Raw genomic sequence first — 55195 nt, 5'->3', positions numbered from 1 at the left:
GCCGCCGCCGCCGGCCCGAGCACAACCATCCCCAACACGGCGGCGAAAATGATTGCGGCGGACGACTTTTGACGCTTGGATCCAGCGGCGCGGCCGAGGTGATCAGTGGTGGTCATGATGTTTCCTTTGTGTGGTCGCAGCCCCCGGTGGGCCGCCTCGCAGCTAGGACCATCCCGGGGACCGTTTGGCGCCTAGATCGAGGCTATGCGGGGGGCCGTGGGGTGTCTTGCGATTTGTGGAATTCGAAGCGCCCGCGGACGCCCACGCAATTTCGACCATTCCGCGCGTGAGTAACCGCCCAAACGCCTATGCTCCCATCGACGAATCGGGGGGACGTCCCGATGTGCGGAGGGTCCCCATGATGACACGGCGATGGAATCAGTCCGACGAAGCCAAGAGCGGCTACGTCAAGGAGTTGTTCTCCGCGTTGGCCCCGCGCTACGACGTGATGACCGACGTATGGACGGTCGGGCTGCACCGCGTGTGGAAGCGACAGGCCATCGAGCTTTGCGCGCTTCGCCCCGGGGAACGAGTGCTGGACGTCGCCACCGGGACGGGAGATCTGGCGTTCGCGGAAAAGGCCGCGGTCGGGCCGCAAGGCGAGGTCGTCGCCGTCGACTCCTGCGCGGCGATGCTTGACGTCGCCCGGGGGCGACGGGGCGGGGTCATCGACTTTCGGGAGGGAGACGCCATGGATCTACAATTCCCGGATGCTTCGTTCGACGTGGCCACCATCGGCTTCGGGCTGCGCAACGTCGCGGACCGCGGGAAGGCGCTCCGCGAGGTCCGGCGCGTCCTGCGGCCGGGCGGCCGGCTGATGGTGCTCGATTTCAGCACGCCGAACTCCAAGCCGCTGAAGGCCTTTCACGATGTGCTCTATTTCGGCGTGATGCCGACGGTGGGCTGGGCGTTCTCCTGGCATCGCGACGCCCACCACTACACGTCCGATTCCATCCGCACCTGGCTCTCACGCGACGAACTACGTGAGGCGATGCTGGACGCGGGCTTCGTCGACGCCCGCTACGTGTCGCTGCGCACCGGCTTCGGCACGGTCCACTTCGGGGCGCGTCCTGCAGCATGAGACCACAGCGGACGCGTCATACGCTCCCTTCGACACTGGCAACGTAAGGGGCAACCGATGCGACTCTCCTCGCGCAGTACGCAACCGGAGACGATGGACGACGAGAGCACAGACCTGGCCACCTATCAGCGGTGCCTGGGTGAGCTTGCCGTCGTCAATCGCATGACGTTCACCCACTACCCGACGATTCGCTGGCTGGCGTGTGCCACCGCCGCCATCCCGCCCGGCGGCACAGTCACCGTGCTGGACGTGGCCTGCGGGCATGGTGACCTGTCGCGTGCCATCGCTACCTGGGCGCGGCGGCGCGGGCTGAAGGTTCGGCTATCGGGCATCGACGCCAACCCGCGCAGCACAGCCATCGCACGCGAGGTGACGCCGCAATGCATGGATATCGAATACCGGACGGCCGACGTATTTGAGTATGCGTTCACCGAGCAGCCCGACTTCATCGTCAGCTCCCACTTCACCCACCATCTCAGCGACGACGACGTCGTCAAGTTCTTGTCCTGGCTCGACGAAAACGCCGGGCGCGGTTGGCATATCGTCGACCTGCAGCGCCACGCGCTGCCGTACTACAGCTTCCCGGCCCTGGCACGCGTGATGCGCTGGCACCGCATCTTGCGCGAGGACGGGGTCATCTCGATTGCGCGTAGCTTCCGCCGCGACGACTGGCGGACGTACCTGGACCGGGCCGGCATGCAGGCCGACATCTCCTGGAATCTGTTCAGGCTGTGCGTGAGTCAGACCAAAGGCCGGAACTGACCCGCTATCTCGGCCGGCGCCGAGGCATCGGGCGGCGGCGGCGCGGCCGGAACGCGTCTTTGACCTTCTCGCCGGCGTCTCTCAGGTGAGCCACCCGCTGGTCGGCTCTGCCCTGCGCTTCCAGCGCAGGGTCGTTGATCGCACGCCCGAACGCCGCCTTGACCTTTCCCGTGATCTGGTCCACCTTGTTGCGGGCCTTATTCGCACCACTCACCAGCGTTTCCTTTTCTTCCGGTTCGCCAAAAACGCGCTGAGTGCGGGTACCCCTTTTCGGCATGTCCCACCCCGGGCGTGCCCGGCAGGCGTCACCCGGGTGAACCGCCGGCGTCGCATGGGCGGAGCGGAGCTGGTGAGAATTTCAGCCACATGCGCTTCTTGATCGCACCCAGGTGCGCCAACGCGACGACGATGAAACTACTGAATGCGCCACCCGAAACCCCCACCAGCAGCGCGATCAATATCTTATGGTGGGGCGCCAGTTCCCAGCGGTCCAGAATCGGCGCCGCCAGTCCTTCATAAACTCCGACCAATAGGGAAAACGACGCGACCGGGATTTCGGACAACTGCAGTCGTTGCCGCGTGGTGGCCAGCCGAATTCCCAGCTTCGGCACGGCTTTTACCACGCGTGAATACGCGGTACCCGTCACCGCGACACTGCCTGCGGCGGAGACGAATCCGAACAGCATCAGATTCACGGCCGGCGGGAACACCAGAAAGCCGGCGATACATGTCTGTATCCAAAAAATGACCGCGAGCAGCACGCCTCCCCACGTGCCCATGGCAAGGGGGCGCAGCACACGCACGATAACCGCATCGTTCACCCGGATTCGCACCCTCGGCAGAACGATCCAGTTCAACAACACATAGACCACCAGCGCGCCGACGAATCCGATGACCAACCCGTACGCACCGACGATCAGCATCCTGTTTGCGAACGCCGAGAACTGCGCGGCGGCCGTTGCGGTGCGGGACACCCGGCTGACTTTGGGCCCTCCCTCGGAAAAGAGGGCCAGCAAAGGAACCGTGATTCCTTCCAATATCGCGAACAACCAGACCAGGTGCCAAGAAAAATTGACGTCAACCGTGACGAATTGTTCCCGCATCGATCTTCCGGAACGAGTCATCTCCCCTGTTCCCACGCGTGAAGGGCGTTCAATACGGCGCTCTGTCAGGAGTTCATTTCGCAGCCAGTCTAGGGCCGGCGGCGCCTCGTCAGAGTCGATTCGCGGCGATCCCGGACGTCCCGGTGCGGCGAAAATAGACCGCACCCGATCCGCCCGTGCGTTCAAAATGCGTTATCGTCGCGCAGTGACCAGACCTGCTCACCTGAGCGCTCTCGCTGCGGCGCTGGCACTGACCGCCAGTCTGACCGCGGCTCGCAGCACCGCGGACCCGACGACTCAACAGTCGCCCTTCCCGACCGGAAAGTCCGGCACCACCATCCACGTCACGGAGTACAGCACCGCGACCGCCGACGTCACTCTCAACAACGCGACGTGGGTCTCGTCCGGCTGCTACGGCGGCGCGGGTTGCAACGTCGTCGAGTTCACCATCGCCGGCAAGTCCAGCCTGCCGTTCCACTACGGCCAGACCTCCGTCACCGCCGCCTCCTCCCCGTGGAGGCAAGACCCCAACCGGGATACCGAGGGCGGCTCACCCATGGTCGACTACCAGAAGATCAACAAGATGCCGCCCCTGCGCACGGGCAGCGTCACCGACGGCCAAACCGCGCACGGGTTCATCGCCTATCCCGGCACCATCGCCCAGGGCGACGTGTACATCGAGTTCAACGATCCCGACGCCCCGGCGGCACCAACCCCATTGGCGGGCTGGAAAGTCCACACCTGAGCGCAATCCCGGTCAGACAAGATGTGCCGCAACGGAATACAGCTCTGAACGGTGGCCGCGGGATGTCCGGCTGATTCAGACGCGCTCGGCCTTCATATCCATGTCGATGGTCCCCTGGCACGCGCCGCTCGCGATGTCGGTGTGCATGATGCCGTCGAGCGACCCGTCGGGTTGGGGCGTGTAGTGCACCTCGGCTCGGGCCGGATTCCATTGGATCGTGGTGTCCGGCATCATGCAGTCCCACTGGAAATCGTTGACCTGCGACCAAGACGTTCCATCCCAGGTGAACTGAACCGGCTGCGGAACCGTCGGGTTACGGGGCGCAGGGCCACTGATGATGGTGGCGACGCATTTCCCGTTGGTGCAGGTCGAGGAAAAGCCATAGGTCTCGGTGTGCTGGACCTCCGGGTTGCCGACCGCCATGCTGGTTCCGGCCTTGGGGCCGACCATGAACGTTATTGCGTACTGGCCGTTCCAGGACGGATTACCGGCGCAGGCCGTCGGCGGCAGTGACAGGGCGATCGCCAGCGACGCCGCGGACACACCGGCCAAGCCCTTCAGACGCCTTGGAGCCATGGTTCCTCCTCCGCTTCCGCAGCGATTCAATAGTCGTCTGCCGAGCAGTCGTGGACAAGGTCCCTGCTCACTTCTTGACGCGCCCGATGTTCGTCGTGGCCGGGGTGGCCTTACCAGCCCCACTCGTCGTCGTCCAGAACGTCCACGGTCAGCGCGTTGTCGGCCGGGCCTTTCGTCCCGTACGTGAAGGTGAGCAGGGTGCGGTCGTCGTCGAGGGGCTCGGTCGCTATGACGGTGGCGTGCCCAACTTTCATGCGAATCCTGTCTCCGGGCTTCAATTCGTCAACGCGCTTGAGGGGCACGCTCAACCCATCTCCGCGCGCGCGATCGCGCATCGCAAGGGCCGGCCCATCATTGGCCGATAGTAGATCCCGGCACCCGAGACACGCGGAAGGCGGTTGGCGCGCGCCCGATCCTGGAGCGTGCCCTCTAGTTCTGCACCAGGTCGGGGATGGGTTCCGCGTCGGTCAGCCAGTGCCGTCCGGCCTGACGGGCCGCTTCCCACTTGGGGATGCTCACCGCGTCGTCCTGGCCCAGGTCGCCCGGCGTCGGGCCGATGCGCTCGGCCAGCCCGGTGAGGGCATCCAGATCGAAGTTGTAGATCTCGGCCGCCGCCAGGCCCAGCATCTGCCGCGTCTCGTCTATCGGAATGTCCCAGAACGAGCGGCGCAGCCAATCGCGGGTGTGCGGCCACGTTCCTTCGGGGTGGGGATAATCGTTGCCCCACAACATGTTTGGAACGCCGATCTCGTAACGCCGGGCCAGTTCGCGACGTTCGGTGGTGGTGGCGCCGATAAAGCAGTTCCGGTCGAAGTAGGCCGACGGCGGCATGGTCAGATCGCCCTCCAGCAGTCGGCTCATCTTCTTGGCCGAGTGCTCACGCATGAACCGGGTGTCCATCAGCCACAACAGATCGTTGGCCCAGAAGGCGCCGCACTCGGTGGCACCCCAGCGCAGGTTCGGGAAACGCTCGAACACACCGCCCCACAAGGCAAACCACAGCGGCCGGACCCCCCACCAGCGCACCTCGGTCGTGTAGATGCCCAGGTGCGGACCGTACTGTTCGCTGGGGGCGGGACCAACGTGGGTGTGAACCGGCATCTGCAGGTCCTGGCAGGCGGCCCAGACCTTGTCGTATCGGCGGTCATGGTAGGGCGCATAGTCGCCCCAGAGCACCGGGATCATGATGCCGCCGCGCAGGCCGGCGTCGGCCGCTCGGACAATCTCGGCCACCGCCGCGTCAACGTCGGCAAGTATCGGGATCACCGCCACCCCCGCCCGTCGCTCCGGGCTGCTGCTGCACAGTTCGGCCAGCCAGCGGTTGTGGGCCCGCGCCCCGGCCATCGCACGTCCCGGGTCCAGGTCGGCAGACTGCCCCAAGCCCGCGCCGAACGGCGCCCCGGCGACACCGGTGACGGCGTCGGCGTCGGGAAAGATCACCTCGCCGGCGACGCCGTCGCCGTCGAGCTCGCGGTCGCGCTGTGCGACGTCCCAGCCGCCCGCGATCCCTTCCCCGTGCTCGTCGAACCACTGCTCGGCAAACTCTTCATCGATGAAGCCGCTGGCCTGCGCCGCGGCGGCGGTCTTCTCGGCCAGGAAAGTCTCGAAGTCCTCCCGGTATTCCGGGTCGACGTACTCGCGGTACTGCTCGGTGGGCAGCTCGGCGTGGGTGTCTGCCGAGATGATGAGATAGGGCTTCACGGCGGTCCTTTCGCTACCAGGCACGGATGGGATCGGGCTCGAAGACGGTGCTGCTCGCGTCGGCGGGCACGGCCGCCAGCGGTTCGGCAACCTCGGCCACGGTCGGTCCGATTCGGTCGACCAGGGGTGCGAGAACATCCAGGTCGAAGCCATAGACGGCGGCCGCATTCCCGCCGACCATGGCCGCCACCTCGTGGGCCGGGACGTCACTGAACGTGTGGCGCAACGCCTCTCGGGTGTAGGGCGCGGTGCCCTCCAAGTGCGGGTAGTCGCTCCCCCACATGATCCGGTCGACGCCGATGCCGTGGCGCTCGGCGCATTCGACGGGGCGCATGAAGCTGGCGCCGACGTAACACTGACGGGCCCAGTACTGGCTGGGTTTGAGGCTCAACGAGCCGGCGGTGGGCCCGGCGAAGCGCGCGATCGCGGAGTTCGCTCGCCCGTAGCGGGCGGCCGCCACATCGAGCGAGTCGAGAGTCGCCGGTATCCATCCGGCGCCCTGCTCGGTGAAGACCACGGTGAGGTCCGGATGCCGATCCATTGCGCCACTGAAGATCAGGTGCCACAGCGCCCGGTGCGCAAACCAGTGTGTCTCGTACACCCACACCGCGAACGAACTGCCCCATCCGTCCGTCGGGTTCGGTCCGGCGTTGCCGCCGTGGTGGTTGATCACCACCCCCGCCTCGTCGCACGCCGCCCAGAGCGGCGCCCAGTGCTCGGCGTAGAGCTGCGGGATGGCGCTACCCGGAGGAATTCCGGGCAGCAGCACACCGCCGCGAAGGCCCAGCTTGGCGATCTGGGCTATCTCGGCGACGGCCTCGTCGACATCCCCGACCAGAATTTGGCCCACCCCGGCGCGCCGCTCGGGCGACAACGAGCAGAAGTCGGCCAGCCAGCGATTGTGCGCCCGCAGGCCGGCCCAGCGCAGTTCCAGCTCCCGGCCCGACTCCGGTTGGGGCGCCGCCAGACTCGCCTGCGGAAAAAACGGGGGCACGGTGTTGGGGAAGAGCACCTCCCCCGCAATGCCCTCGGCATCCAGATCGGAGTTGCGCCGATCGGTGTTCCAATTGCGTTCGGCGTCGGCCTCGGTGAGGTCGCCGAACGGGTTGACGTATGTCTTCGCCCAGCCGTCGAATTCCTCGCGGTACTGCGGATCGAGGTACTCGCGGTAGTCGAGCAGGTCAGCGCCGGCGTGGCAGTCGGCCGAAATGACCGTGTACCGGTCCATTTCGCTATGCCCGCGCCGGTTCGGGCCTGGGGGCGGCAAGCAGGGCCACGTCGTCATAGCGCTGGTGCACGTAGGGCAGCAGCCATTCCTGCGGCACCCGCTCCGCGATCCGCCCCACCTGGATGGTGCGCCGGCGACACCAGGTGACCGACCTGAGTTGGCGGATCACGATGTCGGCCACCGGATCCAACGGTGACTCGCCCAATTCGAGGGTGGCGTCGATCTCCTCCAGCAGCTCGTAGTGCCGGTGGTATTCGCCATAGACCAGGTGGGGGTCAGTGATGCCGCCGCCGTCGGGGGCACGCAGGAACTTGAAGTAGAACTCGGTGTTCACCTGGTCGGGCGGCAACTCCGCCGGACCCCGGATCCGGCCGTTCACCGTGATGAGCCGATAGCCCAGGCGATCGATGGCGGCGGCGACGCGATCGCCGTCCCGATCCACCGTGATCTGGGCCAATTTCTTTGGCTCGCCGAAGGTTTCGCGCCCGCCCGTCACCGACTGCTCGGTGGACTGCGGCATGAAGAGCGGGTAGTCACCCTCCAGCTCGCCGTGCCGGGCGGTCACCGAGAACACCGCCGACCCGAACGGTGGCCTGCCCTCGATCCGGACCCGCTGCAACTGAATCCGCACCAGTGGTTCGGCCGCCGGCGTGAGAGGCCGGGGTAAGACCGCCGCGACGATCTCCGGATCGGTGAGGTAGGTGATGGTCACGGCCTCGGTGGCGATGGGCGCCTTGGTGGCGTCGATCTCGTGGTCGACCTGCGCCTCGGGCGGACGTGGACCGTAGCGAACTGCATTGGCATTCAACGTTTTTCTCCTTGTTTCTCGGCATGCTGGCCCAGGACGTCGACAAGATAATTGGGCTCACCACGATCAAGGATCGATGCCGCTTTAGCGCTCACGACCTGGTCGGCGGATGTGGGCGGACCAATCATCCAGAAGCGGTCGGCCCGGATACCGTCGACGACCAGGTCGGCGACCGTCTCGAGAGGGGTGAACGCGACGTGCGCACCGGCGGCCTCGAACCGATCCACCACCCGTGCCAGCGTCTGGTCGGGGGTGCGACGTTCCTGCGTCGCGGCGTAGCGCTGCGGCCGGTGGCGCCACGACTCCCAGATGCCGGTGTTCAGAAATCCGCCGGGGAATAGGACATGTGCCCGAACCCGCGCCCCGGCCATTTCCAGGTGCGTGTAGAGGCTCTCGGTCAGGCAGAGCACCGCGGCCTTGGTCATCGGGTAAACCGCCGTGGCCGGTCCGCCCATGGCTCCGCGGGCGATCGGCGCGAACCCGCCGTTGCCCGAGCAGGTGTTCACCACGTGCCCGTCGTCCTGCTCGAGCAGGATCGGCACGAAGGCTTTGATGCCGTGGATGACGCCCAGCACGTTGACGTCGATCCCCCAGCGCCAGTCGGCCAGGTCGTGCTCCCACATGTACCCCTCGGAGACTCCGCCGGTGCCAGCGTTGTTGCACACCACGTGCACCGCGCCGAAGCGCTCGACCGCCTCCTTGGCCAGCGACTCGACCGAGGAGTAGTCGGTGACGTCGGTAACCACCCCGGCCACGTCGATGCCCTCGTCCGCAAGAGCCCGGGCAGCATCGTCCAACGGTTCGGCGAGAACATCGGCGAGCACCACCTTCATGCCCTCTTGGCCGAAACGCCTGCCCATGGCCCGGCCGATGCCGCCCGCCCCGCCGGTCACGACCGCCACCCTGCCCCGAAGCTCTGTCATTGTGGCAATGGTCACATGGTCGCAGATAGCACCGCAAGTATTCGCATTATGCGACCATTGGGCCCATGGCCCCGCGTCCCTCCCCGCAGACCGAGCGGGTGGTGAACCTGTTCGAGCAGCTGGCGGGTGACGGGCGCCAGGGCATGTCGTTGGCCGAGGTCTCCCGGCACTTGAACGTCCATAAGGCGAGCTGCCACTCGATGCTGTCCGAGCTGCTCCGCGCCGGCTGGCTGTTGCGCGACCCGGTGCGCAAGACGTATCACCTCGGCCCCGCCCTGGTCCGCCTCGGCCGCGAAGCGGCCTCCCGCTATCCGGCTCTGGTGCTGGCCCGCTCGGCGATGGCCGAGCTGTCGGCCGCGACGGGCGCCCACTGCGTCGCGTTCTCGGTGAGCGACGACCACTCCACCGTCGTCGATCAGGTCCGGAGCCCGCACGGCGGCGGTCACCCGATGCCCATCGGCACTCAGTTCCCGCACCGCCCCCCGTACGGCGCGTCGACCGTCGCCTGGGCCGGGCCGGAGGCCCGGGAGCGCTGGCTGACCACGCTGCCTGAAGACGTGCGCGATCGCTACCGTGAGGCCATCACCGCCGCCCTGCGGCGTGGCTACGCGGTCGGCCTGCACCTCCTGCCCGACATGCGCCTGCAGGAACTGGCGCTCCTCGTGCGCAGCGCCGAGGTGCGTTCCACCCGGCTGAGCCGGCTGGCGCAGGAGCTGACCGACGAACTGATCCACCAGGAGGAGTGGTTCCCGAGCAGCCTGGACCCGGACCGCACCTACGTGGTGAGCCACATCGACTCCCCGATCCTGGTCCGCGAGTCACGCATCGCGCTGATACTCAGCCTGGTTCCCAGCACCGAGCCGATGAGCGGCGCGCAGGTCACCCAGCTGGGGACTCAACTCGCTTCTGCGACAAGACGGCTCAGTGCCGCGCTGACCGAAGAGTCCGGTTAACGTCGCTGCGGGGCCAGCCGCTTGAGGGCCAGCCCCCCTTCAAACGGCCGGTACCCGAAAGCCGCCGGCGCGCGATAGCCCGTGTCCTCGAGAGGGGTGTGCACCTCGGCGACAGTGGGCCCGACCTTGCCCGCCACGGGCACCAAAGCGTCAAGATCGAACCGGTAGAGGCGAGCGGCATTGCCGCCCAATATCTTTCGGCAAGCATCCTCCGGTCTGTCGTGCAGCGCCCACCGAATGGCCAGCTTGGAATGGGGTGCGAAACCTTCCTCGTGCGGATAGTCACTGCCCCACATGATGTGCTCGGGTCCCATGAAGTCGATCATCGCGCTGTCGAAAGGCATCAGCTCGCTGGCCAAATAGCAGTTCCGCTTGACGTATTCGCTCGGCATGAGGGTCAGCGCGTCGACCGACGATCCGCCGAACATCCCGTAGGTGCGGTTGCCGGCGTCGGACTTCATGGTGGGCACCATCGCGTCGAGAATGCCGATCTGCCCGGGCACCCAGAGCGTGCCCTGCTCGGTCGGCACGAATCGCAGCGTCGGATACCGCTCGAACACCCCGGCCAGGATCAGGTGCCCGAGTGTCCGCTGGGCCCAGATCGCCATCTCGGTGATGAGCACCGCGTTGGAGGCCGGCTGGTCCATCGGCATCTCAGGGCTGCCGGCGCCCGCATGCTGCACCACCGTCAGGTCCAAGTCCGCGCACAGCGCCCAGAGCGGTTCGTAGCGGGTGTGAAAAAGCGGGGCCACGTGCGGGTCGCCGGGCGAGACCGCCGGGATGAGCACGCCACCGAAGCAGCCCTGCTCGACGCCCCAGCGGATCTCGTCCAGCGCGAGTTCGACGTCGTTGGGAAAGACCTGGATCAACCCGCGGCGGCGCGCCGGCGCCAGCGAACAGAAGTCGATCTGCCAGCGGTTGTGGGCCTGCACACCGGCCCAGCGCTGCTCGAAGTCCGTACGGGTGCGGGGCAGACTGATGGTGATGTTCGGGGTGCTCGGGAAGAACGGGGGGACGGTGTTGGGCAGCAGCACCTCTGCGGCCACGCCGTCGGCGTCCATCTCCGAGATCCGCAGCTCGTGGTCCCAGTTCCGGTTGGCCGTGGCGACGATCAGGTCGTCGAACGGGCTGGCGTAGGCCTCGGCCCAGGCATCGAACTCCTCGTGCAGCCGCGACGGCAGATACTGCCTGTAACCGTGGATATCCGCCCCGGCATGAGTATCCGTCGAGATAACGACGTAGCGGTCCAGCGTGTCCCAGGTTGTAGCCATCGCACCTCCAAAGGTATGTGGAGTATAGAACTTTTGACCCGGCCGGCATGACCTCATGATTTCGCGGGGCGCGCCGCCCGGAGCAAGATGTGGGGCGTGAGTTGGACGAGGTACTCGGACAGGGCGCTCGCAAATCTGACCCTGGACGGCGACGCGCTGCACGCCGAGCTCGAAGACTATATCCGCGTGGATAATCCGCATCTGACCGACGTACGGCTCGAGCGGGCGACCGCGACCGAGGAGTACGACACCGGCGCCCCAGCCCGCAGGCGGTGGTATGAGGTCACGTATCTGGCTGAAGACCCGGAGGACAACGCGTAGCGTCCGGCGACTTCGTGCAGTGAACGGCCCAGCAGCACCTTCAGCGTGGCGCACAGACTGCTGAGCACACCCGCGAAGGTACGCCGGGATGCCGGAGCGTGACCCTGCTGGTGCCGAGATCTTGGTTGGGATTTCCGGCGAATCGGTCCGAAATCCGCTGCAGGCGTGGTGCAGATCTGCGTCCTCGGTGTGAGGCACCGCGATGTCGGCTATCGTTCATAGGAGTCGTCCGTGACTCACCGATTGGCCCACGCATAGAGGGGTGGCCATGACCCTGGCGAACGTCGGTTCCCGGAAGTGGTGGACCGTGTGCGCGACCGTGCTGTCCACCGTGGCGCTTTGCTGCGCGGCGCCGGCGACGGCGGACGACGCCGACGACGCGTTCCTCGCAGGCCTCGCCAAGGGTGGAATCACCATGCCCGACAACGCCAATGCGATCGCACGGGCGCAAACGGTATGCACCAGTATCGCCGCCAACCCGAACGCATCGGTGCCCGCGTTCCAGTTGGCGAGGCAAACGCCTCTTAACATCAAGCAGGCCGCCTACTTCGTCGGCCTCTCGATAGCCGTCTATTGCCCGCAATACCGGGAGGATATCGACCCGTCGGTGGCCTGGTTGCTGCCGCCGCCGCTCATGTGAGCGGACTTACTGCGGCACAAGTGGTTCCGCGGCGTTCAGCGCCGGATCGCGCCCGCGGGAGCATGCTCATACGCAACGGTCAGCCAGAACACTGTGCGCTCGATACCCGGCACGATCTCGGTGACGGCGATCTCGCCCTGGGTGAATCGGGTGAGGAGCCCATAGACCACGCCGGTGAGGATCAGCTCGAGGTCCTCGGCGAATACCGGCTCCGCCTGCGCCAGAACCGCTTTGGCGACGGGCACCACCGCGTCGACGCCGCGCTGAATGAGGCGCTTTCCGCCGGGGCCCGATCGCGCCCGGAAATAGGAGCGCAGCATCGTCGGATGGTGTTCCCACGGCTCGAAAATGGTCCTCATCACGTGCATGAGGTCGGTATAGATTGACTCGCCGTGCAGGCCGTCGAGCAGCGAGAGCAGGCGCGCGTAGCGATTGGTGTCCATCCAGCCGTCCAGGGCCGCGACGATGAGCTCGTCGCGCGTTCCGTACCGCTTGTAGATGGTCGCCAGGGACACGCGGGCGCGTCGGGCAACCTCGCGCAGTTGCACCGCCTCGTAGCCCTCGCTGTCGAGCATCTCGACCACGATGTCCAGGATCGGGTCCGCCCGCCGCTCGCAACCGCCGTCCATCGCATCCCCACCGGCACCTGTCGCCTTCACGGTAACCATGTTACTGTGTGGCGGTGAGTAACGCCGTTACCAGCCTCTGATCTGCACCGATGGACAAGAATCGAGGAAAATCCCGTGGGTTTACTAGACGGCAGAGTCGCCTTCATCACCGGGGTGGCGCGTGGCCAAGTACGTCACCGGCGTGACATTCCCGGTCGACGCCGGCTTCTGCAACAAGGTCTGATGCGCCGATGACAACCAACGCGACGGGCCGGGTCGCCGGCAAACGGGTCGTGGTCACCGGCGCCGCGCGCGGCATGGGACGCTCCCACGCGGTGCGGCTGGCTGAAGAGGGCGCCGACTGCATCCTGATCGATATCTGTTCCACGCCGGAGGGTTTGGAATACCCGCTGGCCACCGAAGACGACTTGAACGAGACGGCGCAGCTGGTCGAGAAACACGGCCGCCGGGCGGTCACGAAAATCGTCGACGTGCGCGACGAGGCCGCCATGACGACCGCGGTCGATGCGGCCGTCGACGAGCTCGGCGGGCTCGACGGTGCGGTGGCCAACGCCGGCGTGCTCACCGTCGGCACCTGGGACGCCACCACCGCCGAGCAGTGGCGGCTGGTCCTCGACGTCAACCTCATCGGCGCCTGGAACACCTGCGCGGCCGCCCTGCCCCACCTGGTCGCCCGCGGCGGCGGCAGCCTGGTCAACATCAGCTCGTCGGCCGGCATCAAGGGAACACCGCTGCATGTGCCCTACACGGCGTCCAAGCACGGCATCGTCGGGATGACGCTGGCGCTGGCCAATGAACTTGCCGCACAGAACATCCGCGTCAACACCGTGCACCCCACCGGGGTGGCGACCGGCATGGCGCCACCGAGCATGCACACGTTGATCGCCGAGCAACGCCCCGACCTCGTGCCTATCTTCCTGAACGCCCTGCCCGCACCGCTGATCGAGGCGTCCGACGTAAGCAACGCGGTGCTCTACCTGATCTCCGATGAATCCCGTTATGTCACAGGACTCGAGCTGAAAGTCGACGCCGGTGTCACCATTCGATAAGGTCCCGCCGCGCGGCGGCGGGCGACATGAACGCGGGATGCGCACCTTCGCCGAGGTGATGACGATCGACCCGCCCGATGGCGACAGCCCGTACGCGCGCGGCTTGATTGACTTCGTCTTCGGCGAGGTGTGGTCGCGGCCGGGCCTGAGCCGCCGTGATCGACGCTTCGTTACCCTGGCCTGTGTCGCGGCCGCCGACGCGCAAGCCCCCCTCGAGCAGCACGTGTACGCCGCACTCAACAGCGGCGACCTCACCATCACCGAAATACGGGAGACCGTCCTGCATTTCGCCGTCTACGCGGGCTGGCCCAAGGCGTCGCGGTTCAACATCGCGGTGGATCTGCAATGGGCCAGGATCGCGGAGGAGCGCGGTGAGCCGGCCCCTCCCCCCGAACCCCTGCTGCCGCTGGCCACCGCCAGCGACCCCGAGCAGCGGTTACAGGGCGGCGAGGAGTCGTTCAAGGAGATCAACTGCATGCCGTTCGCGCCGATGCGCGACAACCCCTACTCGGGAGCCGGCATTTTGAACTTCGTCTTCGGCGAGATGTGGCTGCGCCCCGGGCTGGGGATGAAGGAACGCCGCCTCGTCACCGTCGCCTGTGTCGCCTTCCAGGATGCCGAAATCCCGATCATGTCCCACGTATACGCGGCGCTCAAGAGTGGCGACGTCGCGTTCGAGGAGATGGACGAACTCGCGCTGCAGTTCGCGGCGTACTACGGCTGCGCCAAGGCCGACTACCTCAACCAGGTGATCGCGGACCAGAAACAACGGGTGGCTGCCGAGAACCGGGCCGACCACATCCCCGTCGGCTGACTTGCACCACAATGGAGGAACCGCAGTCAAGGCAACCGCGTCCTCGCCGCCGCTCTCGGTGGCGTTACTCGTTGGCGAAGAACGCATTACCACGCGCCGCCCAGGTGTGACGTCAGCCGCGACGGAACCGCTCCCGCAGCTGCGGATCGTTCTCCCACCAAAGCCCCGACGGCGCAGTACCTTCGGTGGCGTTCGTCTTCGCCTCGGCCTCGTCCAGTGCGGCGTCCACGTCGACGGCGTGGGCTTTCTCGTCGCGCGACATCGCGCGCATCAGCAGCAGAACGAACGGCCAGCCCACCAGATCCCCCAGGATCCACCAGACGCCGGCGCCGATCGTCTGGTCGAGGCGCGGATTCGGGCCCCAAGACCGTTGCAGCCCGGCGTAATACGCCGCGCCAATCAACGAGCCCTGCCAGAGGACCAACCCCAGGACACCGTCGCCGAGCGCCTCGGCGACGGTGATCAGCAGCGAGATCGACTGCGGGTAGCGGTGGGGCACAGGGTCTTCCTGCAGCCGGGCGTAGAAGTAGCCGAAGCCTAAGACCACCAACAGGATTCGCGTCGGCGCGCCGATCCACTCGTCGCGCAGGGCGGCGGTGTACCACGGCGTCAGGTACAGCAACCAGGGGGTGGCGAGCATCGCCGCCGAGGTGGTCGCCGGATGGACGAGCGCCCGCGCAAACCGGCTCGCCACCCATCGATCGATGCGGTCGCGGCCCTCCGGGCCGGCGGCGTTGCGAAAGACGGTGACCGGCTTGGCCTGCGCGAGGAACAGCGGCACCACGTAGAGCAGCAACAACACCTGCAGCGCGCGCACCCAGAACAGGACGTATGCGTAGGCGCCGAGCGCGCTGACCGTGGCCAGCAACCAGACCAGCATCCCGGCGCCGAAGCAGGCGGCGTTCGCACCGCGGGCGCAACGTCCGGTGTCGCGACCGCGCCGGAAGCACCACGCGTATCCCGCGGTGAGCACCGCGACGACGGCCGCGCAGACGAGGTCGGCATGCCAGGTCTGCACGGCCGCGGCCCACGTCAGCGGTCCGGGATCGGCGCGCACGGCCACCAGCCTATTGCGGCCCCAACCGATTCAGTTGCCTGCGGCGCCGTCCGGCTTCGAACCGCGTTCCTCGCCGGTGATGTATTTCGGGCAGTAATGGGTGGCCGCAAGGTAGGTGAACTTGGCCGCGCTGGCGCCCTGGAAGGCCGGGTTCTGGTTGCGCAGGTCCGTCACGATCTTCGCGTCCGACTGCCCGTCGTCGAGCAGCTCACACACCGACTTGCCGATGGTGATCGCATTGCCGCCGTCCTGATAGGTGATGCCGACGTCGCGAAGGTCTTTGAGAAAATCCTGATCGTTGTCGACGTCCGCGACTGCCGGCGCGGCCAGCACGATCATGGCCGCCAGGCAGCTCAGCCCCAAGAGAAATCGCATAACGCAGTGATTGTCGCAAACCTGCCGACGATCGGCATCTCGCCGCCGCGCGCCCGGCACACCCGGATCTCCGCCCGGCCCGAATCTCGGCGCACCAAATGGCTGCGATATGCCCGCCGATGAAATAGAGACAGATGGCAGCGCCCGGGGCCTAAATGGCCGGCGCAGGTCCGCGGATTTTCGCCGTTCGAAACGTACCGACAAAGTGTTATAAGCAGGTTTCGCGAACGTGCGGAATTGTAAATCCCGGATCGCTCACCGACGGCCGCCGGATTCTCTCAGGGGGTGCCGGCGGGCGTTGCGCCAGGACCGCTGGCGGGGGTGGCGCTGGGGGTCGCCGCGGTGCTGCTCGTCACCTGGTCCGGGCAGTATGCGTTGGCGGCGATGGCCGCAAACATGTTGGCATGATCGTCGCTCAACCCCGAGTTCTTGGATTCCAGCGTGCTCACCACATCCGGCATCTCCGTTCCGCCTTTGACGGTCGTGCAGACCCACTTGCCCGCTCCGACAGCCTTATCCGGGTCGGAATAGGTGATACCGGCCTTGTCCAGCGAAGCGATGAATGCGTCATCGGTGCTATCGGCATGCGCCGGAACGGCCATACCGATTACGGCGGCAAAGCCTGCCAAAGCGAGAAAGAGCTTCATGAATTGATGATCCTTCCAGAGCGGCGATGAAAGTGCATCTCGTGATCGACCCTCCCCGCGACGCCGACCGTGTGCGATCATGCGAGGGTTCCCCGCAACGGCGCCGAGGAGGCACGACATGGCGAAGATGCACCGCTGGCTGATGGTCGCGTCCGCCTTGGTGATTGCCGCCGCCGGCGTCATCGCCGTCGGCGCCGCGCCGCCGCCGCGCGCTTGGGCCGGCGACGCGCCCATCGGCCACATCGGTGACACGCTGCGCGTGGACAACGGCACGTTCATCGCCGACGTCACCGTGAGCGGGGTGGCGCCCTGCGACCCGCCGCCCGGATTCGGCTACACCCGCGAGGGCACCTTCCGCGGCTTTCCCGGCAGCAGCGTCGAACGCGCCGACGTGACCATTCGCGCGATCCGCGTGCCCAACCCGTACGTGATGGCGACCGTGATGGATTTCAACGGCGTGACCCCCAACGCCGACGCGTACAAGCCGCGGGCCTCCGATGCGCCCGACGCGCTGGACAACGTGCTCGTCAACGCCCCGAACGGGGCGATCGTGCGCGGCGGCGTGTACTGGGACGCCTACCGCGATCCCGTCTCCGCCGTCATCCTGCTGGACAAGAAGACGGGCTATCACCTGGCGCAGTGGAACCTCTGACAGGAACGTTCCAGATCGCGCCGGCGAACCCCGGTGACACGCAGGAACTGGCTGCCGTTGCGGCACAGACCTTTCCGCTGGCGTGCCCGCCCGCGGCCGGCGCGGACGACATCGCGTCGTTCATCGGCGCCAACCTGTCCGGCAACCGGTTCGAGGAGTACCTCGGCGACCCGGACCGCGCCGTCGTCACCGCGCGTCACGACGGCCGGATCATCGGTTACGCCATGCTCGTTCGCGGCGTCTCCGACCACGCCGGCGTACAGCGGGCCCTGCGACTGCGCCCGGCGGCCGAGCTGTCGAAGATCTATGTCCTGCCCGAATTCCACCGCGGCGGGGCGGCCGCGGCGCTGATGGAACGCGTGCTGACCGTCGCGTTTGACTGGGGCGTTCGCTGCGTGTGGCTGGGCGTGAATCGGGCAAACCAACGCGCGCAACGCTTTTACCGCAAGTGGGGCTTCACCGTCGCCGGCACCAGGACGTTTCAGCTGGGCACCGCAGTCGAGAGCGACTACGTCATGATTCGCGAGCTGCGTCAGCCGCGGCGGTAAGCGCCAGAAGCCGGGAAGTGGCCCGCAGGTACTTCTTTCGGTATCCCCCGGCCAGCATCTCCTCGCTGAAGATGGTGTCCAGCTTGGCACCCGAGGCCACCACCGGGATGCCAGCGTCATAGAGCCGGTCGGTCAGCGACACCAGCCGCAGCGCGACGTTCTGGTCGTCGATGCCGTGGACACCGGTGATGAACACCGCCGTCACCCCCTCGATCAGGGTCAGGTACCGCGACGGGTGCATGGTGGCCAGGTGTGCGCACAACTCGTCGAAGTCGTCGAGCGTCGCGCCGTACACTCGGGCGGCGCGCGCGGCGACCTCGTCGTCGGACAGCGGCCGCGGCGCGGGCGGCAGGCCGCGATGCCGGTAGTCGGGCCCCTCAATTCGTACCGTTGTGAAAATGCTTGCCAGCGTGTTAATTTCGCGCAGAAAATCCTGCGCCGCGAAGCGGCCCTCGCCGAGCTGCTCCGGCAGCGTATTAGAGGTGGCGGCCACCGAGACGCCGCGATCGACCAGCGACGAGAGCAGCCGCGCGATCAGCGTGGTGTTGCCCGGATCGTCGAGTTCGAATTCGTCGATACAGACTGCCGTGTAGCCGGCCAGGAGGTCGATGCACTCGGCGAAACCGAACACCCCTGCCAGTTGGGTCAGCTCACCGAACGTCGCGAATGCCTTGGGAGCCAGGCCATCCGGTGACCCGACCGGGCCATCGCCCGGCAACTCGTAGTAGGCCGACGCCAGCAGGTGCGTCTTGCCCACGCCGAACCCGCCGTCCAGGTACAGCCCGATACCGGGAAGAATTCCCCTGCGGCCCAGCAGCTTTCGCCGGCCGGCGCGTCGCTCGACCGCCCGCCGGCAAAAGTCCAGGCATGCCGCCACCGCGGCGGCCTGCGTCGGCTCCGCCGGATCAGGCCGATAGGTCGCGAAACTCACGTCGGCGAAGGTCGGGGGCGGTCGCAACTGGGCGATCAGCCGCTCCGGCGACACCGTCGGGTTCCGGTCCACCAGCCGGGCCACGCCGCCCGGAGCGCCCGCGAAGGTGGACCCGTGCATGCAGGAACTGTAGCGGCGTGCTGCAATCAGACTCATGCCCGACTCTGGCGGCCCCGAGAGCCTCGCGACGTCGGAGACGCCGCTCTCGCTGCTCGGTTCGGTACGCGGACTCGACGACGGCGACCTGCCCAGGCTTTACGGCTATCCCGAACACGACGGGACCTGGGTCCGGGCCAACTTCATCACCAGCGTCGACGGTGGGGCCACCTCGGGCGGCAGCAGCGGCGCGATGGGCGGCCCCGGCGACCGGTTCGTCTTCAACCTGCTGCGCGAACTCGCCGACGTCATCGTGGTGGGCGCGGGCACGGTACGCATCGAGGGCTACTCCGGCGCCCACCTCGGCGCCGGCGAGCGTCAGCGGCGCCAGGCCCGCGGACAAAGCGAGGTCCCGCAACTGGCGATCGTGAGCGGCTCGGGCCATCTCAACCGGGACATGACGGTGTTCACCCGCACCGAGGTGGCGCCGCTGGTGCTCACCTGCACCGCGGCGGTCGAGCAGACGCAGCGCGCGCTCAGCGGGCTGTGCGAGGTGCTCGATTGCTCCGGCCGCGATCCCGAGCGGGTCGACGAGGCCGCCCTATTGGCCGCCCTGGCCGCGCGCGGCATGCGCCGCATCCTCACCGAGGGCGGCCCCACCCTGCTGGACTCGCTGATGCGGTGCGACCTGCTCGACGAGCTGTGCTTGACCATCGCCCCCTGCCTCGTCGGCGGCCAGGCCAGACGCATCGCGACCGGCGCCGGGCAGCTGCTCACCCGGATGCGCTGCGCCCACGTCCTGACCGACGACGCCGGCTACCTTTACACCCGCTACGTCAAGGCCTAGCTACTGTGGTCGGCATGAGTCGGCCGTACACGTGCGCCACGATCCTGGTCGCGGTGACCGCGTTGCTGGCCGGCTGCGTTCCCGGGCTGGCCGCCGACCCGCGGTTCGCCACCAATTCCGGTGCGGGCCCGCAGGGGGCGGCGCCCCCGAAGCCGCCGCCCGCCGGCCCGCCGCCGATCGCCGCACCCAAGAACGACCTGGCGTGGCACGACTGCACGTCACGGGTGTTCGCCGACGCGGCGGTCCCCGTCGCCGCCGGCGTCCAATTGGATTGCGCGAACTACGACGCCGACCTGGACCCGGTCAACGGCGGGGGCGGCACCCTGAGCATCGGCGTGGTGCGCGCCCGCTCGCTGCAGACGCCCCCGGACGCCGGTCCGCTGGTCTTCACCACCGGCTCCGACCTGCCGTCCTCGGCGCAATTGCCGGTCTGGCTGTCGCGGGCGGGCGCCGACGTGCTCACCACCCACCCCGTCGTCGCCGTCGATCGCCGCGGGATCGGGATGTCGAGCCCCATCGACTGCCGGGACAAATTCGACCGTCAGCAGATGCGCGACCAGTCGCAATTCCAGACCGGCGACGACCCGGTGGCCAACCTCTCCGAGGTCTCCAACACCGCCACCACCAATTGCGGCGACGCGGTCGGGATCGGCCCGAACGCGTCCTCCTACGACGATGCTCACGCCGCCTTCGACATCGAGCGGCTGCGCAGCTTGTGGGACGTGCCCACCCTCGCGCTGGTCGGCATCGGCAACGGCGCGCAGGTGGCGCTGGCCTACGCCGGAACGCGGCCGGACAAGGTGGCCCGCTTGATCCTCGACTCCCCGGTCGCGTTGGGCACCAACGCCGAAGCCGTCGCCGAACAACAGGTCAAGGGCCAGCAGTCCGCCCTCGACGCCTTCGCCGCGCAGTGCATCGCGGTGAACTGCGCGCTGGGCGCGGACCCGAAGGGCGCCGTCAGCGCCCTGCTGGCAGACGCGCGCGCGGGCAAGGGTCCCGGTGGCGCGTCGGTGGCGCAGGTGGCCAACGCCATCACCGTCGCGCTCGGCTATCCCGCGGGCGGCCGCGTCAACGCGACCACCAACCTGGCCAATGTCCTCGCGGGCGCCCGCTCCGGCGACACCAACGCGCTGAACAGCCTGATCAACCACGCCAACGGCGTCCGGGACTCCGACGGCCAGTTCGTCAACGTGTGCAGCGACACGGTCAACCGCCCCACGCCGGACCGGGTGCGCGAACTCGTCGTCGCCTGGGGCAAGCTCTACCCGGACTTCGGTACCGTCGCCGCGCTCAACATGGTCAAGTGCGTGCACTGGCCCACCGGCTCGCCGCCGCCCACACCCAAGACGCTGAAGGTCGACGTGCTGCTGCTCGGTGTGCAACACGACCCGATCGTCGGCACCGACGGCGTTGCGGCCACCGCGGCCAGCATCATCAACGCCAGCGCGGCCAGCAAGCGGGTGATGTGGCAGGGCATCGGCCACGGCGCCAGCATCTTCTCGGACTGCGCCGTTCCGCCGCTGATCGGCTATCTCAACAGCGGCAAATTGCCCAACACCGACACGTACTGCCCGGCCTGACACTGCTTTCCGGCGTCCGCGCGCGCCGGTGTACGGTGCGCTGGTGACGGCAGCTGAATCGACCCGAACCGGCTTGCGCGATCGGACCCTGGCAGCTTTTGGTCCCCGCACCGGCGCGCCGAGCGTCGCGACCGTGCTACGGGCGGCGTTGTGGCCGGCAGCCATCTTCTCGGTACTGCACCGCAGCATCATCCTGACGCTCAACGGCAACATCACCGACGACTTCAAGCCGGTGTACCGGGCGGTGCTGAACTTCCGGCACGGCTGGGACATCTACAACGAGCACTTCGACTACGTCGACCCGCACTACCTGTACCCGCCGGGCGGCACGCTGCTGATGGCGCCGTTCGGGTACCTGCCATTCACGCCGTCGCGCTTCCTGTTCATCCTGATCAACACCGTGGCTATCCTGATCGCCTGGTACCTGCTGCTGCGGATGTTCAGGTTCACGCTGGCTTCGGTGGCCGCGCCCGCCCTGCTGCTTGCCATGTTCTGCACCGAAAGCGTGACCAGCACCCTGGTGTTCACCAACATCAACGGCTGCGTCCTGCTCGCCGAGGTGTTGTTCCTGCGGTGGCTGCTGGACGAGAGGGTGAGCCGGCAGTGGTGGGCCGGCTTGGTGATCGGCCTGACGCTCACCCTCAAACCCGTGCTGGGCCCGCTGCTGTTGCTGCCGCTGCTGAATCGCCAGTGGCGGACGCTCGTGCCGGCGATTGCGGTCCCGGTGGCGATCAACCTCGCCGCCTGGCCCCTGGTCAGTGACCCGATGGACTTCGTCACCAAGACCCTGCCGTACATCGGCGGCACCCGCGACTACTTCAACAGCTCCATCGAGGGCAACGGCGTGTACTTCGGCCTGCCCACCTGGCTGATCGTGTTCATGCGAATCCTGTTCGTGCTGCTTGCGATCGGCGCGCTCTGGCTGCTCTACCGCTACTACCGCACCCGGGACCCGCTGTTCTGGATCACCAGCTCGTCGGGTGTGCTGCTGCTGTGCTCCTGGCTGGTGCTGCCGCTGGCCCAGGGCTACTACTCGATGATGCTGTTCCCGTTCTTGATGACGGTGGTGCTGCAGAACTCGCTGATCCGCAACTGGCCGGCCTGGCTGGGGATCTATGGCTTCATGACGCTGGATGACTGGCTGATCTACCGGGCGATGCGCTACGGCCGCGCACTGCACTACCTGAAGATCACCTACGGCTGGTCGTTGTTGCTGATCGTCGCCTTCACCGTGCTGTTGTTCCGCTATCTGGACGCCAGAGCCGAGAACCGGCTGGAGGATGGCATCGATCCGGGCTGGCTGACGGCCGAGCGCCGCGCGGTGATCGCAAGCGCGGCGCAGCCGGGCGCAGCGGGTCACCGCCAATAGCGCTAGCGTGGATGCATGACTTCCCCCGACGTGTCGCAGGCCAAGGTGCAGCTCAGCGATGATGAGTGGCGCAAGAAACTGAGCCCGGAAGAGTTCCATGTGCTGCGCCGGGCCGGCACCGAGCGGCCCTTCACCGGCGAATACACCGACATCAAAACCGAAGGTGTGTATCAGTGCCGGGCCTGCGGTGCCGAATTGTTCCGCAGCACAGAGAAATTCGAGTCGCATTGCGGCTGGCCGTCGTTCTTTGACCCGGCTCAGTCCGACGCGGTGATCCTGCGGCCCGACCACTCGATGGGCACGACGCGCACCGAGGTGCTGTGCGCGAACTGCCACAGCCACCTGGGTCATGTGTTCGCCGGTGAGGGCTACCCGACGCCGACGGATCAGCGCTATTGCATCAACTCGGTCTCGCTGCGCCTGGTGCCGGCGGGCGGGTAGCCCGCGGGTCGTTTCCCAGACGCCTCAAGAGTCCCGCGCTGACCGGGCATGCTGATTGCCCGCCTCTGAGCGACAATTCAGCGACAACCGCGCCAGCTGTGCGACCTCCTATCCGGGTTGTCGCTACGAGGCGGGCAAAAACCCACTTCCCTCCAGCGGTGGCAACGGTGACACGTGGGCCCGAGCCGCCGTCGGCCCGCGTCAATCCACCCGGGTGGCGTGCACTTCCCAGAACGGCGCATGCGTCCGCTCGCCCTCGAGCCACGGCTCGATCACCCGGAAGCGCTCTAGCAGCTTCTCCGCCTGGTCGGCCATGTCCGGGTTGCGCTGGGCCATCGCCTCGATGGACTCGGAGCTGACGTTGACCCGGTAGGTGGTGGTGCCCAGATAAGTGATCTCCCAGCCGGCGTCGGGAAGCACGTCGCGAAAGTCGTTCTCGGACAACGACCGCAGCATCTTGAAGCCATTGACGTTGTGTGCACCGAACTCGAACATGTACAGCCGCGCGCCGGGCTTGGTGGCGCGGTGCAGCGCCCGCACATAGGAACGGCGCAGTTCGGGTTCGGTGCTGAAGGTGTGGTAGAAGGCGCAGTCGACCACCGTGTCGAAGCGGCCATCGAACCCGTCCAGCTTCGTGGCGTCGGCCAATTCGAAATCGACCGACACCCCGGCCTTGGCGGCGTTCTCCCGGGCGCGCTCGATGGCGGCCGCCGAGCCGTCGATACCGGTCGCCGCATACCCCTGGGACGCGTAATAGATGGCGTGATGGCCGGGGCCGGTGCCCGGGTCGAGCACCTCACCCCTGACGGCGCCCAGCGCGACGAGTTGCTGGACGGCCGGCTGCGGGCCGCCGATATCCCACGGTGTGGCGGCCGGCAGGCCGTGCGCCGTCCGCGGGTCGCGGTACATCTGCTCGAAACGGGTGGGATCGTTGGGGTCGAATGGCGTTGTCACGGCAGGGCATTCACCAGCTGCTCGACCGCCACCCGGGGGCCGGTGAAGAACGGTGTCTCCTCGCGAGTGTGCCGTCGGGCGTCCGTGGCGCGCAGTTCGCGCATCAGGTCGACGATCCGGTGCAGTTCGGGCGCCTCGAAGGCCAGCAGCCATTCGTAGTCGCCGAGCGCGAACGCCGGAACCGTGTTGGCGCGCACGTCCTTGTATTCGCGCGCGGCCATGCCGTGCTCGGCGAGCATGCGCCGGCGTTCCTCGTCGGGCAGCAGGTACCACTCGTAGGACCGCACGAAGGGATACACGCAGATGTAGGCGCCGGGTTCCTCACCGGCCAAGAACGCCGGGATGTGGCTCTTGTTGAACTCTGCCGGGCGATGCAGTGCCACACTGCTCCACACGGGCGAACTGGCACGCCCCAGCGCCGTGGTACGCCGGAAATCGGCGTAGGTCGCCTGCAGCGCCTCGACGCGTTCGGCGTGGGTCCAGATCATGAAGTCGGCGTCGGCCCGCAGCCCCGCGACGTCATACAGACCGCGCACCACGACCCCGCGCTCCTCCTGCCGTTTGAAAAACGTCCTCGCTTCGTCGATGACGTCGTCGCGCTGTTCGCCGAGCTCACCCGGCTCGACGGAGAACACCGAGAACATCAGGTAGCGGATCGTGGAGTTGAGCGAGTCGTAGTCGAGCTTGGCCATGGAACCTATCGTGCCACTTGCGCTTGCAGCGCCTCGACCGCGCGCCCGGCCGCGCCGACGCAGGCCGGCACGCCGATGCCGTCCAGGTAGCTGCCCGCCACGGCCAGCCCGGGCGGCAGGCCGGCGCGCACCTCGGCGACCAGATCGGCGTGGCCGGGCCCGTATTGGGGCATCGCATCGATCCAGCGCCGGATCCGGACGTCGAGGGGCTCGACGGTCAGCCCGAACACGGTGGACAGGTCGCCCAACGCCCAGGTCAACAACTCGTCGTCGGACGTGTCGGCGGCCACGCGATCACCGAACCGCCCGAACGACAGCCGCAGCAGCTGCGGCCCGCCGCGCACGCCCCACTTTCTCGACGACAGCGTGATGGCCTTGGCCCGCAACCGCTCACCGGTGGCCACCAGCACGCCCGAACACTCGGGGAACGCGGTGTCGCCCGGCACGGCCAGCGCCATCACCACCGACGACGCACTCGTGATGCGCCCGGCGGCGGCGACGGTGCGCGGCGCGATCTCGGCCAGCAGGCGGCAACACTGCCCGGCCGGCACGGCCAGCACCACCCCGTCCGCGACCCGGCGGGCGCCGGTGTCATCGACCACCGACCACCCGGCGTCGACACGCTCGACCCGTGACACCGCGGCCTGCACCCACCGCGGGCGGCCGCGAGCGACCAGCTCGTCGACCAGCAGCCGGTAGCCGCCCTCGATCGCCCCGAACACCGGTGCGCCGGTGGCCGGCGGCAGCGCGCGCTCCACGGCGCCGGTCAGGCTGGTAGCGCCGCTGTCGAGCGCCGCCGCGACCGTCGGGGCGGCCGCGCGCAGGCCGATGGTGGCCGCCGAGCCCGCGTAGACCCCGCTCAGCAGCGGATCCACCGACCGGGACACCACCTGGTCGCCGAAGCGCTCGCCTACCAGGTCAGCCACGGCGGGGTCGTCGCCCGCCTCCCACGGCAGCGGGCGGGAAGGCTCGGCCTCGATGCGGGCCACCGTGGCCGGGTCGACCAGCCCGGCCACCGACGCCGGCGACGACGGGATCCCGACCACGGTGTGGGCGGGCAGCGCACGCAACTCCTGCCCGCTGTAGATCAGCGGGCGTGCGCCGCTCGAAACCCGTTGGAAATCAGCTAGATTCAGTTCCGACAGCAGCGCGGGCAGCTCGGGGCGGCGCAGCACGAAAGCCTCGGCACCCAGATCCATCGGCACCCCGCCGACCACCTCTGTGCGCAGCACGCCGCCGAGCCTGTCGCCCGGGTCGAGCAGCGTGATGACGGCGTCGTCGCCGGCGGCCATGCGGAGCCGGTAGGCCGCCGTTAAACCCGAAATGCCACCCCCCACAACACAATACGAGGGTTTGCTCATAGGGAGTGAACCAGCGACACCAGATCGGTCAGCACACCGGGATCCGTTTCGGGCAGCACACCGTGGCCGAGGTTGAAGACGTGGCCCGCCGCGCCGGCGTCCACGGCGCGCCGCCCGTCGTCGACGACCGCGCGCGCCGCGCGCTCCACCACCGGCCATCCCGCCAGCACCACCACCGGATCGAGGTTGCCCTGCAACGCCGTCCCGGGTTGCACGCGGGCGGCCGCGTCGGCCAAAGACGTCCGCCAGTCCACGCCCACCACGTTCGCGCCGACCGAGGACATCGCACCCAGCAGTTCGGCGGTGCCGACGCCGAAGTGGGTCATCGGCACGCCGAAGTCGGCCAGCGCGGCGAACACCCGGGAGCTGTGCGGCTGCACGTAGGCGCGGTAATTCGCCAGGGACAGCGCCCCGGCCCACGAGTCGAACACCTGGATGGCATCCACTCCGGCCTCCAGCTGCACCCGCAGGAAGCCCACGGTGATGTCGGTCAGCCTCTCCATGAGCGCGTGCCAGGTCTGCGGCTCGGCCAGCATCATCGCCTTGGTCCGCGCGTGGTGGCGACTGGGACCGCCCTCGATCAGATACGACGCCAGGGTGAACGGGGCACCCGCGAAGCCGATCAGCGCAACATCGCCGAGGGCGTTCACCAGCAGCGACACCGCATCCGATATCGGCTGAACCCGCTGTCGCTCAAGGGGTTTGATCGCCTCGACATCGGCGGCGGTGCGTATCGGCGACTCGATCACCGGCCCGACCCCGGCGACGATGTCCAAGTCGATGCCCGCACCGAGCAGCGGCACCACGATGTCGGAGAACAGGATCGCCGCGTCGACGTCGTGGCGGCGCACCGGCTGCAGGGTGATCTCGCAGACCAGCCCGGCGTCGAAGCAGGCCGACAGCATGTCGGTCTGGGCACGCAGCTCCCGGTATTCGGGCAGCGAGCGACCGGCCTGCCGCATGAACCACACCGGAATCCGGTTCGGTTTGCGGCCACTCACGGCGGCCAGATACGGCGACTCGGGAAGGTCGCGGCGAGTACTCATCAGCCTCAATGCTGCCATGACCGCGGAACACCGAACGCCGCTGCGTACTATCGACGACCGCAACCGATTGAAACGTCAGGAGCTCGGAGATGCCCGTCAGCCAGCCCCCAGTGAGTTACGACGAGTTCGGAAGCCTCCGCCGTGAGCTCGGCGACAACGGCGTGCTGACGCTGGTTCTCGACTCCCCGGGGCTGAATTCGGTGGGCCCGCAGATGCACCGCGACCTCGCCGACATCTGGCCGGTGATCGACCGCGACCCGGCCGTGCGCGCGGTCCTGGTGCGCGGCGAGGGCAAGGCCTTCTCCTCCGGCGGCAGCTTCGAGCTGATCGACGAGACCATCAACGACTACGAGGGCCGAATCCGCATCATGCGCGAAGCCCGCGACCTGGTGCACAACATGATCAACTGCGACACCCCCGTGGTGTCGGCGATCCGCGGCCCGGCGGTGGGCGCGGGCCTGGTGGTTGCCCTGCTCGCCGACATCTCGGTCGCGGGCCGCACCGCGAAGCTCATCGACGGGCACACCAAGCTCGGCGTGGCGGCCGGCGATCACGCCGCGATCTGCTGGCCGTTGCTGGTCGGCATGGCCAAGGCCAAGTACTACCTGCTGACCTGCGAGACGCTGGTCGGTGAGGAGGCCGAACGGATCGGGCTGGTGTCTACCTGCGTCGACGATGACGACGTGCTGGCCACCGCCACCCGCATCGCCGACAACCTGGCGCAGGGCGCGCAGAACGCGATCCGGTGGACCAAGCGCAGCCTCAACCACTGGTACCGCATGATGGGTCCCACCTTCGAGACCTCGGTGGGCCTGGAATTCCTCAGCTTCAGCGGCCCCGACGTGCAGGAAGGCCTGGCGGCGCACCGCGAGAAACGCCAGGCCCGTTTCCCCCGCTGACTGCGCTGAGCTGCACATATAGGTTTGGTGGAGGCTCGGTAACGGCTTGGTCGCGGCGGGTTTGAAACGCGGCGCGCCTGTCGCGGCGTGTCGGGCGGTAGGTCTACCGTCGATCCCTGTGACCCGTGCCGCAACGACGCAGAACGGTCGGGAAGGACAGGAGCGCAGCCCAGTGACCTCATCCGAACCGGCCCCCTTCCGCGAGGCGGTGGCGGCGATGAACGCCGTCGTCGTGCGGCCGGAGATCGAGTTGGGTCCCATCCGGCCGCCGCAACGCTTGGCTCCCCACAGTTACGCCCTGGGCGCCGAGGTCAAACATCCCGATCGTGACATCATTCCGGAGCGTTCCGACGGCGACGCCTTCGGACGGCTGATCCTGCTGTACGACCCCGAGGGGGCCGACGCGTGGGACGGCACCATCCGCATGGTCGCCTACATCCAGGCCGACCTTGACCCCAGTGAGGCGGTCGACCCGCTGCTGCCCGAAGTAGCGTGGAGCTGGCTAGTCGAGGCACTGGAGTCACGCATGGAGCACATCATCGCCCTGGGCGGCACCGTCACCGCCACCACATCGGTGCGCTACGGAGACATCTCCGGGCCGCCACGCGCGCACCAGCTCGAGCTGCGCGCGTCGTGGACAGCGTCGTCGCCCGCCGTCGGCGGGCACGTCGAGGCGTTCTGCGAGGTACTGGAGCACGCCGCGGGTCTGCCGCCCGCGGGAGTCACCGACCTGAGCTCGCGGTCACGCGCCTAGCATGGGTGACCCGTCGGCCGACGGGTCGGGCGGCGCCGCGTCTGCCGGCGCCGGCGCCGACCCCGTCCCCACCCCGCTGCCGCACCCCGCCGAGGGCGTCCCGCCCATCTCGGTGAGCGTCGATGACATCAGGGCGGCCGCGCAGCAACTGGGCCGCGGGCACGGGCCCTTCGCCGTCGACGCCGAGCGGGCATCGGGGTTCCGCTACTCCAACCGGGCCTATTTGATCCAGGTCCGGCGAGCCGGCTCCGGCACCGTACTGGTGGATCCGGTGAGCCATGGCGGTGATCCGCTCGAGGCCATGCGGCCGGTGGCCGAGGTGCTCGGCGACGGGGAATGGATCCTGCACTCCGCCGATCAGGACCTGCCGTGTCTGGCGGAGGTGGGCTTGCGGCCGCCGGCGCTGTACGACACCGAGCTCGCCGGACGGCTGGCCGGGTTCGACCGGGTGAACCTGGCGACCATGGTCGAACGGCTGCTGGGCTTCGGGCTGGCCAAGGGCCACGGCGCGGCCGACTGGTCCAAGCGCCCGCTGCCCGCCGAATGGCTCAACTATGCCGCCCTGGACGTCGAACTGCTCATCGAGCTGCGCGCGGCGATCGCCGACGTTCTGGCGGAACAAGGCAAAACCGGTTGGGCCGCACAGGAATTCGACTACCTGCGCGACACGGGATCGAAGGATCCAGGTGCCGCCGTGCGACGGGACCGGTGGCGGCGAACGTCGGGCATCCATCGGGTGCGCGACCAGCGCGGGCTGGCCGCGGTCCGCGAATTGTGGTTGACGCGTGACCGGATCGCGCAGCGCCGCGACATCGCACCACGCCGCATCCTGCCCGACTCGGCCATCATCGATGCCGCCCTGGCCAATCCGACCACCGTGGAGGAACTCGTCGCTCTGCCCGTATTCGGTGGGCGCAATCAGCGGCGCAGCGCCGCGACATGGCTGGCGGCGCTGGACGAGGCCCGACGGAACAAGAACCCGCCCGGGGACGGCGAGCCGCCCAACGGTCCGCCCCCGCCGGCGCGGTGGAGCAGGCGCAAACCCGAGGCCGCCGCCCGGCTGGAGGCCGCGCGCTCGGCGCTGTCGGAGATCTCCGAGCGAGTCAACGTCCCGACCGAGAACCTGGTCTCGCCGGACCTGGTGCGACGGCTGTGCTGGGACTGGGTGGACACTCGTGACCCGTTCGACGCCGTCGAGACGTTTCTGCGCGCCGGGCAGGCCCGGCCGTGGCAGCGCGAGCTGGTGGATCCGGTGCTGGCCCGGGCGCTGCGGGGGCCGCCCGCAGAACCCGGCGATGAGGGCTAATCGAGGTGTTCGTGAATCTCCGCTTCGGCGACGCCGCTGCCCAGCGCGGCGACCCAACCGGTGATGCGGCGGGCCACGTCCTGGTCGGTCAGCGCCAGATCTGACAGCAGCTCACTGCGGGAGGCGTGCTCGTAGAACCGCTGCGGCAGTCCGACGTCGCGGCAGGGAACGTCGATCTCTGCGCGGCGCAGGGCGGCGCACACCGCCGAACCGACCCCGCCGTTGACCCCGTTGTCCTCGCACGTGACGACGAGCTTGTGCCCGGCCGCCAGTTCCACCACCGTCTCCGACACGGGGAGCACCCAGCGCGGGTCGATCACCGTGACGCCGATCCCCTGGTCCTGTAGCCGCCTGGCCACCGCCAGCGCCATCGGCACGAACGCGCCGACACCGATCAGCAGCACGTCGTGGTGGCACCCGGCGGCCGGGACCGCCAGCACGTCGACGGCCGACAGACCGGATCCGCGCCGCTCGAGCGCCGGCATGTCCTCGCCCACATCACCTTTGGGGAAGCGCAGCGCCGTGGGGCCGTCGTCGACGTCGAGCGCCTCCCCGAGCTCCTCGCGCAGCCGGGTGGCGTCGCGGGGTGCAGCCACCCGCATGCCGGGCACGATGCCCAGCATTGACATGTCCCACATCCCGTTGTGGCTGGCGCCGTCGGAACCGGTGATGCCCGCCCGGTCGAGGACCATCGTGACGGGCAGCTCGTGCAGCGCCACGTCCATCATGATCTGGTCGAAGGCCCGGTTGAGGAACGTCGAATAGATGGCCACCACCGGGTGCATGCCGCCCATCGCCAGGCCGGCCGCCGACGTCATCGCGTGCTGTTCGGCGATGCCGACGTCGAACAGGCGGTCCGGGAACTGCTGCCCGAACGGCGTCAGCCCGGTCGGGCCGGGCATGGCGGCGGTGATGGCCACGATGTCGCGGCGCTTCCTCGCGTAGCCGATGAGGGCGTCGGAGAACGTCGCCGTCCAGCCGGGCCCGGCCACCTTGGTCGCCTTGCCGGTGACCGGGTCGATGACTCCGCAGGAGTGCATCTGCTCGGCTTCGTCGTCCTCGGCCGGCGCGAAGCCCATCCCCTTGCGGGTCACCACGTGCACGATCACCGGGTGGCCGAAACCGCGGGCGTGCCGCAGCGCGGCCTCCACCGCACGTTCGTCGTGCCCGTCGACCGGGCCCACATACTTCAGGCCCAGATCGGTGAACATCAGCTGCGGCGACAGCGAGTCCTTGATGCCGGCCTTGACGCTGTGCATGACGCGATAGGCGATCCTGCCGACCAGGGGCAGCGCGCGCAGCGCGTCGCGGCCCTTCTCCAGGGCCTGCTCGTAGGCCGGCTGCAGCCGCAGCGAGGCGAGATGGTCTGCGACGCCGCCGATCGTCGGGGCGTAGCTGCGGCCGTTGTCATTGACCACGATGATGACCGGGCGGCCGGAGGCCGCGATGTTGTTCAGCGCCTCCCAGCACATGCCGCCGGTGAGCGCGCCGTCGCCGACCACCGCGACCACGTGGCGATTGCGATGCCCGCTCAACTCGAAGGCCTTGGCCAGGCCGTCGGCGTAGGACAACGAGGCGCTGGCGTGGCTGGACTCGACCCAGTCGTGCTCGCTCTCGGCCCGCGACGGATATCCGGACAGCCCGCCCTTCTTGCGCAGGCTCTCGAAGTCGTGCGAACGGCCCGTCAGCATCTTGTGCACGTAGGCCTGATGGCCCGTGTCGAAGACGATCGGGTCGTGGGGCGAGTCGAACACCCGGTGCAGGGCCAGGGTCAGCTCGACCACGCCCAGATTGGGCCCGAGGTGTCCGCCCGTGGCAGCGACCTTGTGGATCAGGAACTGGCGAATCTCGGCGGCCAGTTCGCGAAGTTCATCCTGCGAAAGGTGCTGCAGATCGGCGGGCCCGCGGATCTTTTCCAGCATCCGGTCAGTCTACGCAGCACCCGGGCCGATGCCAGGCAAGCAGTTTGAGGCAGGCGGGCTACGCCGAGCCGAAAAGGTCGGTCAGGGTGCCGCGCAGTTCGGGATCCGCCAGGACGACGACCTCGTCGCCGGCCTGAAGTTCGGTGTCGCCCCGCACCGGCACCAGGCCGGTGCTGCGGACCACGATGCTCACCCAGATGTCGCCGACCCGGTCACCCAGACTTTCGACGGTGCAGCCCTCGGCGGCGGAACCAGAGACGACGCTGAGCCGATGGACCCCCTGCGGTTCGTCGGCGAGCCGCACACCGATCTCCCAGGGCCGGGTCTCCACCGTGCGCATGGACAGGCGGAGCATGCGGGCCACACCGGGCACCGCGCCGCCCTGCACCAGAACCGAGAAGACGACAACGACGACCACGATGCCGTACAGGCGTTCGGCGTCCGCGACATGAGCGGCTCGCAGGAACTCGCCCAGCAGGATCGGCACCGCGCCCTTGAGACCCGCGATGAGAATGAAGACGCGTTCGTTTCGCTCGAGCTGCACGCCGACCAGGCAGGCGCTCACCGCGAGCGGACGGATCAACACCGTGAGGGCCACACCGAGGATGAGCCCGGGGATCCACACGTCGGGGTGGGCGAGCACACCGAGGTCGACGGTCAGGCCCAGGACGGCGAAGGCCACGATCTCGGCGAGACCCGCCAGAGACGCGTGAAATCGCTTGATATCCGGCTTGTACGGGGCGCGGGCGTCGCCGATCACGATGCCGGCGACGAACACCGCCAGGAACCCCGAACCGTGCGCGAGCGTGGCCAACGCATACAGCATCAGGCAGCACGCCAGCGTGCGCAGCGAGTAGAGGCTTTCGCTGGGCAGGGCCACGCGCCGCATGAACACCAGCAGGGCCCGGCCCCCGATCACCCCGACGACCATGCCGATCACCATTTGCAGGACGAATTGGGTTCCCACACTGGCGAATCCGGCCGCGCTGAGCCCGCCGGCGGCGATCAGGCCGGACATCAGGGAGATGCCGACCGGGTCGTTGGTACCGGACTCGCCCTCCAGGATGGTGCTGCTGCGGCCGGCGATCTCGCGTTTGCCCAGCACCGAGAAGACCACCGCCGGATCGGTGGGGGCCACCGCGGTCGCCACGAGCACCGCCACATACCAACCGAGTCCACACACAAGATGGAGCAGCACCGCGGCCCCGGCGGCGACGAGGCCGGTACCCACGACCCCGACCGACAGTATGGGGGCGGCTGCCGCCCGAAACCGGGCCGGACCGATGTGCATGCCGCCGTCGAACAGCACCAACACCAGCGCGACGGTGATCACCCGCTCCACGGTCGGCTCGGACGGTTGCTGCACCACCGGCACCGCGTGCACCGCCACGGCCGCGCCCACCAGGACGAGCAAGGCGACCGGCACCTTCACCCGCTCGGTGAGACGGTTGGCCAACACCGCGATCAGACCGACCGCGCTGCAGAACAAGATGATCAGCGCGTAACGAAGAGTCTCGTTCACGAGGGCAACCGTCGCATATGTGCCATCAACGGGTCAGCAGCGCAATACATTCGGTGTGATGGGTCAGCGGGAAGGCGTCGAACACCCTGATCCGCTCGACGGTGTAGCCGTGCCTAAGGTAGATGCCGATGTCGCGCGCGAAAGATGCTGCCTCACAACCGATGTGCACCACCCGCGAGACGTCCGCGGCGGCCAGCAGGTCGATGATGTCGCGCCCCGCCCCCGCCCGCGGCGGATCCAGCACCGCCACGTCGGCACCGCCCCGTTGCGCCGCCAGCACGCGCCGCACCGAGTCGGTGACGACCTGCACCTGGGTCAGATCGGCGAGGGCGGCGCGGGCGGCCCGGGTCGACGCGCGCGAGGTGTCGACGCTGAGCACCCGTCCGGACCGGCCCACCGCTTCGCCGAGCACCGCGGCGAAAACTCCTGCGCCGCCGTACAAATCCCACGCACGCATCCCGGCGCCGGGCTGCGCCCAGTCGGCGACCAGTTCGCTGTACACGCCCGCGGCGGCGCGGTGCGCCTGCCAGAACGCGGTCACCGGCACACCCCAGCTGCGCCCCGCCACCCGCTGCACCGCCTCGTAGCTGCCCTCCACCACCTGGGCCACCGTTCGCCTGCCCTGCCGCAACGTGCGCACCACGTGGCGCGCGCCGTCGTCGTCGACGGCCAGGTGCAGCTGGGCGCCCGGCGGCCAGGCGGTCTCGGCGATCCCGTCGAGCATGCCGGGCGGCATTTGCGCACAGCGCAAATCGGTCACCAGCTCCTCGCTGTGATACCGGTGAAAGCCCGGGCGGCGGTGCGGGCCCACGTCGAGCCGCACGCGGGTGCGCCACCCGGTCGGCGCGGAATCCGCCAGCGGCTCGGCCTCTCCGCTCCACGCATGCCCGCCGAGGCGCTCGAGCTGATTGGCCACGATTTCGGCCTTGAGCGTGCGGGCCACCTCGGGCGCCGCGAACGCCAGGTCGCAGCAGCCGGCGCCGTCCACCCCGGCGATCGGGCACAGCGATGCGACGCGGCCGGGCGCCGCATCGACGACGTCGATAACCTCTGCGTGCCAATAGGATCCGCGATCCGCGGTGACCCGAACCCGCACCCGCTCGCCGGGCAGGGCGTAGCGGACGAACACCACCCGGCCTTCGTGGTGCGCGATGCAGCTGCCGCCGTTGGCCGGGGCATCGGTGGTCAGGGTCAGCTCCCCCATCGGCGGTGGCGCCGCGTGCGGTGCGCGGGTCAATCGAAGATTCCCCGGCGGGCGTCACCCGGCGCCACATGCGGCTGCAAGGTTTTGCGCCGCTCCGACGAACTCAGTTGCCAGGGAACCGAAGTGACCATGACGCCCGGCATGAACAGCAGGCGACCCTTGAGGCGAAGGGCGCTCTGGTTGTGCAACACCTGCTCCCACCAGTGGCCTACCACGTACTCCGGAATGAACACCGTCACCACCGTGCGCGGCGACTCCTCCCTGGCCCGTTTGACGTATTCCAACACGGGGCGGGTGACCTCACGATAGGGCGAGGCGATGACCTTGAGCGGGACGCTGATGTCGCTTTCTTCCCACTTATGCTGCAGTTCCCGGGTTTCCGCGTCGTCGACGCTGACCGTCACGGCCTCCAGCACGTCGGGCCGGGTGGCCCTCGCGTAGGCCAGCGCGCGCAACGTCGGCAGATGCAGCTTCGACACCAGCACCACGGCGTGATTACGGCTGGGCAGCACCACATCCTCCTGGCCGGCGGCCTGCTCCGCCAGTTCGCGGTTCACGGTGTTGTAGTGCCGGTGAATCATCTTCATGATTCCGAAGAGCAGGCTCATCGCGAACAACGCGATCCACGCCCCGGCCGCGAACTTGGTCACCAGGACCACCAACAACACCGTGCCGGTCGACAGCAATCCGACCGTGTTGACCGCCCGCGAGCGCATCATCTTGCGCCGCGCCCGCGGATCGGTTTCGTTGCGCAGCAATCGGGTCCAGTGCCGGACCATGCCGATCTGGCTCAGCGTGAACGAAATGAACACGCCGACGATGTACAGCTGGATCAGCGCGGTGACCTCGCCGCGGAACGCGATGATCGCCAGCAGCGCCGCCCCGGACAGAAACAGGATTCCGTTGGAGAACGCCAATCGGTCTCCGCGGGTGTGCAATTGGCGCGGTAGGTAGCTGTGCTGCGCCAGGATCGAGCCGAGCACCGGAAACCCGTTGAACGCCGTGTTGGCCGCCAGCACCAGGATGAGCGCGGTCACCGTGGCGATCAGCAGGAACCCGATGTGAAAGCTGCCGAAGACCGTCTGAGCGAGCTGGGTGACCAGGGTCTTCTGGTAGTAGCCCGGCGGCGCCCCACCCAACTGCGTCGCGGGGTCCTCGACGAGCTGAACCCCGATCTTCTGGGCCAGCACGATGATGCCCATCAGTAGGGTCACCGCAATACCGCCCAGCATCAGCAGGGTGGTCGCCGCGTTGCGCGACTTCGGTTTTTGAAACGCCGGAACCCCGTTGCTGATCGCCTCGACACCCGTCAGCGCCGCGCACCCCGAGGAGAACGACCGCGCCACCAGGAACGCCAATGCGAAGCCGACCACTTGGCCGTGCTCGGAATGCATCTGGAAGCCGGCGGACTCGGCCCGCAGCGGATTGCCCAGCACGAAGATCCGGAACAAGCCCCAGCCGATCATCACCAAAACGCCGACGATGAACGCATATGTGGGCACCGCGAACGCCAGCCCGGACTCACGCACGCCCCGCAGGTTCAGCGCCATCACCAACAGGATGGACACCACACAGAAGAACACCTTGTGCGCTGCCACGATCGGAATCGCCGAGCCGATGTTCGCCATGGCGGACGCCGTCGAGACCGCAACGGTCAGAACGTAATCCACCATCAGCGCGCTGGCGACCACGAGCCCGGCGGTGTCGCCGAGATTGGTGGTGACCACCTCGTAGTCGCCGCCGCCGGACGGGTAGGCATGCACGTTCTGCCGGTAGCTGGCCACCACCACCAGCATCACGGCGGCCACCGCGAGCCCGATCCACGGTGTCAGCGCGTAGGCCGTCACCCCGGCCACCGAGAGCATGAGGAAGACCTCCTCGGGCGCGTACGCCACCGAGGACAGCGCGTCGGACGCGAACACCGGCAAGGCGATCCGCTTGGGCAGCAGCGTGTGACTCAGCCGGTCGCTGCGGAACGGGCGACCGATAAGCAACCGACGGGTGGCGGTTGAAAGTTTGGACACGAGAGCCAAGAGTAAGCCCAGACGTGTTTGGCGGTAGCGTTCGTAGAAGAATGTTTGCCGACCGCAACGGCTCGCCGACGTGGGTTGCCGGTGGCGGGCTCAGGACGCGGCCGGGAGGACCTCGACGTGCGAGTAGTGGTGATGGGCTGCGGCCGGGTCGGATCGTCGGTCGCCGACGGGCTCTCACGCATCGGTCACGACGTCGCGGTCATCGACCGGGACAGCACCGCCTTCAACCGGCTCAGCCCGGAATACGCCGGCGAGCGTGTGCTGGGGCAGGGATTCGACCGAGATGTTCTGCTGAGGGCCCGCATCGAGGAAGCGGACGCGTTCGCCGCGGTGTCGTCCGGCGACAACTCCAACATCATCTCGGCGCGGCTGGCGCGGGAGACGTTCGGGGTCAAGCGGGTGGTGGCGCGCATCTACGACGCCAAGCGCGCCGAGGTGTACGAGCGGTTGGGCATCCCGACCATCGCGACCGTGCCCTGGACCACCGACCGCCTGCTCAACGCGCTGCTGCGCGACTCCGAGACGGCCAAGTGGCGCGACCCGACCGGCACCGTCGCGGTGTCCGAGGTCGTGTTGCACGAGGACTGGATCGGGCATCGGGTCACCGACCTCGAGCAGGCCACCGGCGCCCGGGTCGCGTTCCTGATCCGTTTCGGGGCCGGCGTGTTGCCGGAGCCCAAGTCGGTTATCCAGGCCGGCGACCAGGTGTACGTCGCCGCGATCTCCGGCCGCGCCGCCGAGGCGGTGGCCATCGCCGCGCTGCCGCCAAGCGAGGACCTCTGATGAGTGCGCACCAGGGGCGCAACCAGCGGCTTGAGGAGCGGCGCAGATGAAGGTAGCTGTCGCAGGCGCCGGCGCGGTCGGCCGCTCGGTCAGCCGCGAACTGGTCGGCAACGGCCACGACGTCACGCTGATCGAACGCAATCCCGACCACGTCGACGTCGACGCCATCCCGGCGGCGCACTGGCGGCTGGGCGATGCGTGCGAACTGAGCCTGCTCGAGTCGGTGCGCCTGCAGGAATTCGACGTGGTGGTCGCCGCGACCGGCGACGACAAGGCCAACGTCGTGCTGAGCCTGCTGGCCAAAACCGAGTTCGCGGTGCCGCGGGTGGTGGCCCGGGTCAACGATCCGCGCAACGAGTGGCTGTTCACCGACGCCTGGGGCGTCGACGTGGCGGTGTCGACGCCCCGCATGTTGGCCTCGCTCATCGAAGAGGCCGTCGCCGTCGGCGACCTGGTGCGGCTGATGGAATTCCGAAAGGGCCAGGCCAACCTCGTCGAGATCACGCTGCCCGACGACACACCGTGGGGCGGTAAGCCGGTCCGCAAACTGCAGCTGCCGCGGGACGCCTCGCTGGTGACCATCCTGCGCGGCCCCCGGGTTATCGTGCCCGAGCAGGACGAGCCGCTGGAAGGCGGAGACGAGCTGTTGTTCGTCGCCGTCGCCGAGGCGGAAGAGGACCTGCAGAAGCTGCTACTGGGCAGCCACAACCCCGTGGGCGAGTAGTCAGTCGGTGATGGCGCCGGGTTCGATCTCGATTGCGGGGACTCCGGCGGCGGCGATCGCGCGTTGCGCCGACTTGATCGCCGCGTAGGTCGCCAGCGCGGCCAGCGCGGTCAGCGGCCAGCCCATCGCTATCCGCGCGACCGCCAGCCAACCGGTCCGGTCGGCGTCGTACAGCAACCCCTGCACAACGAACCGGGCCGCGAACACCAGCACCCAGCCCACTGAGGCGATGTCGAACGCATAGACGGCCCGGGGCACCGCGCGCCAGCCGTCGCCACGCCCGGTGGTCCAGCTCCACGCGTAGCCGACCAGGGGCCTGCGGATCAGCACGGACACCGCGACGACCACCGCCCACACCAGCGACATCCAGATGCCCAGCAGGAAGTAGCCTTTGGACTCCCCCAGCACGTAGGCGATCAGCGCACACAGCGCGACACCGAAGAAGCCGGAGAACGCCGGCTGCGGGGAATCGCGGCGGATGAGCCGCCACACCAGGATCAGCGCGGCCACCCCCAGGGCGGCCACGACCGCGCGAACCAGCCCCGACACGCTCGAGGCGATCACGAACACAACCACCGGCAGCGACGAGTAGACGACACCGCTGACCCCGCCTGCCTGGGCCAGCAGGCGCTCCGGGTTGATACGGCTGGTGTGTTCCGACGCGACCGACTCCCGCGGGGTTGCCCCCAGACCTTCGGGATCGGTCACCGCTGAATTTCGTAGTGCGGGTTGTAGATCGCCTTCGTTCCGTTCTCCAGCTTGCCCAGGCGCCCGCGCACGCGCAGGGTACGGCCCGAGTCGATGCCCGGGATCCGGCGTTGTCCCAGCCACACCAGGGTGACGGTGTCGCTGCCGTCGAACAATTCGGCGCGCACTCCGCCGGCGCAGGCCCTGCCATTGCACTCGACGCTGCGCAGCGTGCCCACCATCGTGACCTCCTGGCCGCGCTGGCAGTCGATCGCGCGTTGCGCTCCGGTGTTCGCGACTTCGTCGGAGAGCTCCTCCGAGTCGAGTTGTTCCGGATCCTCCGTCAACCTACGGGTGAGCCGGCGCAGATACCCTTGGGCCCTCATGGCCACTCCTGACAATGCTGCTGAGCCTCGACGCTTCCATTTATGCCAACGGACACCGTAGACCTGTTGGTTCCCCGGCGCCAACCGACTCAAACGTCGTGTTGGAGGGCCGGTGAACGGCGGAGCACTATCGAGAGGTGGTGGTCGATCTGCGCGGTGTGACGGTGGTGTTGTTGCCCGGAACCGGCTCCGACGACGACTACGTTCACCGGGCGTTTTCCAGGCCCTTGTCTGAGGTGGGCGGCCTGCTGCTGACCCCGCCGCCACGGCCCGAGCGGTTGATCGAGGGCTACCTGGCGGCGCTGGACGACGCGGCGCGCGGGCAGCCGATCGCGGTGGGCGGGGTGTCGATCGGCGCCGCGGTGGCGGCCGCCTGGGCACTGGCCCATCCCGACCGCACGGTCGCGGTGCTGGCCGCGCTGCCCGCCTGGGCGGGCGCGCCGGGGGCGGCGCCCGCGGCCCTGGCGGCCCGCTATTCGGCGTCGCAGTTGCGCGCGGACGGGCTGGCGGCGACGACGTCCCAGATGCAGGCTTCCAGCCCGCCGTGGCTGGCCGACGAGCTCACCCGGTCCTGGGCGGCCCAGTGGCCCCATCTGCCCGACGCGATGGAAGAGGCGGCCGGCTACGTCGCGCCGAGCTGCGACGAGCTGGCCCGGCTGGCCGCCCCGCTGGGCGTGGCCTCAGCGGTCGACGACCCGATCCACCCGCTGCAGGCCGGACTCGACTGGGTCGCCGCGGCGCCGCGCGCGGCGCTGCGGACGGTGACGCTGGATCAGATCGGGGCGGATCCCGCGGCCCTGGGCGCGGCCTGCGTGAGCGCGCTGGCCGACCTGTAGCGGGTCAGCCTCCGGTGGTGGTGCGCAGCTGTTGCATGGCCGACCCGTCGACGCTGCGGCGCGCGGCCGGCTCGTCGGGTGGCGCCTGCTGGGCGTCCTGGGCCGCGGCCTGCTGGGCGGCGGCGGCTTCGCGCAGCTGCTGCGCCATCGGCTCGGGCAGCTGCACAGTGAGCGGCGTCCGCACCGGGAGCGGTGTATCACCGCGCCGAACCACCGTGTCCGCCAAGGCCGCTCGAGCCTCCCGCTCCAACGCCTCCATCGTCTCCTGCGCGCCGTTGATGACGCAGCGGATCATCCAGCGGTAGCCGTCGACGCCGATGAAGCGCACCACGCCGGTGGCGGTGCCCACCACCTCGCGGCCCCACGGCCCGTCCTTGATGCTGACTTGGGCCTCGTCGTTGCGCAGCGATTCGGCGAGCTCGCCGGCCACTTCGCGCCACAGGCCACCCGTCTTGGGCGCGGCGTACGCGGCGATGGTGAAACGACCATTCGGCGTGACGACCCAGACCGCGCTCGGCACCCCGGTTTCGGTCAGCTCGACTTGCAGCTGGCCGGCCTCGGGCATCGGGATCAGCACCGAGCCCAGGTCGAGACGGGCCAGCTCGGCGACTGCGGGGTCGTCGAAGTCTTCGATGTCGAAAGGACCGTCGAACTCGTCGGGGGCCGGGTCGTCGGCGTCGCGGCCCGCAACCTCGTCGGCCACCGATGTGTCGGAAGAGCCGTCGTCTTTGGGTGTGCGCCTACCGAATGGAGCCATCAGCGCCCCTCCTCATCGCTTCGCTCTGCATCGTCGCCGGCTGCCATGAGTGCGCCGCTCCTCTTCATCGCTTCGCTCTGCATCGTCGCCGGCGCTCACAAACTCGCGTGTCCGCCGGAGGAACCATGACCGCCATCGCCGCGGGAGGTTTCGGCCAGCCCGGCCTCGTCGAACGACGACGCCTCGACCAGCTCCACCAATTCGACCCGCTGCACCAGCAACTGGGCGATGCGATCGCCGCGGTGCACCACGATCGGCTCGCTCGGGTCCAGGTTGATCAGCGCGACCTTGATCTCGCCGCGATAGCCGGCGTCGATGGTGCCCGGACTGTTGACGATCGAAAGCCCAACTCGCGCAGCCAGTCCCGACCGTGGGTGCACCAAGCCGACCATTCCGAACGGGACGGCGACCGCGACGCCCGTCCCGACCAGGGCGCGCCGCCCGGGTTTGAGTTCGACGTCTTCGGCGCTGTAGAGATCGATCCCCGCGTCGCCCTCGTGGGCGCGGCTGGGCAGCGGAAGCCCGGGGTCAAGACGCACGATGGCCAGACTGGTCGACACGGGGCCACAGACTACCCTTGGCTGCGTGTCCGATACGCGCGTCGCGCCGCACAACGTGCGGTATCGCGAACGATTGTGGGTTCCGTGGTGGTGGTGGCCACCGGCCTTCGCGCTGGCGGGCATCCTTGCTTTCGAGTTCAACATGGGCGTCACCCGCCAGTCCAACTGGTGGCCGTACGCTGCGCTGTTCGCGGTGGCGGCAGCGGCGCTGCTGTGGCTGGGTCGCGTCGAGATCCGGGTCACCGCCGACCCGGCGGTGCCGGGCGACGTGCAGCTGTGGGCCGGCCCGGCGCATCTGCCGATCACCGTGATCTCCCGGTCCGCCGAGGTAGCGCCCTCGGCCAAGTCCGCTGCCCTGGGCCGCCAACTCGACCCGGCCGCCTACGTGTTGCACAGGGCGTGGGTGGGGCCGATGATCCTCGCGGTCCTCGACGACCCGGACGATCCGACGCCGTACTGGCTGGTGAGCTGCCGTCACCCCGAGCGGGTGCTGTCGGCCCTGACACGGTGAGCGCAGCTATCAGGCCGCACAGTCGGTACAGATCATCACGCCGTTCTTCTCGCTGGCGAGCCGACTGCGGTGTTGCACCAAAAAGCAGCTGGAGCAGGTGAACTCGTCGGCCTGCTTCGGAATCACGCGCACTGAAAGTTCTTCACCCGAGAGGTCGGCACCGGGCAGTTCGAAATTCTCTGCGGATTCGGATTCGTCGACATCGACGACGGCCGAAGCCGCCTCGTTCCGTCGCGCTTTGAGCTCCTCCAGCGAGTCCTCCGAGACGTCGTCGGTCTCGGTACGCCGTGGAGCGTCGTAGTCGGTAGGCATTATCTAATCCCCTGCCCTAATTTCTGCCAGCCCTCGTTACCCAAGCAACGCTTTGTACCAGCGTCGAACGTATCCACCAAACGATTCGTGCCCGTATCCCGTTCCAATAAGGTGTGATTTACGTCACACCCCTGTTTTCACCCTTGCGCTCGTGTCTGAGCAGTGGGTTTGCGTACGGCTAGAGTGCAGCTGTGGTCACGCAAATCACCGAGGGTACAGCCTTTGACAAGCACGGTCGGCCCTTTCGGCGGCGTAATCCTCAGCCCGCGATCGTGGTGGTGATTCTTCTCGCAGTTGCCACCGCCGTCATCTGGACGATCGCGCTGACGCGTCCCGCCAAGGTGCACGAGGCCGCGGTGTGCAATCCGCCGCCCCAGGCGACCGGCTCGGCGCCGGCCCAGCTCGGTGAGCAGGTGTCGCGCAGCGCCATGGTGGACGTCGCGCCCGCCAAGCTCGCCGACACCAAGGTCCGCGTCCTGAACGCCAGCGGCCGGGGCGGGCAGGCCGGCGACGTCGCCGGAGCGATGAAGGACCTCGGCTTCGCCCAGCCGACCGCCGCCAACGATCCTCTCTACGCGGGCACCCGGCTCACCTGTCAGGGCCAGATCCGCTTCGGCACCGCGGGGCAGGCCACCGCGGCAGCCGTGTGGCTGGTGGCGCCGTGCACCGAACTGTTCAACGATAGCCGCGCCGACGACTCGGTCGACCTGTCCCTGGGCACCGACTTCACCGCGTTGGCACACAACGACGACATCGACGCCGTGCTCGCCACCCTGCGCCCCGGCGCCAGCGAGCCCTCGGATCCCGCACTGCTGGCCAAGATTCACTCCAGCAGCTGCTGACGGTCAGTCCAGAATCGGATCCAGGCCGCCCAAGCGCTCCAGGACGGCCAGCAGCTCGTCGGCGATGCCGGGCGCGGCCGCCAGCGTCAGGCCGGCACCGTCGACGCCGGGCGCGGGCAGCACCACCCGGGCCCCGGCCTCGGCGGCGATCAGCGCACCGGCGGCGCCATCCCACACCTGCAGCCCGTGCTCGTAGTAGGCGTCGAGCCGGCCCGAGGCGACCATGCAGAAATCCAGCGCCGCGGAGCCGATGCGACGGATGTCGCGGACCGCGGGCAGCAGGCGCGCCAGCAGTTCCGCCTGCGCGGCTCGGCGCTGTCGCGAATAGCCGAAACCGGTGCCCAGCAACGCCATCGACAAATCGTCGACGGCGGCGGGGTGCAACGCCTGCGTTCCCTCCTCGTCGGTGACCCGCGCCCCCAGGCCGAGAGCCGCCGAGTACACCCGGTTTCCGACGACGTCGGCGACCGCCCCGGCCACCGACTCGCCGGTGACCTGCGCGCCGACCGACACGGCGTAGGCGGGGACGCCGTAGACGAAATTCACGGTGCCGTCGATGGGATCGAGTACCCAGGTGACCGACCCAGGCGCAGCCCCAGCATCGGCGGGACCGCCGCCCTCCTCGCCGAGAATCGGCTCCCCGGGCCGTAATTCGGCCAACCGTGCCCGCAGCAGGCGTTCCGTTTCGGTGTCGACCACGGTCACCGGGTCGGTTGGGGTGCTCTTCGCGCGGACCGCACCGCTGGCGTGGGCTTGCCCGGCGCCGAAAACCTCCGCGCGCCGCCGCCTCACGAATGCCGCGGCCTCGGTGGCCACCGCTTCGGCGACCGAGCGCAGGCCGACCAACTCGTCATCGGAAAAACTCACGGGTCTATCGCAGCACAGTCACCTCGGCCCGCAGACGCCGCGGCCCACACCGTCGCGGCGCTAAGGTGAGCGGACAGCCCCGCCACGCCGAGGAGATTCGATGACCAGCACCGACTCGCCCACGGATGCGCGCCCCACCGCGGCCTGCGACGGAACCCGGCGCGGATTCGGCATCGACGTCGGCGGTAGCGGCATCAAGGGCGGGATCGTCGACATGGACACCGGGCAGTTGCTCGGCGAGCGGCTCAAGCTGCTCACACCCCAGCCCGCGACGCCCGCGGCGGTGGCCAAGACCATCGCCGAAGTGGTCAGAGCCTTCCGATGGACCGGGCCGCTGGGAGTGACCTATCCGGGCGTCGTCACGCACGGCGTCGTGCAGACGGCGGCCAACGTGGACAAGGCCTGGATCGGCTGCAACGCGCGCGACATCATCAGCGCCGAGCTGGACGGCCAGGACGTCACCGTCCTCAACGACGCCGATGCGGCCGGGTTGGCCGAGGAACATTACGGTGCGGGCAAAGGCCAGTCGGGCCTGGTGGTGTTGCTGACCTTCGGCACCGGGATCGGCTCCGCGGTGATTCACAACGGGACGCTGATCCCCAACACCGAGTTCGGCCATCTCGAGGTCGGTGGCAAGGAAGCCGAACAGCGGGCGGCGTCCTCGGTGAAGGAGAAGAACGACTGGTCCTTCGAGAAGTGGGCCAAGCAGGTGACCAAAGTGCTGGTGAGCATAGAGAACGCGGTGTGCCCCGATCTGTTCATCGCGGGCGGCGGAATCAGCCGCAAGGCCGACAAATGGGTGCCGCTGCTGACCAACCGCACCCCGGTGGTCCCCGCGGCCCTGCTCAACACCGCCGGGATCGTCGGCGCGGCCATGGCCGCCACCTCGGACGTGACCCACTGAATTTGCGCGGGCAGGGCGGTAGTGGCGCGCACGGTCGTTACAATGGTGGTCGGCGAACGCCCAACCGACAGCGTGCGACTACTCACGCTGATACCAACGCCGACATCGACATAGCAGACACTTTCGGTTAACCATGCCCAATACCCACCGAAGGTGAGCCCAAACGAAGGGGTGTAAGTGGCAGCGACGAAAGCAAGCCCGGCAACGGATGGGCCGGTGAAACGCACCGCCACAAAGTCTGCGTCATCCCCCGCCAAGCGATCGGCCGCCAAGGCCGCCAACGGCTCGGCGCCCGCCAAGCGGGCCGCCAAGGCGGCCTCGCCGTCCACCAAGTCCCAGGCCGACGCGGCCGCCGAGCCCAAGAAGACCCGCGCTGCGGCCAAGGGCGCCGGCGCCAAGGCGCCGGCGGGGCGCGGAACCAAAGCGGCCAAGGGCGGGCCGGTGGATCCCGACGCCCTCGGTTCCGACGGCGCCGTCGAGGATCTCGACGGCGAACCCGACCTCGAGGGTGAGCCCGGCGAAGAACTCGACATCGACGCCGACCTGAGCCTCGACGACCTCGAGGACGACGACGCGGCCGACGTCGAAGACTCCGACGAGAGCGACGCCGACTCCGGCGAGGGCGAAAGCGGGGCCGGGGAGGAAGTCGCCGCGAAACCCGCGAAGGCCGGCGAGGCCGCGGCGGAGGACGACGAGGAGATCGCCGAGCCCAGCGAAAAGGACAAGGCCTCCGGCGATTTCGTGTGGGACGAGGACGAGTCCGAGGCGTTGCGGCAGGCCCGTAAGGACGCCGAGCTGACGGCCTCCGCCGACTCGGTGCGCGCCTACCTCAAGCAGATCGGCAAGGTCGCGCTGCTCAACGCCGAGGAAGAGGTCGAGCTGGCCAAGCGCATCGAGGCCGGCCTGTACGCCACCCAGCTGATGACCGAGATGACCGAGCGCGGCGACAAGCTGCCCGCAGCGCAACGGCGCGATATGGCGTGGATCTGCCGCGACGGCGACCGCGCCAAGAACCATCTGCTGGAAGCCAACCTGCGACTAGTGGTGTCGCTGGCCAAGCGCTACACCGGGCGCGGCATGGCGTTCCTGGACCTGATCCAGGAGGGCAACCTGGGTCTGATCCGCGCGGTCGAGAAGTTCGACTACACCAAGGGTTACAAGTTCTCCACGTACGCGACGTGGTGGATCCGTCAGGCGATCACCCGCGCCATGGCCGACCAGGCCCGCACCATCCGCATCCCGGTGCACATGGTCGAGGTGATCAACAAGCTGGGCCGTATCCAGCGCGAGCTGCTGCAGGACCTGGGCCGCGAGCCCACGCCCGAAGAGCTGGCCAAGGAAATGGACATCACGCCCGAAAAGGTGCTCGAGATCCAGCAATACGCCCGCGAGCCGATCTCGCTGGACCAGACCATCGGCGACGAGGGCGACAGCCAATTAGGTGACTTCATCGAAGACAGCGAAGCCGTGGTGGCGGTCGACGCCGTCTCGTTCACCCTGCTGCAGGACCAGCTGCAGTCGGTGCTGGAGACGCTGTCCGAGCGCGAGGCCGGCGTGGTAAGGCTGCGTTTTGGCCTCACCGACGGCCAGCCCCGCACCCTGGACGAGATCGGGCAGGTTTACGGCGTGACCCGCGAGCGGATCCGTCAGATCGAGTCCAAGACCATGTCGAAGCTGCGCCACCCCAGCCGCTCGCAGGTGTTGCGCGACTACCTGGACTAGGCCAGCGCCACCCGGGCGAATAACGATTCCACCCCGCAAGTTCAGGGCGATTCGTGGGAAAAACGCGTGCGCCTGCGGCTTTGCTGGCAGAGTCGGGCTGCGGCTAATGATCGCCCACCGTGCCGATCACGCTCACCCGAGGAGGGCGCCATGACGGTGGTGCTGGTGCATGGCAATCCGGAGACCGACGCGATCTGGGGACCGCTGGTCGACGTACTCGGGCGTGATGACGTGGTGCGACTCTCGCCGCCGGGATTCGGCGCGCCGCTGCCGGACGGTTTTCCGGCGACCTACATCGCCTACCGCGACTGGCTCGAGGGCGAGCTGGACAACATCGGCGAACAGGTCGACCTGGTGGGCCACGACTGGGGCGGCGGCCACGTCATGAACGTGGTGACGCATCGACCCGAATTGGTCCGCAGCTGGGTCTGCGACATCGTCGGATGTTTCGACCCCGACTACGTCTGGCACGACCTCGCCCAGATCTGGCAGACGCCCGGCGACGGCGAGCAACACGTCGAGGCCTTCTTGGGCGGGACGGTCGACGACAAGACCGCCCAGTGGGTCGCATTCGGCATCTCCCCCGACATCGCGGCCTCGTTCGCGGCGGCGCAGGGCCCCGAGATGGGCCGGGCCATCTTGGCGCTGTACCGCTCCGCCCGGCAACCGGCGATGGCCGAAGCCGGCCGTGCCCTCGGCAACGCGGCGGCTTGCCCTGGTCTGTCGATCCTGGCCACCGACGACCCCTACGTCGGCTCCGAGGAGATGCGGCGCCGGACGGCGGAGCGGTCCGGCGCGCAAACGGAAGTGCTTGACGGGCTTGGGCATTGGTGGATGATGGAGGACCCGGCGCGCAGCGCGGCCGTCCTCTCCCGATTCTGGGACACGGTCGGCTGACTAGAATCACTGCAGCACAAGCAAATTCAGGTGGCGCCATGTCCGTGAACCGCAAAGTGGTCTCGTCCGAATCCGAGTTCGAATCGGCCGTCGGTTATGCCCGCGCTGTGCGGGTCGGCCCGCATGTCGCGGTGGCCGGAACAACCGGCTCGGGGCCGCCCGGCGACATCGCCGCCCAAGCACGGGATGCGTTGCGGCGCATCGAGATTGCTTTGCACCAAGCGGGTGCCGCGCTCACCGACGTGGTGCGCACCCGCATCTACGTCACCGACATCTCGCGGTGGCGGGAGGTGGCCACAGTACACGAGCAGGTACTCGGCGCGATACGCCCCGCGGCCACGATGGTGGAAGTGTCGGCGCTGATCGCGCCCGAACTGCTGGTGGAGATCGAGGCAGACGCCTACGTCGACTCCCCGGCCCCGGCGATCGGCGCGAACGAGCCGTCGCCGCCCGGCCGATAGGCGGTGACCCGGACCACGGCGCTCACCGGCAGCGTGCCGTACAGATGCGGGAACAACATCGACTCCGGATCCGTCGGCACTCCCGGCTCCCAGCGCACCGGCGCGCTAACGCGGGTCGGGTCGATGTGCAGCAGGACCAGGTCGCCACGACCGCGGTAGAGGCGGTTGGCCGGCAGGTGCACCTGCTGCGGCGTCGACAGGTGGATGAAGTCGCCACCGACTGCGGGATCCGGGTCGATGCCGCCCCGCAGACGGGCCCGCGCCCACTGATCGGTTCCGCACAGGTGTACCAGCACGTCAGGACCGAAGGTCGCCACGTCGACACCCTAGAACCGGCTAAACCAAACTTGACCAGCCCGTGAGAAACGACACACCCGATAACGATCGGGGAACAAGGCGAAAACGCCATACGTCTGAGAAAGTGAACGTACGAGAACGGAGAAGCCATGAATGCAACTCTGACGAGTCCCGAACTGACCCGAGCCGACCGCTGCGACCGCTGCGGTGCCGCGGCTCGGGTACGCGCCAAGCTGCCTTCTGGACTCGAGCTTCTCTTCTGCCAGCACCACGCCAACGAGCACGAGGCGAAGCTCACCGAGCTCGACGCCGTGCTGGAGATCAGCGAAGGCTAGGCCGGGATCGAACTCGCCCATCGCCAATGTGGGCAGTGCGAGCGATCTTCGGTAATGCTGGACGGGTATGAGCGAGCAGGTCGCAAAACCGTCGCGCCACCACATTTGGCGAATCACCCGCAGGACTCTTTCCAAGAGTTGGGACGACTCCATTTTTTCGGAGTCGGCCCAGGCTGGTTTCTGGTCTGCGTTGTCCCTGCCGCCGCTGCTGCTCGGGCTGTTAGGCACCCTGGCCTATGTGGCGCCGCTGTTCGGCCCGGACATGTTGCCCAGCATCCTGCGCCAGCTGATCTCGACGGCGCACAGCGTGTTCTCTACGAGCGTGGTCAACGAGATCATCGAGCCGACCGTGCGTGACATCGCCAACCACGCCCGCGGCGAGGTGGTGTCGCTGGGTTTCATCATCTCGTTGTGGGCGGGGTCGTCGGCCATCTCGTCGTTCGTCGACTCCGTGGTCGAGGCGCACGACCAGACGCCCTTGCGCCACCCCGTGCGCCAACGACTGTTCGCGCTGTTCCTCTACGTGGTCGGACTGGTGTTCGTGGTGGCGACCGCGCCATTGGTGGTCTTGGGTCCGCGCAAGGTGGGTGAGCACATTCCGGTCAGCCTGGCCAACGTGCTGCGCTACGGCTATTACCCCGCGTTGATCCTCGTCCTGATGTTCGGCGTCGTGATCCTGTACCGCGTGTCGTTGCCGGAGCCGCTGCCCACCCATCGGCTGCTCGTCGGCGCGGCGCTGGCCACCGCGGTGTTCGTGATCGCCACCCTGGGCCTGCGGATCTACCTGCAGTGGATCACCAGTACGGGTTACACCTACGGCGCGCTGTCCACGCCGATCGCATTCCTGCTGTTCTCGTTCTTCGGGGGCTTCGCGATCATGATCGGCGCCGAACTCAACGCCGCCATTCAGGAGGAATTCCCCGCGCCCAGGACGCACGCGCACCGACTGCGCAGATGGCTGCTGTCGCGCTCGCCCGCGCTGGCGAAGGCGGCGGACACGCTGTCGAATCCCGTGACGACGAATCCCATCACCGCGCAACGCGATGTCGCGCCGGCGGAGCCGCCCGCCTGATCAGCCCTTCTTCATCCGGTCGTAAATCTGCTTGCAGTCCGGGCAGACCGGTGAGCCGGGCTTGGCCGCCTTGGTGACGGGAAAGACCTCGCCGCACAACGCCACGACGTGGTTGCCCATCACCGCGCTCTCGGCGATCTTGTCCTTCTTGACGTAATGGAAGTACTTCGGGGTGTCGCTGCCGGTCCCGTCGTCGACCCGTTCGTCGGTCTCGGTGCGTTCGATCGTTTGGGTCTGCATACGTGACATTGTGCACTGCCCGGCGGGCCCGGAACCGGCCAAGCCGGAATCGGTGAGTTGTGGGACAGTGGAGAAATGAAGCACGGCTCCGATCCGGGGTTCGATGACTTTGACGGCAACAAGGGCCGCCCAGTACTCATCACCGCCGCAGCTACCTCGTACGAGGAGCAGCACCGGGCACGGGTTCGTAAGTACCTGACGCTGATGGCTTTCCGGATTCCGGCGCTCATCCTGGCCGCCCTGGCCTACGGCGCGTGGCACAACGGACTGATCTCCCTGGCGATCGTGGCGCTGTCCATCCCGCTGCCCTGGATGGCCGTACTCATCGCCAATGATCGGCCGCCGCGCAGTGCCGACGAGCCCCGCCGGTTCGACACCGCGCCCCGGCGCATCCCGCTGTTCCCGCGGGCCGAACATCCCGCGCTCGAGGCTGCGCCACACCCGCAGCCGGAATGGCCGACGGGCCCGCGCGACGGAATGGATCACGGCTGACCGTCGTTCCCCTGGCGGTGCCGTCACTGCCGGACTTCTCAGGACATTCTCAGGTCTTCGGGACATTTGTGCACGTCAAGACGTGTGAGATGCGGTATCGCCGGGAACTCTCAGAGCTGATCTGTCGTTGAACTCGATGACAGAACAAAGCCGAACGGGAGGGTCGCTATGGCGAACGCCAGCACGAGCAGATTTGATGGCGATCTGGATGCTCAAAGCCCCGCAGCGGATCTGGTGCGCGTATATCTGAACGGAATCGGTAAGACCGCACTCCTCAACGCCGCCGGTGAGGTCGAACTCGCCAAGCGCATCGAGGCCGGGCTGTACGCCGAACACCTGCTTGCCACGCGTAAGCGCCTCGGGGAGAACCGCAAACGCGATTTGCAGGCCGTGGTTCGCGACGGCCAGGCGGCGCGCCGTCACCTGCTGGAGGCGAACCTGCGTCTGGTGGTCTCGCTGGCCAAGCGGTACACCGGACGCGGCATGCCGTTGCTGGACCTGATCCAGGAGGGCAACCTCGGATTGATCCGCGCGATGGAAAAGTTCGACTACACAAAGGGTTTCAAGTTCTCGACCTACGCGACGTGGTGGATCCGCCAGGCCATCACGCGTGGCATGGCGGACCAGAGCCGGACCATCCGGCTGCCGGTTCATCTGGTTGAGCAGGTCAACAAGCTGGCGCGGATCAAGCGCGAGATGCACCAGAACCTGGGTCGCGAGGCCACCGACGAGGAGCTCGCCGCCGAGTCCGGCATTCCGGTGGAAAAGATCAACGACCTGCTCGAGCACAGCCGCGACCCGGTAAGCCTGGACATGCCGGTCGGCTCCGAGGAGGAAGCGCCGCTGGGCGACTTCATCGAGGACGCCGAAGCGATGTCGGCCGAGAACGCGGTGATCGCCGAGCTGCTCCACACCGACATCCGAAGCGTGCTGGCCACCCTGGACGAGCGTGAGCACCAGGTGATCCGGTTGCGATTCGGCCTCGACGACGGCCAGCCGCGCACGCTGGACCAGATCGGCAAGCTGTTCGGCCTGTCCCGCGAGCGGGTCCGCCAAATCGAGCGGGACGTAATGTCGAAACTCCGCAACGGGGAGCGCGCCGACCGGCTACGGTCGTACGCGAGCTAACAGCTCGCCCAAGCTAGGTAGCAGACAGTATGCCCGCCGCGTCAGCGGCGGGCATACTGCTTGCCGGGGAGCCGTTACACCCATTCATGCAGCTGGCCAAGTAGACTCGGCGTCGATGGAGGGTGCTGAATGAACGACCTGGTTGACACCACCGAGATGTACTTGCGGACCATCTACGACCTCGAGGAAGAGGGCGTGACGCCGCTGCGTGCCCGGATAGCCGAGCGCCTCGATCAGAGTGGGCCCACTGTCAGCCAAACTGTGTCGCGCATGGAGCGGGACGGTTTGCTTCGTGTGGCCGGTGACCGCCACCTCGAGCTCACTGACAAGGGCCGGGCGCTGGCCATTTCGGTGATGCGTAAGCACCGACTCGCCGAACGCCTGCTGGTCGACGTGATCGGCCTGCCCTGGGAGGAAGTACACGCCGAGGCGTGCCGGTGGGAGCACGTGATGAGCGAGGACGTCGAGCGGCGCCTGGTGAAGGTGCTCAACAACCCGACCACCTCGCCTTTCGGCAACCCGATCCCGGGCCTGCTGGACCTGGGCGTGGGCCCCGAGCCCTGGTCCGAGGACGGTCCACTGGTCCGGCTGACCGAGCTGCCCCCGGGTGCGCCGGCGGCCGTGGTGGTTCGCCAGCTGACCGAACACGTCCAGGGCGACATCGACTTGATCTCCCGCCTGAAGGATGCGGGCGTGGTTCCCAACGCGCGCGTCACGGTCGAGACCGGCCCCGCCGGGGTGACCATCGTCATTCCCGGCCACGAGAACGTCACCCTGCCGCACGAGATGGCGCACGCGGTCAAGGTCGAGAAGGTCTGACCCGTCCTGCCCCTATCCCGCCCTGCGGCGGAACGGCCGTCGCGGCGGTAGCTGCACACCGAACTGCTTGGCCAGCCGGTAGCCGGTGAGCGCCAGGTCCCGAATGTCCTCGGGGCGCAGGCCCGATTGCAACGCGGTGTCCAGCATGCCGGCCATCCGGTGGCCGGGCTTGCAGCGCAACGCCTCCTGCAGCGACACCCCGGCGAGTGGGCCGTCGCCGCGCGCATACGCGCTGAACGCGATCAGGACCAGCGCCTCGACCCGCCATGGCTCGGGCAGCCTGCGCGCCAGCAGCGCCCACAAGGATTCGACTTCGTTGGCGCTCTCCCCCACCGCGAGGGCATAGAGGATGTCGCGCACCTGCGCGTCGCTCAGCGCGCAGCCCAGCGTCGCCACCTCCGCGTCGGACAACGATTCCCCGGCCGCGAGCCGGGCGGCGGCGGCCATCGCGGCCTTGACGTCGCCGCGGGTGCAGCGGACCGGCTGCGCGCGATGCGCCGATCTGCGCCGGGCGGCCTGCCGCGTGAGGGCGCCGGCCAGCGCGGCGCTGCGCGCGGGGTCGTCGGGCGCGACGACCGCCTGCAGATCGGCGCGACGCGAATACAGCCGCCTGCCGTCCAGCACCGCCGCGGCCGCCAGCGGGGAGGACGAAGGGTCGTCGATCAGGCCGCTCGACCCACAGCCCTCGGCACAATGCCAGCGGCCACCGAGGGCCACCCGGTCGACTACATGGGTGGCCCACAACTCGATGTTGTTCTGCGACAAGGCGGCCGCGAGCGCCGCCGACAGCTGCCGGTATTCCTCATTGCAGCTCGGACAATAGGCCCCGTCCGCGTTGACGATCACCGCGATCACGGCCTCGGGGGCCGCCGCGGCGGCGACCTCCGCCAGGTGTTCCACCCGATCGGCGAGCTCCTCGCCGAGGTCGACGCGCATCACCGAGCCGAGTTCCCCGTCGCCCAAAGACACTAGTATCAATGAATTTTCGGGAACGAAGCCGAGAACGGCCGGCAGCGCGGCGATGAGCGCACCGGGGCGGGACAGCTCGAAGTCTTTTCCATGGGTAGTCATGAGCACCAACGCTGACGGCCGCCACCGTCAGCCGGTGCGCACGCGTGCCGGCCCGGCAACGGACCTGTGGATGAACCCAGCACTGTGCGTGGTGCTGCCTTACTGTTTAAGCCATGAGTTCGGCGCAAGAGTACGACATGGTGGTCCTCGGGTCCGGGCCCGGCGGGCAGAAGGCCGCCATCGCGTCGGCCAAGCTCGGTAAGTCGGTCGCCGTCGTCGAGCGCGGCCAGATGATCGGCGGCGTGTGCGTCCAGACCGGCACCATCCCGTCGAAGACGTTGCGCGAGGCGGTCCTCTATCTCACCGGGATGAGCCAGCGCGAGCTCTATGGCGCGAGCTATCGCGTGAAGGAGAAGATCACCCCGGCCGACCTGCTGGCCAGAACCCAGCACGTGATCGGCAAGGAAGTCGACGTGGTGCGAAACCAGCTGATGCGCAACCGCATCGACCTGCTGATCGGCCACGGGCGTTTCGTCGACCCGCACACCATCGAGGTCGAAGACCCGTCGCGGCGCGAGAAGATCACCATCAGCGGCGAGCACGTCGTCATCGCCACCGGCACGCGGCCGGCGCGGCCCTCCGGCGTCGAGTTCGACGAACACCGGGTGCTCGACTCCGACGGGATACTCGATCTCAAGTCGCTGCCCACCTCGATGGTGGTGGTCGGCGCCGGCGTCATCGGCATCGAGTACGCCTCGATGTTCGCCGCACTGGGAACCAAGGTCACCGTCGTGGAGAAGCGCAACGACATGCTCGACTTCTGCGACCCCGAGGTCGTCGAGGCGCTCAGGTTCCACCTGCGCGACCTGGCCGTGACGTTCCGGTTCGGTGAGGCGGTGACCGCGGTCGACGTGGGATCGGCGGGCACCGTGACCACCCTGGCCAGCGGCAAGCAGATTCCCGCGGAGACGGTGATGTATTCCGCTGGGCGGCAAGGCCAGACCGACCACCTCGATCTGCACAACGCCGAGCTGGAGGCCGACAACCGCGGGCGGATCTTCGTCGACGACAACTTCCAGACCAAAGTGCCGCACATCTACGCCGTCGGCGACGTGATCGGCTTCCCCGCGCTGGCCGCGACGTCGATGGAACAGGGGCGCCTGGCCGCCTACCACGCGTTCGGGGAAGCCTGCGACGGCATCACCGAGCTGCAGCCGATCGGCATCTACTCCATCCCCGAGGTCTCCTACGTCGGCGCCACCGAGGTGGAGCTGACGAAGAACTCAGTCCCTTACGAGGTCGGCATGGCCAGGTACCGGGAGCTGGCTCGCGGCCAGATCGCCGGCGACTCCTACGGGATGCTCAAGCTGCTCGTGTCCACCGAGGACCTCAAGGTGCTCGGCGTGCACATCTTCGGCACCAGCGCCACCGAGATGGTGCACATCGGGCAGGCCGTGATGGGGTGCGGCGGCACCGTCGAGTACCTGGTGGACGCGGTGTTCAACTACCCCACGTTCTCCGAGGCCTACAAGGTGGCGGCGCTCGACGTGATGAACAAAGTCCGGGCACTCAACCAGTTCCGTCACTGACCCAACGGTGACGACCCGCCGCGCCCGGCTCCGCCGCGCTCGCGATCGTCACTGACCCAACGGTGACGACCCGCCGCGCCCGGCTCCGCCGCGCTCGCGATCGTCACTGACCCAACGGTGACG

63 protein-coding genes are annotated in these 55195 nt (G+C 68.2%); 32 read left to right on the top strand and 31 right to left on the bottom strand.

Annotated features, from left to right (window positions below):
* Positions 1–358: 358 nt before the first annotated feature.
* Positions 359–1081, top strand: coding sequence for a ubiquinone/menaquinone biosynthesis methyltransferase (locus OQ789_RS17755; protein WP_324687355.1), 723 nt, complete (start codon positions 359–361; stop codon positions 1079–1081).
* A 57-nt stretch (positions 1082–1138) separates the two neighbouring features.
* Positions 1139–1843 (top strand): methyltransferase domain-containing protein, encoded by a 705-nt coding sequence (locus OQ789_RS17750; RefSeq protein ID WP_324687354.1) that lies wholly within the window; start codon positions 1139–1141, stop codon positions 1841–1843.
* Between the two features lie 4 nt (positions 1844–1847).
* Here OQ789_RS17750 and OQ789_RS17745 read toward each other — a convergent pair whose 3' ends face one another.
* The gene (locus OQ789_RS17745) at positions 1848–2057 is read right to left on the bottom strand and encodes a CsbD family protein (RefSeq protein WP_324687353.1); all 210 of its coding nucleotides are present in this window, start codon (positions 2055–2057) and stop codon (positions 1848–1850) included.
* Between the two features lie 91 nt (positions 2058–2148).
* Positions 2149–2946 (bottom strand): hypothetical protein, encoded by a 798-nt coding sequence (locus OQ789_RS17740; protein ID WP_324687352.1) that lies wholly within the window; start codon positions 2944–2946, stop codon positions 2149–2151.
* Between the two features lie 223 nt (positions 2947–3169).
* On the opposite strand from OQ789_RS17740, the gene OQ789_RS17735 reads away from it, so the two are divergent.
* Positions 3170–3691 (top strand): hypothetical protein, encoded by a 522-nt coding sequence (locus tag OQ789_RS17735; protein WP_324687441.1) that lies wholly within the window; start codon positions 3170–3172, stop codon positions 3689–3691.
* Between the two features lie 75 nt (positions 3692–3766).
* On the opposite strand, the gene OQ789_RS17730 is transcribed toward OQ789_RS17735, so the two are convergent.
* From OQ789_RS17730 to OQ789_RS17705, 6 genes are all read right to left on the bottom strand, one after another.
* Positions 3767–4267, bottom strand: coding sequence for a hypothetical protein (locus OQ789_RS17730; RefSeq protein ID WP_324687351.1), 501 nt, complete (start codon positions 4265–4267; stop codon positions 3767–3769).
* 110 nt (positions 4268–4377) lie between these two features.
* Complete coding sequence (locus tag OQ789_RS17725) at positions 4378–4521, bottom strand: hypothetical protein (RefSeq protein ID WP_324687350.1); 144 nt, start codon at positions 4519–4521, stop codon at positions 4378–4380.
* Between the two features lie 175 nt (positions 4522–4696).
* Complete coding sequence (locus tag OQ789_RS17720; protein ID WP_324687349.1) at positions 4697–5968, bottom strand: amidohydrolase family protein; 1272 nt, start codon at positions 5966–5968, stop codon at positions 4697–4699.
* Between the two features lie 13 nt (positions 5969–5981).
* Entirely contained in the window at positions 5982–7196 is a 1215-nt protein-coding gene (locus OQ789_RS17715) for an amidohydrolase family protein (protein WP_324687348.1), read from the bottom strand.
* Between the two features lie 4 nt (positions 7197–7200).
* The gene (locus tag OQ789_RS17710; RefSeq protein ID WP_324687347.1) at positions 7201–8004 is read right to left on the bottom strand and encodes an acetoacetate decarboxylase family protein; all 804 of its coding nucleotides are present in this window, start codon (positions 8002–8004) and stop codon (positions 7201–7203) included.
* Positions 8001–8927, bottom strand: coding sequence for an SDR family NAD(P)-dependent oxidoreductase (locus tag OQ789_RS17705; protein ID WP_324687345.1), 927 nt, complete (start codon positions 8925–8927; stop codon positions 8001–8003). Before OQ789_RS17705 ends, OQ789_RS17710 begins: the two co-directional genes overlap by 4 nt.
* A gap of 65 nt (positions 8928–8992) precedes the next feature.
* On the opposite strand from OQ789_RS17705, the gene OQ789_RS17700 reads away from it, so the two are divergent.
* Positions 8993–9880 (top strand): IclR family transcriptional regulator, encoded by an 888-nt coding sequence (locus OQ789_RS17700; protein ID WP_324687344.1) that lies wholly within the window; start codon positions 8993–8995, stop codon positions 9878–9880.
* Here the strand turns inward: OQ789_RS17700 and OQ789_RS17695 are convergent.
* Entirely contained in the window at positions 9877–11151 is a 1275-nt protein-coding gene (locus tag OQ789_RS17695; protein ID WP_324687343.1) for an amidohydrolase family protein, read from the bottom strand. The two genes, OQ789_RS17700 and OQ789_RS17695, sit on opposite strands and share 4 nt — an antisense overlap.
* A gap of 96 nt (positions 11152–11247) precedes the next feature.
* On the opposite strand from OQ789_RS17695, the gene OQ789_RS17690 reads away from it, so the two are divergent.
* Positions 11248–11472 (top strand): hypothetical protein, encoded by a 225-nt coding sequence (locus OQ789_RS17690; protein ID WP_324687342.1) that lies wholly within the window; start codon positions 11248–11250, stop codon positions 11470–11472.
* Between the two features lie 268 nt (positions 11473–11740).
* Positions 11741–12112: a DUF732 domain-containing protein gene (locus tag OQ789_RS17685; RefSeq protein ID WP_324687341.1), complete on the top strand. Its 372-nt coding sequence runs from the start codon at positions 11741–11743 to the stop codon at positions 12110–12112.
* A 35-nt stretch (positions 12113–12147) separates the two neighbouring features.
* Here the strand turns inward: OQ789_RS17685 and OQ789_RS17680 are convergent, their stop codons facing one another.
* Complete coding sequence (locus OQ789_RS17680; RefSeq protein ID WP_420716143.1) at positions 12148–12780, bottom strand: TetR family transcriptional regulator; 633 nt, start codon at positions 12778–12780, stop codon at positions 12148–12150.
* Positions 12781–12971: 191 nt separating this feature from the next.
* Between OQ789_RS17680 and OQ789_RS17675 the strand changes: the two genes are divergently transcribed.
* Together OQ789_RS17675 and OQ789_RS17670 are read left to right on the top strand one after the other, a co-directional pair.
* On the top strand, positions 12972–13790 hold the full coding sequence (locus tag OQ789_RS17675) for a mycofactocin-coupled SDR family oxidoreductase (RefSeq protein ID WP_324687340.1): 819 nt from the start codon (positions 12972–12974) through the stop codon (positions 13788–13790).
* A gap of 37 nt (positions 13791–13827) precedes the next feature.
* A complete protein-coding gene (locus OQ789_RS17670; RefSeq protein WP_324687438.1) occupies positions 13828–14604 on the top strand; it encodes a carboxymuconolactone decarboxylase family protein in 777 nt (258 codons plus the stop codon).
* A gap of 112 nt (positions 14605–14716) precedes the next feature.
* On the opposite strand, the gene OQ789_RS17665 is transcribed toward OQ789_RS17670, so the two are convergent.
* The 3 genes from OQ789_RS17665 to OQ789_RS17655 form a co-directional block, all read right to left on the bottom strand.
* The gene (locus OQ789_RS17665) at positions 14717–15661 is read right to left on the bottom strand and encodes a cytochrome c oxidase assembly protein (protein WP_324687339.1); all 945 of its coding nucleotides are present in this window, start codon (positions 15659–15661) and stop codon (positions 14717–14719) included.
* Between the two features lie 30 nt (positions 15662–15691).
* Positions 15692–16036 (bottom strand): DUF732 domain-containing protein, encoded by a 345-nt coding sequence (locus OQ789_RS17660; protein ID WP_324687337.1) that lies wholly within the window; start codon positions 16034–16036, stop codon positions 15692–15694.
* 278 nt (positions 16037–16314) lie between these two features.
* Entirely contained in the window at positions 16315–16683 is a 369-nt protein-coding gene (locus tag OQ789_RS17655; RefSeq protein WP_324687335.1) for a DUF732 domain-containing protein, read from the bottom strand.
* 127 nt (positions 16684–16810) lie between these two features.
* Here OQ789_RS17655 and OQ789_RS17650 point away from each other — a divergent pair, with 127 nt between their 5' ends.
* Complete coding sequence (locus tag OQ789_RS17650) at positions 16811–17335, top strand: hypothetical protein (protein WP_324687437.1); 525 nt, start codon at positions 16811–16813, stop codon at positions 17333–17335.
* Complete coding sequence (locus tag OQ789_RS17645) at positions 17323–17883, top strand: GNAT family N-acetyltransferase (protein WP_324687334.1); 561 nt, start codon at positions 17323–17325, stop codon at positions 17881–17883. Before OQ789_RS17650 ends, OQ789_RS17645 begins: the two co-directional genes overlap by 13 nt.
* Here OQ789_RS17645 and zapE read toward each other — a convergent pair.
* Positions 17849–18970: a cell division protein ZapE gene (zapE, locus tag OQ789_RS17640; RefSeq protein ID WP_324687333.1), complete on the bottom strand. Its 1122-nt coding sequence runs from the start codon at positions 18968–18970 to the stop codon at positions 17849–17851. The genes OQ789_RS17645 and zapE overlap by 35 nt on opposite strands.
* Between zapE and OQ789_RS17635 the strand changes: the two genes are divergently transcribed.
* From OQ789_RS17635 to msrB, 4 genes are read left to right on the top strand one after another with little or no spacing between them, the layout of a single operon-like run.
* Positions 18969–19757 carry a pyrimidine reductase family protein gene (locus tag OQ789_RS17635; RefSeq protein ID WP_324687332.1) on the top strand — a complete coding sequence of 263 codons (789 nt, stop codon included), beginning with the start codon at positions 18969–18971 and terminating at the stop codon, positions 19755–19757. The two genes, zapE and OQ789_RS17635, sit on opposite strands and share 2 nt — an antisense overlap.
* A gap of 14 nt (positions 19758–19771) precedes the next feature.
* Positions 19772–21337, top strand: a complete 1566-nt coding sequence (locus tag OQ789_RS17630) for an alpha/beta fold hydrolase (protein ID WP_324687331.1) — start codon at positions 19772–19774, stop codon at positions 21335–21337.
* A gap of 28 nt (positions 21338–21365) precedes the next feature.
* Positions 21366–22706: an arabinofuranan 3-O-arabinosyltransferase gene (aftC, locus tag OQ789_RS17625; protein WP_324687330.1), complete on the top strand. Its 1341-nt coding sequence runs from the start codon at positions 21366–21368 to the stop codon at positions 22704–22706.
* A gap of 15 nt (positions 22707–22721) precedes the next feature.
* Entirely contained in the window at positions 22722–23147 is a 426-nt protein-coding gene (msrB, locus tag OQ789_RS17620) for a peptide-methionine (R)-S-oxide reductase MsrB (RefSeq protein WP_420716142.1), read from the top strand.
* 201 nt (positions 23148–23348) lie between these two features.
* On the opposite strand, the gene OQ789_RS17615 is transcribed toward msrB, so the two are convergent.
* Genes OQ789_RS17615 through hemE form a run of 4 tightly spaced genes read right to left on the bottom strand, consistent with a single transcriptional unit; the run spans position 23349 to position 27200 of the window.
* Complete coding sequence (locus OQ789_RS17615; RefSeq protein ID WP_324687329.1) at positions 23349–24101, bottom strand: class I SAM-dependent methyltransferase; 753 nt, start codon at positions 24099–24101, stop codon at positions 23349–23351.
* Positions 24098–24793 carry a hydrogen peroxide-dependent heme synthase gene (gene hemQ / locus OQ789_RS17610; RefSeq protein WP_324687328.1) on the bottom strand — a complete coding sequence of 232 codons (696 nt, stop codon included), beginning with the start codon at positions 24791–24793 and terminating at the stop codon, positions 24098–24100. The genes OQ789_RS17615 and hemQ overlap by 4 nt, the downstream gene beginning before the upstream one ends.
* Before the next feature lie 5 nt (positions 24794–24798).
* The gene (locus OQ789_RS17605) at positions 24799–26154 is read right to left on the bottom strand and encodes a protoporphyrinogen oxidase (protein WP_324687327.1); all 1356 of its coding nucleotides are present in this window, start codon (positions 26152–26154) and stop codon (positions 24799–24801) included.
* Positions 26151–27200, bottom strand: coding sequence for a uroporphyrinogen decarboxylase (gene hemE, locus OQ789_RS17600; protein WP_324687326.1), 1050 nt, complete (start codon positions 27198–27200; stop codon positions 26151–26153). Before hemE ends, OQ789_RS17605 begins: the two co-directional genes overlap by 4 nt.
* An 89-nt stretch (positions 27201–27289) precedes the next feature.
* Between hemE and OQ789_RS17595 the strand changes: the two genes are divergently transcribed.
* From OQ789_RS17595 to OQ789_RS17585, 3 genes are all read left to right on the top strand, one after another.
* Positions 27290–28099 (top strand): enoyl-CoA hydratase/isomerase family protein, encoded by an 810-nt coding sequence (locus tag OQ789_RS17595; protein WP_324687325.1) that lies wholly within the window; start codon positions 27290–27292, stop codon positions 28097–28099.
* Between the two features lie 217 nt (positions 28100–28316).
* Positions 28317–28853 (top strand): DUF3000 domain-containing protein, encoded by a 537-nt coding sequence (locus tag OQ789_RS17590; RefSeq protein ID WP_324687435.1) that lies wholly within the window; start codon positions 28317–28319, stop codon positions 28851–28853.
* A gap of 1 nt (position 28854) precedes the next feature.
* Positions 28855–30159 carry a ribonuclease D gene (locus OQ789_RS17585; protein ID WP_324687324.1) on the top strand — a complete coding sequence of 435 codons (1305 nt, stop codon included), beginning with the start codon at positions 28855–28857 and terminating at the stop codon, positions 30157–30159.
* On the opposite strand, the gene dxs is transcribed toward OQ789_RS17585, so the two are convergent.
* The 4 genes from dxs to OQ789_RS17565 are packed head-to-tail and all read right to left on the bottom strand — an operon-like array spanning position 30156 to position 36831.
* Positions 30156–32081, bottom strand: coding sequence for a 1-deoxy-D-xylulose-5-phosphate synthase (gene dxs, locus OQ789_RS17580; RefSeq protein WP_324687323.1), 1926 nt, complete (start codon positions 32079–32081; stop codon positions 30156–30158). The two genes, OQ789_RS17585 and dxs, sit on opposite strands and share 4 nt — an antisense overlap.
* A 58-nt stretch (positions 32082–32139) precedes the next feature.
* Positions 32140–33603, bottom strand: a complete 1464-nt coding sequence (locus tag OQ789_RS17575) for a cation:proton antiporter (RefSeq protein WP_324687322.1) — start codon at positions 33601–33603, stop codon at positions 32140–32142.
* A gap of 25 nt (positions 33604–33628) precedes the next feature.
* Positions 33629–34840, bottom strand: a complete 1212-nt coding sequence (locus tag OQ789_RS17570; protein WP_420716141.1) for a class I SAM-dependent RNA methyltransferase — start codon at positions 34838–34840, stop codon at positions 33629–33631.
* A complete protein-coding gene (locus OQ789_RS17565) occupies positions 34837–36831 on the bottom strand; it encodes an APC family permease (protein ID WP_324687321.1) in 1995 nt (664 codons plus the stop codon). The genes OQ789_RS17570 and OQ789_RS17565 overlap by 4 nt, the downstream gene beginning before the upstream one ends.
* Positions 36832–36957: 126 nt before the next feature.
* Here OQ789_RS17565 and OQ789_RS17560 point away from each other — a divergent pair, with 126 nt between their 5' ends.
* On the top strand, positions 36958–37623 hold the full coding sequence (locus OQ789_RS17560; protein ID WP_324687433.1) for a TrkA family potassium uptake protein: 666 nt from the start codon (positions 36958–36960) through the stop codon (positions 37621–37623).
* Positions 37624–37669: 46 nt separating this feature from the next.
* On the top strand, positions 37670–38347 hold the full coding sequence (locus tag OQ789_RS17555) for a TrkA family potassium uptake protein (RefSeq protein WP_324687320.1): 678 nt from the start codon (positions 37670–37672) through the stop codon (positions 38345–38347).
* Here OQ789_RS17555 and OQ789_RS17550 read toward each other — a convergent pair whose 3' ends face one another.
* On the bottom strand, positions 38348–39055 hold the full coding sequence (locus tag OQ789_RS17550) for a DUF3159 domain-containing protein (RefSeq protein ID WP_324687319.1): 708 nt from the start codon (positions 39053–39055) through the stop codon (positions 38348–38350).
* Complete coding sequence (locus OQ789_RS17545) at positions 39052–39420, bottom strand: OB-fold nucleic acid binding domain-containing protein (protein ID WP_324687318.1); 369 nt, start codon at positions 39418–39420, stop codon at positions 39052–39054. The genes OQ789_RS17550 and OQ789_RS17545 overlap by 4 nt, the downstream gene beginning before the upstream one ends.
* A 137-nt stretch (positions 39421–39557) precedes the next feature.
* Here OQ789_RS17545 and OQ789_RS17540 point away from each other — a divergent pair, with 137 nt between their 5' ends.
* The gene (locus tag OQ789_RS17540) at positions 39558–40256 is read left to right on the top strand and encodes an alpha/beta hydrolase (protein ID WP_324687316.1); all 699 of its coding nucleotides are present in this window, start codon (positions 39558–39560) and stop codon (positions 40254–40256) included.
* A 4-nt stretch (positions 40257–40260) separates the two neighbouring features.
* Here OQ789_RS17540 and OQ789_RS17535 read toward each other — a convergent pair whose 3' ends face one another.
* Both OQ789_RS17535 and dut read right to left on the bottom strand, forming a co-directional pair.
* On the bottom strand, positions 40261–41013 hold the full coding sequence (locus tag OQ789_RS17535; protein ID WP_324687315.1) for a DUF3710 domain-containing protein: 753 nt from the start codon (positions 41011–41013) through the stop codon (positions 40261–40263).
* A 95-nt stretch (positions 41014–41108) separates the two neighbouring features.
* Positions 41109–41573 (bottom strand): dUTP diphosphatase, encoded by a 465-nt coding sequence (dut, locus tag OQ789_RS17530; protein WP_324687314.1) that lies wholly within the window; start codon positions 41571–41573, stop codon positions 41109–41111.
* A gap of 25 nt (positions 41574–41598) precedes the next feature.
* Between dut and OQ789_RS17525 the strand changes: the two genes are divergently transcribed.
* Positions 41599–42084, top strand: coding sequence for a DUF3093 domain-containing protein (locus tag OQ789_RS17525; protein ID WP_324687313.1), 486 nt, complete (start codon positions 41599–41601; stop codon positions 42082–42084).
* Positions 42085–42093: 9 nt separating this feature from the next.
* Here the strand turns inward: OQ789_RS17525 and OQ789_RS17520 are convergent, their stop codons facing one another.
* Entirely contained in the window at positions 42094–42396 is a 303-nt protein-coding gene (locus tag OQ789_RS17520; protein ID WP_036468275.1) for a DUF4193 domain-containing protein, read from the bottom strand.
* A gap of 191 nt (positions 42397–42587) precedes the next feature.
* On the opposite strand from OQ789_RS17520, the gene cei reads away from it, so the two are divergent.
* Entirely contained in the window at positions 42588–43238 is a 651-nt protein-coding gene (gene cei, locus OQ789_RS17515) for an envelope integrity protein Cei (RefSeq protein ID WP_324687312.1), read from the top strand.
* Between the two features lie 3 nt (positions 43239–43241).
* Here cei and OQ789_RS17510 read toward each other — a convergent pair whose 3' ends face one another.
* The gene (locus tag OQ789_RS17510) at positions 43242–44105 is read right to left on the bottom strand and encodes an inositol monophosphatase family protein (protein WP_324687310.1); all 864 of its coding nucleotides are present in this window, start codon (positions 44103–44105) and stop codon (positions 43242–43244) included.
* Between the two features lie 100 nt (positions 44106–44205).
* Between OQ789_RS17510 and ppgK the strand changes: the two genes are divergently transcribed.
* The 4 genes from ppgK (at position 44206) to OQ789_RS17490 (ending at position 48089) form a co-directional block, all read left to right on the top strand.
* Positions 44206–45009, top strand: a complete 804-nt coding sequence (gene ppgK / locus OQ789_RS17505; protein ID WP_324687309.1) for a polyphosphate--glucose phosphotransferase — start codon at positions 44206–44208, stop codon at positions 45007–45009.
* Positions 45010–45186: 177 nt separating this feature from the next.
* Positions 45187–46731: an RNA polymerase sigma factor gene (locus tag OQ789_RS17500; protein ID WP_324687308.1), complete on the top strand. Its 1545-nt coding sequence runs from the start codon at positions 45187–45189 to the stop codon at positions 46729–46731.
* A gap of 150 nt (positions 46732–46881) precedes the next feature.
* Positions 46882–47628 carry an alpha/beta hydrolase gene (locus OQ789_RS17495; RefSeq protein ID WP_324687307.1) on the top strand — a complete coding sequence of 249 codons (747 nt, stop codon included), beginning with the start codon at positions 46882–46884 and terminating at the stop codon, positions 47626–47628.
* Positions 47629–47666: 38 nt separating this feature from the next.
* The gene (locus OQ789_RS17490; RefSeq protein WP_324687306.1) at positions 47667–48089 is read left to right on the top strand and encodes a RidA family protein; all 423 of its coding nucleotides are present in this window, start codon (positions 47667–47669) and stop codon (positions 48087–48089) included.
* Here OQ789_RS17490 and OQ789_RS17485 read toward each other — a convergent pair.
* On the bottom strand, positions 48029–48406 hold the full coding sequence (locus OQ789_RS17485) for a DUF952 domain-containing protein (RefSeq protein ID WP_324687305.1): 378 nt from the start codon (positions 48404–48406) through the stop codon (positions 48029–48031). The genes OQ789_RS17490 and OQ789_RS17485 overlap by 61 nt on opposite strands.
* A 129-nt stretch (positions 48407–48535) precedes the next feature.
* On the opposite strand from OQ789_RS17485, the gene OQ789_RS17480 reads away from it, so the two are divergent.
* Together OQ789_RS17480 and OQ789_RS17475 are read left to right on the top strand one after the other, a co-directional pair.
* A complete protein-coding gene (locus OQ789_RS17480) occupies positions 48536–48721 on the top strand; it encodes a DUF7455 domain-containing protein (RefSeq protein WP_324687304.1) in 186 nt (61 codons plus the stop codon).
* Positions 48722–48788: 67 nt separating this feature from the next.
* Complete coding sequence (locus OQ789_RS17475) at positions 48789–49793, top strand: YihY/virulence factor BrkB family protein (protein WP_324687302.1); 1005 nt, start codon at positions 48789–48791, stop codon at positions 49791–49793.
* Here OQ789_RS17475 and OQ789_RS17470 read toward each other — a convergent pair whose 3' ends face one another.
* A complete protein-coding gene (locus tag OQ789_RS17470; protein ID WP_064879665.1) occupies positions 49794–50033 on the bottom strand; it encodes a DUF3039 domain-containing protein in 240 nt (79 codons plus the stop codon).
* A 57-nt stretch (positions 50034–50090) separates the two neighbouring features.
* On the opposite strand from OQ789_RS17470, the gene OQ789_RS17465 reads away from it, so the two are divergent.
* From OQ789_RS17465 to OQ789_RS17455, 3 genes are all read left to right on the top strand, one after another.
* Positions 50091–50525, top strand: coding sequence for a DUF3099 domain-containing protein (locus OQ789_RS17465; protein WP_324687301.1), 435 nt, complete (start codon positions 50091–50093; stop codon positions 50523–50525).
* A 168-nt stretch (positions 50526–50693) separates the two neighbouring features.
* Positions 50694–51653, top strand: coding sequence for a sigma-70 family RNA polymerase sigma factor SigB (gene sigB / locus OQ789_RS17460; protein WP_067127016.1), 960 nt, complete (start codon positions 50694–50696; stop codon positions 51651–51653).
* A gap of 129 nt (positions 51654–51782) precedes the next feature.
* On the top strand, positions 51783–52472 hold the full coding sequence (locus OQ789_RS17455; protein WP_324687300.1) for a metal-dependent transcriptional regulator: 690 nt from the start codon (positions 51783–51785) through the stop codon (positions 52470–52472).
* A 12-nt stretch (positions 52473–52484) separates the two neighbouring features.
* Here the strand turns inward: OQ789_RS17455 and OQ789_RS17450 are convergent, their stop codons facing one another.
* Entirely contained in the window at positions 52485–53543 is a 1059-nt protein-coding gene (locus OQ789_RS17450; RefSeq protein ID WP_324687299.1) for a DUF4192 domain-containing protein, read from the bottom strand.
* A 113-nt stretch (positions 53544–53656) separates the two neighbouring features.
* Between OQ789_RS17450 and sthA the strand changes: the two genes are divergently transcribed.
* On the top strand, positions 53657–55072 hold the full coding sequence (gene sthA, locus OQ789_RS17445) for a Si-specific NAD(P)(+) transhydrogenase (RefSeq protein WP_324687298.1): 1416 nt from the start codon (positions 53657–53659) through the stop codon (positions 55070–55072).
* Positions 55073–55195 lie beyond the last annotated feature (123 nt).

It is taken from the genome of Mycobacterium sp. 94-17, from assembly GCF_035617725.1.
Lineage (GTDB): Bacteria > Actinomycetota > Actinomycetes > Mycobacteriales > Mycobacteriaceae > Mycobacterium.
The sequence above is the reverse complement of the archived record's forward strand: the minus strand, read 5'-3'. Positions and strand labels throughout refer to the sequence as shown.

Excerpts from the sequence above, each read along its gene's own strand:
- OQ789_RS17750 (WP_324687354.1), top strand. The coding sequence starts at position 1,139 with ATGCGACTCTCCTCGCGCAGTACGCAACCGGAGACGATGGACGACGAG.
- sigB (WP_067127016.1), top strand. The coding sequence starts at position 50,694 with ATGGCGAACGCCAGCACGAGCAGATTTGATGGCGATCTGGATGCTCAA.
- OQ789_RS17455 (WP_324687300.1), top strand. The coding sequence starts at position 51,783 with ATGAACGACCTGGTTGACACCACCGAGATGTACTTGCGGACCATCTAC.
- OQ789_RS17605 (WP_324687327.1), bottom strand. The coding sequence starts at position 26,154 with ATGAGCAAACCCTCGTATTGTGTTGTGGGGGGTGGCATTTCGGGTTTA.
- OQ789_RS17725 (WP_324687350.1), bottom strand. The coding sequence starts at position 4,521 with ATGAAAGTTGGGCACGCCACCGTCATAGCGACCGAGCCCCTCGACGAC.
- OQ789_RS17480 (WP_324687304.1), top strand. The coding sequence starts at position 48,536 with ATGAATGCAACTCTGACGAGTCCCGAACTGACCCGAGCCGACCGCTGC.
- zapE (WP_324687333.1), bottom strand. The coding sequence starts at position 18,970 with ATGAGTCTGATTGCAGCACGCCGCTACAGTTCCTGCATGCACGGGTCC.
- OQ789_RS17590 (WP_324687435.1), top strand. The coding sequence starts at position 28,317 with ATGAACGCCGTCGTCGTGCGGCCGGAGATCGAGTTGGGTCCCATCCGG.
- hemQ (WP_324687328.1), bottom strand. The coding sequence starts at position 24,793 with ATGGCCAAGCTCGACTACGACTCGCTCAACTCCACGATCCGCTACCTG.
- OQ789_RS17685 (WP_324687341.1), top strand. The coding sequence starts at position 11,741 with ATGACCCTGGCGAACGTCGGTTCCCGGAAGTGGTGGACCGTGTGCGCG.
- OQ789_RS17470 (WP_064879665.1), bottom strand. The coding sequence starts at position 50,033 with ATGCAGACCCAAACGATCGAACGCACCGAGACCGACGAACGGGTCGAC.
- OQ789_RS17740 (WP_324687352.1), bottom strand. The coding sequence starts at position 2,946 with ATGCGGGAACAATTCGTCACGGTTGACGTCAATTTTTCTTGGCACCTG.
- hemE (WP_324687326.1), bottom strand. The coding sequence starts at position 27,200 with ATGAGTACTCGCCGCGACCTTCCCGAGTCGCCGTATCTGGCCGCCGTG.
- OQ789_RS17545 (WP_324687318.1), bottom strand. The coding sequence starts at position 39,420 with ATGAGGGCCCAAGGGTATCTGCGCCGGCTCACCCGTAGGTTGACGGAG.
- OQ789_RS17650 (WP_324687437.1), top strand. The coding sequence starts at position 16,811 with ATGCACCGCTGGCTGATGGTCGCGTCCGCCTTGGTGATTGCCGCCGCC.
- OQ789_RS17630 (WP_324687331.1), top strand. The coding sequence starts at position 19,772 with ATGAGTCGGCCGTACACGTGCGCCACGATCCTGGTCGCGGTGACCGCG.
- msrB (WP_420716142.1), top strand. The coding sequence starts at position 22,722 with ATGACTTCCCCCGACGTGTCGCAGGCCAAGGTGCAGCTCAGCGATGAT.
- OQ789_RS17495 (WP_324687307.1), top strand. The coding sequence starts at position 46,882 with ATGACGGTGGTGCTGGTGCATGGCAATCCGGAGACCGACGCGATCTGG.
- OQ789_RS17595 (WP_324687325.1), top strand. The coding sequence starts at position 27,290 with ATGCCCGTCAGCCAGCCCCCAGTGAGTTACGACGAGTTCGGAAGCCTC.
- OQ789_RS17660 (WP_324687337.1), bottom strand. The coding sequence starts at position 16,036 with ATGCGATTTCTCTTGGGGCTGAGCTGCCTGGCGGCCATGATCGTGCTG.
- OQ789_RS17520 (WP_036468275.1), bottom strand. The coding sequence starts at position 42,396 with ATGCCTACCGACTACGACGCTCCACGGCGTACCGAGACCGACGACGTC.
- OQ789_RS17695 (WP_324687343.1), bottom strand. The coding sequence starts at position 11,151 with ATGGCTACAACCTGGGACACGCTGGACCGCTACGTCGTTATCTCGACG.
- OQ789_RS17730 (WP_324687351.1), bottom strand. The coding sequence starts at position 4,267 with ATGGCTCCAAGGCGTCTGAAGGGCTTGGCCGGTGTGTCCGCGGCGTCG.
- OQ789_RS17490 (WP_324687306.1), top strand. The coding sequence starts at position 47,667 with ATGTCCGTGAACCGCAAAGTGGTCTCGTCCGAATCCGAGTTCGAATCG.
- sthA (WP_324687298.1), top strand. The coding sequence starts at position 53,657 with ATGAGTTCGGCGCAAGAGTACGACATGGTGGTCCTCGGGTCCGGGCCC.
- OQ789_RS17755 (WP_324687355.1), top strand. The coding sequence starts at position 359 with ATGATGACACGGCGATGGAATCAGTCCGACGAAGCCAAGAGCGGCTAC.
- OQ789_RS17555 (WP_324687320.1), top strand. The coding sequence starts at position 37,670 with ATGAAGGTAGCTGTCGCAGGCGCCGGCGCGGTCGGCCGCTCGGTCAGC.
- ppgK (WP_324687309.1), top strand. The coding sequence starts at position 44,206 with ATGACCAGCACCGACTCGCCCACGGATGCGCGCCCCACCGCGGCCTGC.
- OQ789_RS17450 (WP_324687299.1), bottom strand. The coding sequence starts at position 53,543 with ATGACTACCCATGGAAAAGACTTCGAGCTGTCCCGCCCCGGTGCGCTC.
- OQ789_RS17585 (WP_324687324.1), top strand. The coding sequence starts at position 28,855 with ATGGGTGACCCGTCGGCCGACGGGTCGGGCGGCGCCGCGTCTGCCGGC.
- OQ789_RS17635 (WP_324687332.1), top strand. The coding sequence starts at position 18,969 with ATGCCCGACTCTGGCGGCCCCGAGAGCCTCGCGACGTCGGAGACGCCG.
- OQ789_RS17655 (WP_324687335.1), bottom strand. The coding sequence starts at position 16,683 with ATGAAGCTCTTTCTCGCTTTGGCAGGCTTTGCCGCCGTAATCGGTATG.
- OQ789_RS17700 (WP_324687344.1), top strand. The coding sequence starts at position 8,993 with ATGGCCCCGCGTCCCTCCCCGCAGACCGAGCGGGTGGTGAACCTGTTC.
- OQ789_RS17715 (WP_324687348.1), bottom strand. The coding sequence starts at position 7,196 with ATGGACCGGTACACGGTCATTTCGGCCGACTGCCACGCCGGCGCTGAC.
- OQ789_RS17475 (WP_324687302.1), top strand. The coding sequence starts at position 48,789 with ATGAGCGAGCAGGTCGCAAAACCGTCGCGCCACCACATTTGGCGAATC.
- OQ789_RS17705 (WP_324687345.1), bottom strand. The coding sequence starts at position 8,927 with ATGACAGAGCTTCGGGGCAGGGTGGCGGTCGTGACCGGCGGGGCGGGC.
- OQ789_RS17670 (WP_324687438.1), top strand. The coding sequence starts at position 13,828 with ATGCGCACCTTCGCCGAGGTGATGACGATCGACCCGCCCGATGGCGAC.
- dxs (WP_324687323.1), bottom strand. The coding sequence starts at position 32,081 with ATGCTGGAAAAGATCCGCGGGCCCGCCGATCTGCAGCACCTTTCGCAG.
- OQ789_RS17535 (WP_324687315.1), bottom strand. The coding sequence starts at position 41,013 with ATGGCTCCATTCGGTAGGCGCACACCCAAAGACGACGGCTCTTCCGAC.
- OQ789_RS17675 (WP_324687340.1), top strand. The coding sequence starts at position 12,972 with ATGACAACCAACGCGACGGGCCGGGTCGCCGGCAAACGGGTCGTGGTC.
- OQ789_RS17680 (WP_420716143.1), bottom strand. The coding sequence starts at position 12,780 with ATGGTTACCGTGAAGGCGACAGGTGCCGGTGGGGATGCGATGGACGGC.